This window comes from Chryseobacterium taeanense (genome assembly GCF_900099685.1).
Lineage (GTDB): Bacteria > Bacteroidota > Bacteroidia > Flavobacteriales > Weeksellaceae > Chryseobacterium > Chryseobacterium taeanense.
This window is the reverse complement of sequence record NZ_FNDW01000001.1, coordinates 1-57,671: the sequence shown is the minus strand read 5'-3', so window position 1 is coordinate 57,671 and position 57,671 is coordinate 1. Positions and strand designations below refer to the sequence as shown.

Annotated in this window: 48 protein-coding genes and 2 rRNA genes (1 of these 50 running past the window's edge); 33 read left to right on the top strand and 17 right to left on the bottom strand. The window is 36.0% G+C overall.

Translation table 11 applies throughout. The features are described 5' to 3' along the window. Window positions 1-901, top strand: the 3' portion of a protein-coding gene (locus BLR30_RS00250) for an acetyl-CoA carboxylase carboxyltransferase subunit alpha (protein WP_089853042.1). It extends 56 nt beyond the left edge of the window; 901 of the gene's 957 nt are visible here — the last part of the coding sequence; its start codon lies off the left edge, out of view; it ends in the stop codon at window positions 899-901. 54 nt (window positions 902-955) lie between these two features. Here BLR30_RS00250 and BLR30_RS00245 read toward each other — a convergent pair whose 3' ends face one another. Further along, a complete protein-coding gene (locus tag BLR30_RS00245) occupies window positions 956-1,660 on the bottom strand; it encodes a DUF6759 domain-containing protein (RefSeq protein ID WP_089853041.1) in 705 nt (234 codons plus the stop codon). A gap of 145 nt (window positions 1,661-1,805) precedes the next feature. On the opposite strand from BLR30_RS00245, the gene tsf reads away from it, so the two are divergent. The 8 genes from tsf to BLR30_RS00205 all read left to right on the top strand — a co-directional run bounded on the left by tsf (window position 1,806) and on the right by BLR30_RS00205 (window position 16,607). Then, a complete protein-coding gene (gene tsf / locus BLR30_RS00240) occupies window positions 1,806-2,630 on the top strand; it encodes a translation elongation factor Ts (RefSeq protein WP_089853039.1) in 825 nt (274 codons plus the stop codon). 195 nt (window positions 2,631-2,825) lie between these two features. After that, a complete protein-coding gene (locus tag BLR30_RS00235; protein WP_089853037.1) occupies window positions 2,826-6,191 on the top strand; it encodes a T9SS type B sorting domain-containing protein in 3,366 nt (1,121 codons plus the stop codon). Between the two features lie 76 nt (window positions 6,192-6,267). Next, the gene (locus tag BLR30_RS00230) at window positions 6,268-9,408 is read left to right on the top strand and encodes a T9SS type B sorting domain-containing protein (RefSeq protein ID WP_089853035.1); all 3,141 of its coding nucleotides are present in this window, start codon (window positions 6,268-6,270) and stop codon (window positions 9,406-9,408) included. Window positions 9,409-9,807: 399 nt separating this feature from the next. Further along, window positions 9,808-13,209 (top strand): T9SS type B sorting domain-containing protein, encoded by a 3,402-nt coding sequence (locus tag BLR30_RS00225; protein ID WP_089853034.1) that lies wholly within the window; start codon window positions 9,808-9,810, stop codon window positions 13,207-13,209. Window positions 13,210-13,345: 136 nt separating this feature from the next. Beyond that, the gene (locus tag BLR30_RS00220; protein ID WP_089853032.1) at window positions 13,346-14,134 is read left to right on the top strand and encodes a hypothetical protein; all 789 of its coding nucleotides are present in this window, start codon (window positions 13,346-13,348) and stop codon (window positions 14,132-14,134) included. A gap of 141 nt (window positions 14,135-14,275) precedes the next feature. Next, window positions 14,276-15,064 (top strand): DUF6759 domain-containing protein, encoded by a 789-nt coding sequence (locus BLR30_RS00215; RefSeq protein WP_089853031.1) that lies wholly within the window; start codon window positions 14,276-14,278, stop codon window positions 15,062-15,064. A gap of 75 nt (window positions 15,065-15,139) precedes the next feature. Next, a complete protein-coding gene (gene trmB / locus BLR30_RS00210) occupies window positions 15,140-15,817 on the top strand; it encodes a tRNA (guanosine(46)-N7)-methyltransferase TrmB (protein WP_089853029.1) in 678 nt (225 codons plus the stop codon). A gap of 148 nt (window positions 15,818-15,965) precedes the next feature. After that, window positions 15,966-16,607 (top strand): DUF6759 domain-containing protein, encoded by a 642-nt coding sequence (locus tag BLR30_RS00205; RefSeq protein WP_089853027.1) that lies wholly within the window; start codon window positions 15,966-15,968, stop codon window positions 16,605-16,607. A gap of 68 nt (window positions 16,608-16,675) precedes the next feature. Here the strand turns inward: BLR30_RS00205 and BLR30_RS00200 are convergent, their stop codons facing one another. Continuing rightward, window positions 16,676-17,386 (bottom strand): Dph6-related ATP pyrophosphatase, encoded by a 711-nt coding sequence (locus BLR30_RS00200; protein WP_089853026.1) that lies wholly within the window; start codon window positions 17,384-17,386, stop codon window positions 16,676-16,678. Between the two features lie 241 nt (window positions 17,387-17,627). Between BLR30_RS00200 and BLR30_RS00195 the strand changes: the two genes are divergently transcribed. Together BLR30_RS00195 and BLR30_RS00190 are read left to right on the top strand one after the other, a co-directional pair. After that, window positions 17,628-18,002 (top strand): hypothetical protein, encoded by a 375-nt coding sequence (locus tag BLR30_RS00195; protein WP_089853024.1) that lies wholly within the window; start codon window positions 17,628-17,630, stop codon window positions 18,000-18,002. A gap of 287 nt (window positions 18,003-18,289) precedes the next feature. Continuing rightward, a complete protein-coding gene (locus tag BLR30_RS00190) occupies window positions 18,290-19,216 on the top strand; it encodes a hypothetical protein (RefSeq protein WP_089853022.1) in 927 nt (308 codons plus the stop codon). A gap of 57 nt (window positions 19,217-19,273) precedes the next feature. On the opposite strand, the gene BLR30_RS00185 is transcribed toward BLR30_RS00190, so the two are convergent. Further along, a complete protein-coding gene (locus tag BLR30_RS00185) occupies window positions 19,274-22,621 on the bottom strand; it encodes a methylmalonyl-CoA mutase family protein (RefSeq protein ID WP_089854556.1) in 3,348 nt (1,115 codons plus the stop codon). A 227-nt stretch (window positions 22,622-22,848) separates the two neighbouring features. Between BLR30_RS00185 and BLR30_RS00180 the strand changes: the two genes are divergently transcribed. After that, on the top strand, window positions 22,849-23,181 hold the full coding sequence (locus BLR30_RS00180) for a hypothetical protein (RefSeq protein WP_089853019.1): 333 nt from the start codon (window positions 22,849-22,851) through the stop codon (window positions 23,179-23,181). On the opposite strand, the gene BLR30_RS00175 is transcribed toward BLR30_RS00180, so the two are convergent. After that, window positions 23,178-24,290 carry a DUF3667 domain-containing protein gene (locus tag BLR30_RS00175; protein WP_089853017.1) on the bottom strand — a complete coding sequence of 371 codons (1,113 nt, stop codon included), beginning with the start codon at window positions 24,288-24,290 and terminating at the stop codon, window positions 23,178-23,180. The genes BLR30_RS00180 and BLR30_RS00175 overlap by 4 nt on opposite strands. A gap of 359 nt (window positions 24,291-24,649) precedes the next feature. Between BLR30_RS00175 and rplM the strand changes: the two genes are divergently transcribed. The 3 genes from rplM (at window position 24,650) to rpsB (ending at window position 26,465) form a co-directional block, all read left to right on the top strand. After that, window positions 24,650-25,105 (top strand): 50S ribosomal protein L13, encoded by a 456-nt coding sequence (gene rplM, locus BLR30_RS00170; protein WP_042722889.1) that lies wholly within the window; start codon window positions 24,650-24,652, stop codon window positions 25,103-25,105. A 7-nt stretch (window positions 25,106-25,112) separates the two neighbouring features. Beyond that, on the top strand, window positions 25,113-25,499 hold the full coding sequence (gene rpsI / locus BLR30_RS00165; RefSeq protein WP_034678948.1) for a 30S ribosomal protein S9: 387 nt from the start codon (window positions 25,113-25,115) through the stop codon (window positions 25,497-25,499). A gap of 204 nt (window positions 25,500-25,703) precedes the next feature. Then, a complete protein-coding gene (gene rpsB, locus BLR30_RS00160; protein ID WP_089853015.1) occupies window positions 25,704-26,465 on the top strand; it encodes a 30S ribosomal protein S2 in 762 nt (253 codons plus the stop codon). Between the two features lie 424 nt (window positions 26,466-26,889). On the opposite strand, the gene BLR30_RS00155 is transcribed toward rpsB, so the two are convergent. The 3 genes from BLR30_RS00155 to BLR30_RS00145 are packed head-to-tail and all read right to left on the bottom strand — an operon-like array spanning window position 26,890 to window position 28,549. Then, window positions 26,890-27,507: a hypothetical protein gene (locus tag BLR30_RS00155; RefSeq protein ID WP_089853013.1), complete on the bottom strand. Its 618-nt coding sequence runs from the start codon at window positions 27,505-27,507 to the stop codon at window positions 26,890-26,892. Between the two features lie 8 nt (window positions 27,508-27,515). Beyond that, window positions 27,516-28,229 carry a hypothetical protein gene (locus BLR30_RS00150; protein WP_139164559.1) on the bottom strand — a complete coding sequence of 238 codons (714 nt, stop codon included), beginning with the start codon at window positions 28,227-28,229 and terminating at the stop codon, window positions 27,516-27,518. Then, a complete protein-coding gene (locus BLR30_RS00145; RefSeq protein ID WP_089853010.1) occupies window positions 28,226-28,549 on the bottom strand; it encodes a PadR family transcriptional regulator in 324 nt (107 codons plus the stop codon). The genes BLR30_RS00150 and BLR30_RS00145 overlap by 4 nt, the downstream gene beginning before the upstream one ends. 216 nt (window positions 28,550-28,765) lie before the next feature. On the opposite strand from BLR30_RS00145, the gene ruvC reads away from it, so the two are divergent. Further along, window positions 28,766-29,320: a crossover junction endodeoxyribonuclease RuvC gene (gene ruvC / locus BLR30_RS00140; protein ID WP_089853008.1), complete on the top strand. Its 555-nt coding sequence runs from the start codon at window positions 28,766-28,768 to the stop codon at window positions 29,318-29,320. A gap of 56 nt (window positions 29,321-29,376) precedes the next feature. Here ruvC and BLR30_RS00135 read toward each other — a convergent pair whose 3' ends face one another. Then, window positions 29,377-29,787, bottom strand: coding sequence for a hypothetical protein (locus BLR30_RS00135; RefSeq protein WP_089853006.1), 411 nt, complete (start codon window positions 29,785-29,787; stop codon window positions 29,377-29,379). Window positions 29,788-29,957: 170 nt separating this feature from the next. Between BLR30_RS00135 and BLR30_RS00130 the strand changes: the two genes are divergently transcribed. After that, window positions 29,958-31,028, top strand: coding sequence for a DUF4407 domain-containing protein (locus tag BLR30_RS00130; protein WP_089853004.1), 1,071 nt, complete (start codon window positions 29,958-29,960; stop codon window positions 31,026-31,028). A 100-nt stretch (window positions 31,029-31,128) separates the two neighbouring features. Beyond that, on the top strand, window positions 31,129-31,326 hold the full coding sequence (locus tag BLR30_RS00125; RefSeq protein ID WP_089853002.1) for a KTSC domain-containing protein: 198 nt from the start codon (window positions 31,129-31,131) through the stop codon (window positions 31,324-31,326). Between the two features lie 115 nt (window positions 31,327-31,441). On the opposite strand, the gene guaB is transcribed toward BLR30_RS00125, so the two are convergent. From guaB to BLR30_RS00090, 7 genes are all read right to left on the bottom strand, one after another. Beyond that, a complete protein-coding gene (gene guaB, locus BLR30_RS00120) occupies window positions 31,442-32,902 on the bottom strand; it encodes an IMP dehydrogenase (protein ID WP_089853000.1) in 1,461 nt (486 codons plus the stop codon). A 165-nt stretch (window positions 32,903-33,067) separates the two neighbouring features. Beyond that, window positions 33,068-33,568, bottom strand: coding sequence for a DUF4252 domain-containing protein (locus BLR30_RS00115; protein ID WP_089852998.1), 501 nt, complete (start codon window positions 33,566-33,568; stop codon window positions 33,068-33,070). Window positions 33,569-33,580: 12 nt separating this feature from the next. After that, window positions 33,581-34,849: a DUF4252 domain-containing protein gene (locus tag BLR30_RS00110; protein ID WP_089852996.1), complete on the bottom strand. Its 1,269-nt coding sequence runs from the start codon at window positions 34,847-34,849 to the stop codon at window positions 33,581-33,583. Window positions 34,850-34,913: 64 nt separating this feature from the next. Then, window positions 34,914-35,585: a hypothetical protein gene (locus tag BLR30_RS00105; protein WP_175443564.1), complete on the bottom strand. Its 672-nt coding sequence runs from the start codon at window positions 35,583-35,585 to the stop codon at window positions 34,914-34,916. Continuing rightward, window positions 35,560-36,069 (bottom strand): RNA polymerase sigma factor, encoded by a 510-nt coding sequence (locus tag BLR30_RS00100; RefSeq protein WP_089852994.1) that lies wholly within the window; start codon window positions 36,067-36,069, stop codon window positions 35,560-35,562. The genes BLR30_RS00105 and BLR30_RS00100 overlap by 26 nt, the downstream gene beginning before the upstream one ends. A 99-nt stretch (window positions 36,070-36,168) precedes the next feature. After that, complete coding sequence (locus BLR30_RS00095; protein ID WP_089852991.1) at window positions 36,169-37,329, bottom strand: GlmU family protein; 1,161 nt, start codon at window positions 37,327-37,329, stop codon at window positions 36,169-36,171. A gap of 105 nt (window positions 37,330-37,434) precedes the next feature. Beyond that, the gene (locus BLR30_RS00090; protein WP_002976190.1) at window positions 37,435-37,686 is read right to left on the bottom strand and encodes a type B 50S ribosomal protein L31; all 252 of its coding nucleotides are present in this window, start codon (window positions 37,684-37,686) and stop codon (window positions 37,435-37,437) included. A 228-nt stretch (window positions 37,687-37,914) separates the two neighbouring features. Between BLR30_RS00090 and BLR30_RS00085 the strand changes: the two genes are divergently transcribed. The 15 genes from BLR30_RS00085 to BLR30_RS00015 all read left to right on the top strand — a co-directional run bounded on the left by BLR30_RS00085 (window position 37,915) and on the right by BLR30_RS00015 (window position 57,180). Continuing rightward, window positions 37,915-39,324: a hypothetical protein gene (locus BLR30_RS00085; RefSeq protein WP_089852990.1), complete on the top strand. Its 1,410-nt coding sequence runs from the start codon at window positions 37,915-37,917 to the stop codon at window positions 39,322-39,324. A 12-nt stretch (window positions 39,325-39,336) separates the two neighbouring features. Further along, window positions 39,337-39,528: a hypothetical protein gene (locus tag BLR30_RS00080; RefSeq protein WP_089852988.1), complete on the top strand. Its 192-nt coding sequence runs from the start codon at window positions 39,337-39,339 to the stop codon at window positions 39,526-39,528. Beyond that, complete coding sequence (locus tag BLR30_RS00075; RefSeq protein ID WP_089852986.1) at window positions 39,528-39,854, top strand: nucleotide pyrophosphohydrolase; 327 nt, start codon at window positions 39,528-39,530, stop codon at window positions 39,852-39,854. The genes BLR30_RS00080 and BLR30_RS00075 overlap by 1 nt, the downstream gene beginning before the upstream one ends. A gap of 81 nt (window positions 39,855-39,935) precedes the next feature. Continuing rightward, on the top strand, window positions 39,936-41,159 hold the full coding sequence (locus BLR30_RS00070; RefSeq protein WP_089852983.1) for a 3-phosphoshikimate 1-carboxyvinyltransferase: 1,224 nt from the start codon (window positions 39,936-39,938) through the stop codon (window positions 41,157-41,159). Further along, on the top strand, window positions 41,156-41,953 hold the full coding sequence (locus tag BLR30_RS00065) for an SDR family oxidoreductase (RefSeq protein WP_089852981.1): 798 nt from the start codon (window positions 41,156-41,158) through the stop codon (window positions 41,951-41,953). The genes BLR30_RS00070 and BLR30_RS00065 overlap by 4 nt, the downstream gene beginning before the upstream one ends. Window positions 41,954-42,064: 111 nt before the next feature. Beyond that, complete coding sequence (locus BLR30_RS00060; RefSeq protein WP_089854553.1) at window positions 42,065-43,669, top strand: BamA/TamA family outer membrane protein; 1,605 nt, start codon at window positions 42,065-42,067, stop codon at window positions 43,667-43,669. Window positions 43,670-44,183: 514 nt separating this feature from the next. Then, entirely contained in the window at window positions 44,184-44,480 is a 297-nt protein-coding gene (locus BLR30_RS00055) for a hypothetical protein (RefSeq protein ID WP_089852979.1), read from the top strand. 158 nt (window positions 44,481-44,638) lie between these two features. Further along, a complete protein-coding gene (locus tag BLR30_RS00050; RefSeq protein ID WP_089852977.1) occupies window positions 44,639-47,779 on the top strand; it encodes a SusC/RagA family TonB-linked outer membrane protein in 3,141 nt (1,046 codons plus the stop codon). A 19-nt stretch (window positions 47,780-47,798) separates the two neighbouring features. Beyond that, window positions 47,799-49,274 carry a SusD/RagB family nutrient-binding outer membrane lipoprotein gene (locus BLR30_RS00045; protein WP_089852975.1) on the top strand — a complete coding sequence of 492 codons (1,476 nt, stop codon included), beginning with the start codon at window positions 47,799-47,801 and terminating at the stop codon, window positions 49,272-49,274. An 81-nt stretch (window positions 49,275-49,355) separates the two neighbouring features. Continuing rightward, a complete protein-coding gene (locus BLR30_RS00040; RefSeq protein ID WP_089852973.1) occupies window positions 49,356-51,698 on the top strand; it encodes a phosphocholine-specific phospholipase C in 2,343 nt (780 codons plus the stop codon). A gap of 232 nt (window positions 51,699-51,930) precedes the next feature. Next, window positions 51,931-52,506, top strand: a complete 576-nt coding sequence (locus tag BLR30_RS00035) for a hypothetical protein (RefSeq protein ID WP_089852971.1) — start codon at window positions 51,931-51,933, stop codon at window positions 52,504-52,506. Between the two features lie 92 nt (window positions 52,507-52,598). Then, window positions 52,599-53,402, top strand: coding sequence for a WxL protein host-binding domain-containing protein (locus BLR30_RS00030; protein ID WP_089852969.1), 804 nt, complete (start codon window positions 52,599-52,601; stop codon window positions 53,400-53,402). Then, window positions 53,395-56,139, top strand: a complete 2,745-nt coding sequence (locus BLR30_RS00025) for a hypothetical protein (protein ID WP_089852966.1) — start codon at window positions 53,395-53,397, stop codon at window positions 56,137-56,139. The genes BLR30_RS00030 and BLR30_RS00025 overlap by 8 nt, the downstream gene beginning before the upstream one ends. Beyond that, window positions 56,136-56,657 (top strand): hypothetical protein, encoded by a 522-nt coding sequence (locus tag BLR30_RS00020; RefSeq protein WP_089852964.1) that lies wholly within the window; start codon window positions 56,136-56,138, stop codon window positions 56,655-56,657. The genes BLR30_RS00025 and BLR30_RS00020 overlap by 4 nt, the downstream gene beginning before the upstream one ends. A 67-nt stretch (window positions 56,658-56,724) precedes the next feature. Beyond that, on the top strand, window positions 56,725-57,180 hold the full coding sequence (locus BLR30_RS00015) for a hypothetical protein (RefSeq protein WP_089852962.1): 456 nt from the start codon (window positions 56,725-56,727) through the stop codon (window positions 57,178-57,180). A 131-nt stretch (window positions 57,181-57,311) separates the two neighbouring features. On the opposite strand, the gene rrf is transcribed toward BLR30_RS00015, so the two are convergent. Next, window positions 57,312-57,419, bottom strand: a 5S ribosomal RNA gene (rrf, locus tag BLR30_RS00010). A 159-nt stretch (window positions 57,420-57,578) separates the two neighbouring features. Beyond that, window positions 57,579-57,671 (bottom strand): 23S ribosomal RNA (locus tag BLR30_RS00005); the annotation flags it as partial.

Genomic DNA, 57,671 nt, shown 5'->3' with positions numbered 1-57,671 from the left:
CTGTTCTTTAGTGGGAGAAGAAAGTGGTGTTGATGTAAAATTAGCATGTAGCCAGATAGAGGATAAGATTATAGATAAGAAAAAAGAAATCTATTCTAATCTTACTCCTTGGCAAAGAGTACAACTATCTCGTCATCCTGATCGTCCTTACACCATCGATTATATCAACGGAATGGTAGACAAAGGAAGTTTCCTTGAGCTTCACGGAGACAGAAATTTCGCAGACGATCCTGCTATGATTGGCGGTCTGGCGACATTAGACGGTCAGAAAGTAATGATTATAGGAACTCAGAAAGGACGTACCACCAAGGAAAGACAGCACAGAAGATTCGGAATGCCAAATCCGGAAGGATACAGAAAGGCATTACGATTAATGAAGCTTGCTGAAAAGTTTCAGATTCCTGTAGTAACGTTGGTAGATACACCGGGAGCTTATCCGGGTCTTGAAGCTGAAGAGAGAGGTCAGGGAGAGGCTATTGCAAGAAATATTTTTGAAATGGTACAACTTAAAACTCCAATTTTCACTTATATTATCGGTGAGGGTGCCAGTGGAGGTGCATTAGGTATCGGTGTAGGAAATAAAGTATATATGCTTGAAAATACATGGTACACTGTGATTGCTCCGGAAAGCTGCTCATCAATTCTTTGGAGAAACTGGGATCATAAAGAAGATGCAGCCAATGCATTAAATCTTACTCCAAAAGATGCATTAAGAGAAAAATTCATCGACGGTATTATAGAAGAACCTCTTGGCGGAGCACATTATGATCCGGCAGCAGCCTTTCACAATTTGAAGACTTCTATTTTACAGAATATTAAAGCCTTCTCAAAATTCACAGGGCAGGAACTTGAAACCCAAAGACAGGAAAAGTTTATTGCAATGGGGCAATTTAAAGGATAAAAAAATAAACGGCTGAGATTCTTCTTAGCCGTTTTTGTTTCATATAAAAAATTGCTAATCACGGAGATTTAGCTCGATCTCAATATCTTTGTTGATCTTCTTTAATGAAGAATATTTTGCATCACAAACCATTGTGGTAAGAATATATTCTCCTTTCTCTACCAGCAGAAAATTTTGCCCGTTGGCAGGAACGTCTAAGTTATAATATTTTTTACCGTTAATTTTCACGATCAGATTACATTTAGATCTGTTTTTGATATTAATGTAAGCCTCCTTATCCATAGGATCATCGTTAAAAAGATGCGTCAACATAGCTGCCGTCTTTTTATTCTTCTCGCTTGGCCCTGACGACTTTTTACCTGAACTGCCCACACTTGCGTAATTTACAGTTCTTTCAGCTTTTGAAGAGCCTGTGTTTGCGGCAATTGTTTTAGAATTATTTAAGCTGTTGCTTTCTAATACCATTTGCTTAATCTTTTCTTCACTCACGGATTTTATTGTAGGTTTGGCTTCAGGAGAATTGCTTGCCATAACGATCTGCATCAGTTTTCTTTTAAAATAATCTGTTTTGGCATGACCGGGATTTTGCTTCAGAAATCCCGCAACCACTCTGGCTTCAGCAGTTGCTTCCGCATCGCTTTCCGTATAGATAATCACGGTTTCCTTCTCTACAATAGCTTTTGTTTTAGCTTTTTTCTTTTTTTGCGAAAAACCAAGGGTAAATATGCATAAAAATATAAGGAGAAATATTTTCTTCATTAAGTAAACATTTAAAAATTTATTAAATATGTAAATAACGCAAAAAGTCATTTTTTAGTTTATCATTAAAATCATTATCTTTGCATCGCTTTAAAATTAAGCTAAAAATTAATACTAATCTTAAATAAAAAAAATAATAGATATTATGTCTTATACACCAGCTGCTGCAGACGTAGCAAAATTGAGAAACCAAACAGGTGCAGGTATGATGGACTGCAAAAAAGCTTTAGTAGAAGCTGAAGGAGATTTCGAAAAAGCGGTAGATATCCTTAGAAAAAAAGGACAGAAAGTTGCTGCTAACAGAGCTGACAGAGAGTCTACTGAAGGCGCAGTAATCGCTAGAGTAAACGAAGATAATACGTTAGGTGCTATTATCTCTTTAAACTGTGAGACTGACTTCGTGGGTAAAAACGAAGCTTTCATCGAGCTAGCTTATGAATTGGCTGAAATGGCGATTTTTGCAGCTACTAAAGAAGAATTATTAGCTACCGATTTCCACGGAATCACTGTTGCTGAAAAATTAATTGAGCAAACAGGTGTTATCGGTGAAAAAATCGAGATCGGAGCATTCGAAAGAATTGAAGGTCCTTTCTTGGGAGCTTACATCCACGCAGGAAACAAAATCGCTGCTATCACAGCACTTTCTGCTAATGTAGAAGGCGCTTCTGAAGCTGCTAAAGCCGTTTCTATGCAGGTTGCTGCCATGAACCCAATCGCTCTTGACGAAACTGCTGTTTCTCAGGCAACTATCGACAAAGAATTAGAGATCGAAAGAGAACTTCTTACTAAAGAAGGGAAACCTGAAAACATTATCGACAATATTCTTAAAGGAAAAATGCAGAGATTCTACAAAGACAACACTTTAGTACACCAGTCTTTCATTAAAGACGGAAGTATGTCAGTGGCTGATTATGTAAAATCTGTAAACGCTGATCTTAAAGTAACAGGATTTGTAAGAGTAAGCTTATAATCCTTTTCCTGATTTAAAATAAAAGATCCCGGTGGCTTCATCGGGATTTTTTATGCATTTCACAATCAGGAGATGTTATGATACATTAAAAATTTATTAAATATCAATTTATTAAACAAAATATACATCTCACACATGGATTTAGTATGAATAATTAATCTTTAATACTTACATTTGCATTCTTTATAGGGAAACATGAAAAAACTTCTACTAGCCATTTGTACTTTTCTTTGCTTATTAGCTAATGCTCAGCTTGATACAGACCACTGGTTTGCACCTATGGCATCTAAAGTCGGAGACAACGGACTGCAGGGATACCTGTATCTTTCGACAAATGAAACAACTCCTTTCAATGTTCAGATTTTCAACAACAACACTTTATATACTACAGTACAGGTAAGTAAAGGCAATCCTATCCAGGTCACCATTCCCAACTCTTTTCTGATTACTACAGATCAGCAGGATCTTTTCATCCCGAATACTATGGGAATGTATGTAAAAGGTTCCAAAAAATTCTTTGCCAATTATAGATTCTCCATGCTGAACCATGCAGAAATTATTACATCAAAAGGCCTTGCCGGCTTAGGCACTACCTTCTATGCAGCAATGGCACCCAATAACAGCAATTCACCATTTGTAAGTGTTCCTATAATAAATTCAACAATCGGAGTTACGGCCACTGAAGACAATACAACAGTCGTGGTTTCCGGATATAATCCAAATGTTGTTTTCTCTGATGGCTCATCTACTCCTACTAAAACTTTCACTTTAAATAAAGGACAGTCATATATAATGGATGCATTGGCTGTAGACAGCTCTTATAATCTGGATGGGTTACTCGGTGCTAAGATCACAGCCACAAAACCCATTTCTGTTACTAATGGTAATTTTAACGGAATGCATTATCCCGCAAATGGTCTTAGCAATAATGACATTCTTATGGATCAGGCAGTTCCTGTCGACAGGCTTGGGAAAGATTTTGTGGTCGTAAAAGGTAACGGATCCGTGGCATCTCAAATGGAATCAGCACTGGTCATAGCTACTGAAAACAACACGCAGCTTACCATTAATGGAGTAAACTCGGGAATCGTAATGAACGAAGGACAGTACTATATGATTCCAAGCGCCAATTATGTCAATCAGGGAAACGGTATTTACAATATGGGGATTTCCACCAATAAGAATGTGTATATATACCAGTTTCTGGCAGGAGTTTCAGGTGGAAATGAATATCCTACGGGAGGTATGAATTTTATCCCCCCACTAAGCTGTTTTCTCCCTAATAAAATTGATGAAATCGGGTTTATTAACAGAATAGGAAACCAGACCTACAGCACGAGACTCAACATCATTACTCAAACAGGTGCAACCGTTACATTAAATGGAAGTCCTATTGCTGCCAGCAACGGGCCCGTTCCTGTAAACGGAAATCCGAACTGGGTAACATACTCTATTCCGAGTATTTCGGGAACTCTCACAGTGAACTCAACAAAACCAGTCACAGCCGGAATTGCAGCTGGAAGTGGAGCCGTGGGATATGGAGGTTATTTCGCAGGATTTTCATCAGTGCCTGTAATTTCAAAAACAGGAGACTGCTATCTGGGAATTCTGCTGCAGGTAGACAATACTTACGACGGATATCAGTGGTTCCTGAATGGAAATATTATTCCCGGCGCAACTTCATATTCAATCAATCCTGAATTATACGGAGCCGGAACATACACTTGTCTCGTGACTAAAAACAACTGTGAATCTAAGCTCACCACTGGCTATGACTATACTTTGTGTCCGCCTATTACCACCACAACCTATAATATAGGCTCGTGTAATACGAAAGTAATTTCTCCAGTTTTCACCACCTCAACTCAGACAATTGTCCCTTCCCATACAAGTATTATTTCGCCTCCAACATCAGGAACAGCAAACGTAGATCCTGCGACAGGACAAATTACTTACACTCCTAACAGTGGCCTTACAGCAGATGCCACCGACACCTTTATCTACTATGCCGAAGGCAACGGTAGCCCATTTGATTTCGAATACTTTAAAGTGATTGTTAACATAGACGTTTTACAAACAGCAAACGGTTCTTTAACATCGTGTGCAGATGCAAACGGAAATGGAACCTTTGCTCTGACCTCAGTAAGTGTTACTCCAGATTCCGGAACTACAGTTCAGTATTTCACAAATGCTGCATTAACGGGAACTCCGATTGCTAATCCTGCAGCTTATAACGGGCCGGCAGGAACTATTTATGCTAATGTCACGTCTCAATATGGGTGTACAAAAACGGCTCAGATTACATTAACAACCACTCCGTCTCCGAGTGTCAATACCGGTAATTTTAATGCCACGCTCTGTGATGACAATTTCGACGGGATTATTAATGTTAATTTTTCCACCGTTACCTCAGCTATTGTAACAAACCCGGCTAATTTTAACGTAAGGTACTATCTGCTTCAGACAGATTCTAATGCAGGCAATGCCAATAACTTACCGGCCAGCTGGAGCTACACTGCCAATACAACAGTTTATGTGCGCGTAGATGCACTTACAGGAAGCTGTCCGCCGGCTTTTGGGCAGATCGATTTTAAAATCGGCAATAGAATTACGCTGCTTGCCACAGTAGCCAATACTGAAGTTTGTGACAGTGATATTAATGGTTCAGAAAGTGTAAATTTAAATTATTATAAAGACCTGTTTACAACAAATACAGGTGTTACCCTTACTTTCCACAACACCCTTGCGAATGCTCAGGCAGGTACTAATGCCATATCGCCTACACAAACCATCAACGCAGCAACTACTTTTTATATAAGATTCACCAGTGCGACGGAATGCCCTAGTACAGGATCTTTAACTATCAACATAAAAACTCCTAAAAAATCAGATGTATTAAAAGACCAGGTTGTTTGTACAGATCAGAAGGTTACTTTAGATGCCGGCCCAGGCTTCACATCATATAACTGGAGTACCGGAGCAACCTCTCAGGCGATAACAGTAGGCGCAGGTAATTACTATGTGGATCTTGAATTCAACGGTTGCATTTATCATCAATTAGTAAATGTGACAACGGAACAAGCTCCTGTGATTAATAAAATCGAAGTTTCAGGATACAATGCCACTGTTTTTGTTTCAGGAGGCACGCCTCCTTATCAATATTCTTTAAATGGAATAGATTATCAGACATCAAACGTATTTAGTGGATTATCAAGGGGGATGCATACTGTTTATGTTGTAGGTGCCGACCGTTGTATTCCGGTTATTAAAGAGTTTTTAGTATTAAACCTTATCAATGCGATTACCCCTAACGGAGACGGAATTAATGATGCACTGAACTATTCAGATCTCAGAATCAAACAAAATGTTTCTATAGAAGTGGTAGACCGCTACGGAGCGCCTGTCTATAAATCTACTGACAAAAATTACATCTGGGACGGAAAGCTGAATGGAAGACCTTTACCGACAGGAACGTACTGGTATTTATTAAAATGGACAGAGCCTGACACAAAATTACCAGTTTCATATTCGGGCTGGCTATTAATTAAAAATCGTGAATAAATTTAACTTTCTTTATGTTTTATTGATAAAGTATTGAATAAAAGTTTATTTTTGTAGAAATCATAATCCATTCCATATGAAAAGATTTCTATTATCTTTCGTATTAATGCTTTTGGCAGTTAATACTCTTTTTGCCCAGAGAGACACAGAACATTGGTTTGCGCCGATGAAGAATAATACCGGATTAACCGGGGGAACAAACAGTCAATCCATTTATTTTTCCACTGATTCCACAGTACCTTTTGATGTAGATATTTATAATAATAATACAGTAATCAATACTGTAACGATTGTAAAAGGAAACCCGGTAATCTATAATATTCCGATTACAAGTGGAAATTCTAACATCATTACTCCCTTGGTAACTGATCTTTTCAAACCCATTACAAAGGGTATTTATACAAAAGGTTCTAAACCTTACTATGCTAATTTAAGAATTTCTATTCCCAGTCACGGAGAGGTTATAACGTCTAAAGGAAAAGCAGGAATTGGTAAAAAGTTTTATGCCGCCGCAGCCCCTATTACAGATGTTAGCGGGGGAGGCATTTACAATTTTATGACAGGAATTCTTGCAACGGAAAACAATACCGTTGTTACGGTTTCAGGATATTCATCCAGTGTAATATTCTCTAACGGTGCTACCGGAGCCAATACTCCCTCTATGTCTTTTACTCTCAATAAAGGGCAATCCTATATTATTGAAGGTGTCGGAAACCAGTCTGGAAATGCAACAGGTTTCATAGGCGCTAAAATAGAATCTGACAAGCCAATTTCTGTAACCAATGGTAATTTTAATGGTCAGTTTTCCTGGGGAAGTGTAGGAGGAAGTTCTGATATTATCATGGATCAAGCTGTACCTGTAGACCGATTAGGAAATGAATTTGTTTTGGTAAAAGGAAATGGTAACGTATCTGCTCTGATGGAAGATGCTCTGATCATTGCTACCGAAAACAATACAGAAGTACGCATCAATGGCGGACCAGTTGTAGCAACCCTTAATGAGGGACAATTTTACAGAGTAAACGGGCCAAATGCCGGGACTCCTGCAAATAATGTCAATTATATAAATCAAGGTAACGAACATTATAATATGTACATTAAAACATCCAAAAATGTATATGTTTATCAGCTTCTTGCAGGTCTGGCAACAAGTATTGCTACATTAGGATACAATTACATTCCACCGTTAAACTGTTTTTTACCCAGGAAAATTGATGAAATTGCCTATATCAACGATCTGAATGGCGTTACAAATGATATTAAACTCAACATTCTGACGGAAGTTGGAGCTACCGTTACCTATACCATCGGCACAGGAACACCAATTACGCCTACTGCAACACAGGGGCCATACCCTGTTCAGGGAACTACGGATTGGGTATCCTACTCTATTCCGGGGCTATCAGGCAATATCACAGTAAATTCTACAAAAGCCGTAACAGCAGGTATTGCGGGAGGAAGTGGCGTTGTAGGATACGGAGGATATTTCGCAGGTTTCTCATCCGTTCCCGTAATTGCCAAGCAAACAGGGGAATGTGTTCCGGGAATCGTGCTTGAAGTAGACGACAGCTTCGAAACCTATCAATGGTATTTGAACGACGTTGCCATACCCGGAGCAACACAATACGTTTATACGCCTACACAGGCAGGAAATTATACCGTAAAAGTAACAATGGGAACATGCCCGCCGGTAACAACCCCTGTTTACAAAGTATTCTCGTGTATCCGAAACACGACAGCCAATCTGAATGCCTGTGCCACCAAAGTAATTGTGCCAGAATTTTCATTCAATACCACACAGACACCGGTAGCAAGTACCGTGACCATCCTCACGTATCCTACTCACGGAACAGCAACCTTAAACCCTGCTACGGGACAGATCACCTATATTCCGAACGCGGGATATATCGGAGCAGATACTATTGTATATCAATTTTGTGGAAATGCTACAGAGTTTATTGATTGCGAACACGTAACATTAAATCTGAATGTTGTTCCTTTTATCCTGACAGATGCAACGATTAAAGCATGCCAGTACAATGGCAAAGGTTACTTTGATCTTACAACGGCTAATGTTACGACATATAGCCAAGTGACAAAGAAGTTTTATCCTACTCTGGCAGATCTTAATGCAAATACGAACCAAATTAATAATCCTACGAATTATCTTTCCACAGAAGGTTATGTCTATGTAAAAGTTACCACCAACGAGGGCTGCGTCGGAAACGCCAAAATAACATTATCTTTCCTTCCTTCTCCTGTGGTAAATGAAGCTACCTTAAGCGAATGTTTCCTGGAAACTGATGAAGCAAAAGCTAAATTCGACCTTACCAGTGCCGTTGTAACAGCCGAAAGCCCGGTTACCAAAAAATATTATCCTACGTTTGTAGATGCCAGCAACGGAACCAACGAAATACTTGTCTCCGACATGTATATTTCGGGAGATGGCGCTGTCTTTGTGAGAGTTTATAACAGCAATCAGTGTTACACTATTGCAAAAATTAATTTAAAGGTAATTCCTCCTAACAGATCTGCAGTGCTGACAGATAAAATCATCTGTATCAATGGAAGAACAAACCTTGATGCAGGTCCGGGATATGAATCTTATGAATGGAATACCGGCGCAACAACACAGGTACTCGAAGGTGCAACCGTAGGAGAATATTGGGTAATTCTTGAAGATAACGGATGTTTCGTGAAACAGTTTGTATATGTGAAGAAAGCCGAAGCTCCAGTGATCACTGAAATCGAAATTTCAAACAATACAGTAACCGTTCATGTAACAGGTGGTAAAGGGCCTTACCAATATGCGGTAGATTCACCAGCCAACTGGCAGGATTCAAATGTATTTACGGGGCTTACAAGAGGACAGCATATTTTTTATGTAAAGGACACCTACAACTGTACACCGGTATTCGTTGAAGTAACGGTTCCGAATCTCATCAATGCCATTACTCCGAACGGTGACAACAAAAATGATTTCATTGATTACAGCGAACTTGCCTACAAAGAAAATCTTTCTTTTGTGATCTACGACAGATATGGAAACAAGATATTCACAGGAGATAAGTTCAATAATTATAAGTGGGACGGAAAACATTATGACAAAAAAATCGTTACCGGAACCTACTGGTATCACATCAACTGGAATGAACCTAATAAAGAGAAAACTCCGATAAAATATACCGGATGGATATTAGTAAAAAATATTGATTAAAAGCTATTACAAATAATATCGAGCTGCCTTCATGGCAGCTTTTTTTATGCCTGACAGTAATTATTTATTAATGTCATACATTTTAAATAACTTTCTCCTTAGAGAAACTCTTACCTCGTACCATGCAAGAGCATTACAACGTCCGATGCAATGGTCTTTTGACGCTCGATGTAAGCCGTATGCTACGCCCGAAGAAAGATGCTTACACCGCACGATGCATGATACCCAATACGGACGAGACTACATCTTTTTGGTGAATTTTCTTCGGATGGACTTTGGTAAAAATATCGATTAATATTTTATATATACAAAAACCACAACGTTCGGTTGTGGTTTTTTGTATATTTTCAGCAAGGTAATGCATTTTATTATTAAATTTGTGACAAAAGCAATATCTGAATGAGGAAAATTCTATCTTTTTTATTTATATTTTATTTTTTCACCTCTGCATTTGCACAATTAGACAGGGAACATTGGTTTGCCCCTATGATAGACCGAACGGGAAATTCAAATCCTTTTCAGAAATTATACCTTTCCACAAACCGCACGATCCCATTCCCGGTAAGTATTTACAATAATAATATTTTAATTGCTTCTGTGAATATAAGTAAAGGGAATCCTCAGAAAATTGACATTCCGAGAGAGTACATCATTACAACACAACAGACCGATTTATTTACCCCCACTACAAAAGGTCTTTATGTAAAGGCAGAATTTCCGTTTTATGCCAACTTAAGGTTTTCTGTGTTCAACCATGCGGAAATCATCACCTCAAAAGGGATTCCGTCCACAGGACAACTTTTTTATGCTGCCAATGCACCGATCACGGTAAGCAACACTATCCTGAACTTCATGACAAGTGTACTGGCAACGGAAGACAATACAACCATTACGATTTCAGGCTATAAACCTACGGTACAGTTTTCTAACGGGACGACAGGAACAACTAATCCCACAATGACTTTTACTTTAAACAAAGGTCAATCATATATTATTGACGGTATCGGAAATATTACAGGAAATGCTGATGGTTTCATCGGAGCTAAAATAGTTTCCAATAAACCGGTAAACGTTACCAATGGTAATTTCAATGGCCAGTATGCTGGTAATTTTCCTAACAGCTCAGATATTCTTATGGATCAGTCTGTACCCGTGGAAAGACTTGGTAACGAATTCGCCCTTGTAAAAGGTAACGGAAGTATCGGAGCCAATATGGAAGGGGCGCTTGTTATCGCCACTGAAAACAATACAGAAGTTCGGGTAAATAACGAAACACTACCTATTGCTACTCTAAACATCGGGCAATATTTTATGATTCCCGATTCAAAATATCAGCTTCAGGGAAATGGGCATTATAATTTATATATCAGAACTTCCAAAAATGCCTATATCTATCAGGTATTGGCAGGCGCAGGTACTGTAGGAAATGAAGTCGCAACCGGAGGTTTTAATTTTATTCCTGCAATCAACTGCTATCTTCCCAAACAGATTAATGAACTTGGTTTTATTGATGAAAATTTTGTGTATTCTAACGGAAACCCGACAGGAATCCTGAATATTCCCACCAAACTAAATCTTATTACGGAACGCAATGCCGTATTGACGGTAAACGGCGTTACTCCTCCCGCCACCACAGGCCCTTTCAATATGACGGGAACCAACAACTGGGTAACCTACGGTATTCCAAATACAACAGGAACAATCACGGTCGTATCTTCTAAAGCCATCATGGCAGGAATAAATGCAGGAAGTGACGCTGTGGGATACGGAGGTTTTTTTGCAGGTTTTCCTACACAGCCGGTGATTTTAAAATCTGGTGGAGACTGCGTACCCGGAATTGTTCTTACGGTAGACCCTATTATTTACGACACGTATCAATGGTACAATAATGGAAACATCATCCCGGGAGCTACAAATCCATCGATCACCCCTACCCAATCGGGATATTACACTTGTTCTGTAACCATGGGAAGCTGTGCGCCATTAGTGACCGAACAGTTTAAAGTACTTAACTGTACCAAACTTTCATCAATTGCTTATGATGTGTGTACCACAAAAACCATTACACCGGCATTTACAGGTTCTGCACAAACGCCTGCTCCTGCGACGGTTTCCATTCTTACGGCACCGACTCTGGGAACTGCAACCGTGAACGCTACTACCGGAGTGATTACTTATACTGTTACGAACCCAGGAACAGCGGGGACAGATACATTTACCTACACTTTCTGTGGAAACGACCCTAATCTCCCGGATTGTGAAACGGTAACTGTGACAATTAATATACAGACCATAACTGTAAACAATGCAAGCCTTACTGCCTGCGACAACGGATCCGGACAGGGAGTATTTGATTTAACATCTGCTGTCGTTACCAGTAATTCACCGGTAACTATAACCTATTACCCTTCTTTAACGGCTGCGCAGAATGAAACTCCCGGAACCAATATAGCAGCTCCGTCCACATATCCCGCTGCCAACGGTACCATTGTTTATGCGGTGGTAAAAAATAATCTGGGATGTAAAAATATCGCACAGATTACTCTTAATTTATATCCTTATGCTACTATCGTCAATAACTATACAGGATCATTTTGCGATGACAATCTGGATGGTATTGTCAATGTAATTTTATCGAACATTACTCCTATTGTACTCAGTAACCCCGGATATTTTCCCGGAGTGAGATATTATGGAAACCTTAATGATGCCAATGCAGGAAACAACAATACCCTTCCCAACAACTGGTCATATACAGCCATCACAACCATATACCTAAGAGTGGATTCTCCGGATGGATGTGCACCAGTAATCAAACCTCTCATTTTTACAATTGGAGCTAAAATTCCTCTCATTAAAACAACCCATTCTGTTACAGTATGCGATGACAATTTGGACGGTACAAAAACAATTGATCTGCTGACGTATATCAGTCAGTTTACTACAGATCCTCTGGTGACAGCAACATTTCATCTTACTTTAGCGGATGCGCAAAACAATACTTCAGCCACTTTAAACCCAATGGATATCACAGGAACCCAAACCATTTACATACGCTTTGAAAAACCCGGTTCTTGTCCGAATATCGCCTCCATTGTTATTAATATTAAAACACCGAAGCATTCTGATGTCCTGATGAGTAAAGTAATTTGTCCTAATACCCAAACGGTACTGAATGCAGGTCCCGGATTTGACAGCTATACATGGAATACCGGTGCTACAACACCTTCTATCAGCAATGTTGGCCCCGGAAACTATTGGGTAGATCTTACTTTTGAAGGCTGTACATACAGGCAGAATGTAACCGTTACAGAGTCTGTACTTCCGGTTATTTCAATGATTGAGATAAATGGGAGTAGCGTTACCATCTCGGTAAGTGGAGGAACACCTCCTTATGAATATTCTTTAGATGGATTCAACTGGCAGAATTCCAATGTTTTTGTGAATGTGCCTCGTGGAAACCACACAGTTCATGTACGCGACTCCAACCGTTGCGATGAAGTGACAATGAATTTTGTGATTATCAACCTCATCAACACCATTACACCTAATCAGGATGGGTATAACGATGCGATTGATTATTCGTCATTAATGAATAATGAGAATATCATATTCAGAATATTCGACCGATATGGCGCTGAAGTTTTCAGAGGAACTCCCACTAACAAATTTATCTGGGATGGAATGATTACCGGAAGACACGTAAATACTGCAACCTATTGGTATTTCATCAGCTGGACTGAATTCGGAGGAAAGACAACCGTAAAATATTCAAGCTGGCTGCTTGTGAAAAATTATTAAGTCAAAACCAAAATTGATATAAATTTTATAACATTCATTAACAATTATTAGGCAAAGTTTAATATAATTTTAACCTGTCTTCACTACTAAAATAGGTATAAATTGATACAATTCTGCGTAATTTTGCCCTAATTATATGAATAAGCTATTTACTCTATTGCTGTTGGTTTTTCTGACGAAAATTAACGCTCAGTCATATTCCGGTGAAGTCTTTTTAAGAGATAATTCCACTTTATATCTTAATCAGGTATATATCACCAATCTTACTACTCAGAAGACCGTTCTCAGTGATTTTAATGGTGATTTTAATATTACCGCCGATGCGGGCGATGTGATACGATTTACCTCTATTGTTACGGAAAGAAAAGACATAAAGCTTACCTCTCAAATGATCGGGCAAAGAAATTTAATAGAACTGAAGATAGCGTATCATGACATTCAGGAGGTTGTTATCAACAGATTTAAGCCTACCGGAAATCTTAGATATGATGTAAATGCCATCAAAAAGGATGATAAGGCGCTGGCTATAAAAAAAGTAATTGGACTGCCCGAGCCTAAAGGAGACGGCACGTCTCCGCAATTACCTGTTGCCGGATTGAGAGACGGAGGATTAACCTTCAGTCTGGAAAGCATTTATGATATTCTTTCCGGTGAACGAAAGAAAAAACAACGTTATCTGGCGTACGAAAAGATGAACAGTTCGGTAACGCAAATCAAAAACTATCTCGGAAAAGACTATTTTACCAAATTTAAAATCCCTGAAAATCTTATCGACAACTTCCTGCAGTTTGTCTATACATCAGAAAATATAGAACCTTATATTATAGTCGGTAACTTTGAAGCGGTCAAAATTCCGATAGAAAAGTATCTGCCTATTTATCAGCGGAGACTCAGAAATTCGCACCTTCAGGAAATTATAAAATAACACAATCCCATAAGCCTCCAAAATGTATATTGTATATTGTAAATTGCAGTATGCATTTTTTATGTTTTAAATTAAGTTCATTTCGCAGAAAACCGCTTAATTTCCGTTATATTTCAGGATCATCTTAATTTGATATAGTAAATGAAAAAGATACTTCTGATTTTCAGCGCAATTCTCTTTGTGAATATTTCAGCTCAAAAAAAAAGTAAGGACTACAGTGATATTTTAAAAAGTAAAAATATCTACGAGATCAATGCATTTCTGAGAGATGCCCATCCGGACGACCCCAGACGATCTGTACTGAAACCGCGCGTTATGGAGATGATGAAAGATTACATTAAAAATGCTAAGCCAGGTGATACAAGAGTAAAACAAATGCAGGACTGGCTTGCCATGCTCAGGAGACGACCTTCCACTAAAATATCTTTTGAGGAACTGAATGCCAATATCAGGAAGAAGCAGATTGCAAAATACCAGAAAGAATTACAGGCAGGTCAATCTGCGATTGTTTATACACCAAGCAATCCTCAAAATGTTTATATAGCGCCAACTGCCAGCGCACCATCCGTAAAAACAGCCGCAATTCCTGACACGGAAGCTTCGGAATTTAATATGCTCATGGCAGAAAATCCTGTTGAGCACAAAAATAAAACCGTTAAAATATTAAATTCACTTTTTGATAATGACCCCAATGCTAAGGAATGTATTGTGATGATTGAGAATAAATCTGACTGCAATATCATTGTAAGGATTGAAGGAATAGGCATCACAAAATACAGACTTCCTGTTCCGGCACACGGTGACAATTCTATTGTGGTGCAAAAGGGTGATTATCTTTTTACAAGTATTGTTTGCGGAGCTCAATACGCTTCTCAGAAGACCATCCAGAAGCCTTTAATGGTTGCTCTCGGCAGTTCATCGAAAAAATAAATCTTACTTTTAATTTTATCATTTAAACAAAGTTTTTATAAAATTTGCTATTTTTGCAGAATTTTAGAAGTGTTTATGGGTAAAAATAAATTAGCAAGATTCGCAGAAAACAAGACTTTACCAAATGTTATTCAGCCAACAAGAGAGGATGCCCTGAATGATTTTGACCTTAAAGGAAAATGGAGAACGGAATTCTTTAAGAATGATAATCCGATCGTTCTGGAATTGGGTTGTGGTAAAGGAGAATATTCTGTAGGACTCGCTAAAACATTTCCTGAGAAAAACTTTATCGGGATCGATATTAAAGGGGCCAGATTCTGGTTCGGAGCCAAGGAAGCCCATGAAAACAATATGCACAATGTGGGATTTCTTAGAACCCAGATCGAGCTGGTAGACTATTTCTTCGGTGAAAATGAAGTGGATGAAATATGGATCACGTTCCCCGATCCACAGATCAAATACAAACGTACGAAGCACAGGCTCACACATCCCGACTTTTTAAACAGATATAAAAAATTCCTGAAGCCCGGAGGTATCATTCATTTAAAAACAGATTCCGAATTTCTTCACGGCTATACTCTTGGTTTCTTACAGGGAGCCGGGTATGAGATCATCACTGCACACCATGATATTTACGGAGCTCCGGAATACGACCCGAATACACCTCATTTAAGAGATATCAAAACCTATTACGAAGAATTATTTTCTGCAAAAGGGAAAACAATTACATACATTAAATTCAGAATTAATTAAAAACAAAAAAAATGATGAAAAAAACACAACACACAGCACAGCAAATTTAGCTTACCGTATTTTAAGCAATTATTATTGCCTTACATAAAGGATGTAGCCGTACATCCTTATACTTCTATTTATATAAAACACAGTTAAAAAATCAGTTATGAAAAAAAGCATCTTTATTATCTTGTTATGCACGCTTTTCTCCTGCAAAAGCACAAGCGTTAAAAGTAGTTCCCAAAACATTTTAGAAAGTACAGACATCAAGGAAATCGAAAACTATCTGGCAACAACATATCCTGATGATCCGAAAAGAAGTGTCCTGAAACCAAAGCTTATCGCATTAAAAAATGCCGAATGGACCAAAGGAAAAAAGAACGCTAAACCTATGGAAACCAGACCTATTATTTCAGAAATCCCAAGTGATGCCATCAGAAAACCAAACTCTGAAGAGGCAGAGGAATTTAAACGTCTGATTGCTTCGACCTCCCAGGAACATAAGGACAAAACCGTAAAACTCCTTAATGCCATGTTTAATGAAGACATAAACAGCAAAGAAGTAATTCTCTTATTTAAAAATCAATCTGATTGTAATCTGGTTCTGAAGATTCAGGGAAAAGATTTTTACAATATGGCTGTCCCGGCAAAAGGTGAAAATTTCATCGTAATAAATAAAGGGACTTATACTTTGACCGGAAATGTATGCGATGTTGTTTACTCCTCTAAAAAGGAACTTAATAAAAGTCTTTTTCTGACCATAAATAATCCTAAACCAGCAACAGGAAAGTCAACAGAAAAAAAATAGACTTCATCACTCAGAACTGAATAATCCTAAAACAGAAAGTTCCCTTATTTCAGGAGGGCGCTTTCTGTTTATAACGATATCAAATCACAAAACCAGAAAACATAGTCCTCATCCTGACTTTCGTGGTCGGATTTTGGTTTAGGATAGGTCTTTTTAACAATTTCACCAATTTCAAAATTAATTGGATTTTTAAAAATCGGGCCATCAAAAGTGAATGTATGGAACTCGCCGTTTTCTCCGCACGGATCAACATTTCCAGGTAAATCTTTAATAAAATCTTTATCGATAATTCTTCCTGCAAAACTTTTATCGAGGTAAGTTTCGTTTACGCAGGTAACAATAGTCTTAAATCCTAAATCCAGAAATTCATGAATCAGATCTGTGGTATTGATTTTCCATAATGGAAAAATGCCTTTCATTCCTATTGACCCTAATTGTTCTTCACGGTATTTTCTCAAGTCTTCAAGAAAAATATCTCCAAAAATAGAATAAGTAACATCTTGGGATCTTATATCACTCATGGTTTTGTTCATGATTTCGCGATATTCTTCCATCGTGGGTTCTTTTGGAAGTTCCATTTTAATTAACGGAAAACCTAAACTTTCAGCCTGTTTTTCCAACAACGAGACATGAACGCCATGCATTGATATTCTTTGAAATTCTTTATTAATACTTGTCAGTAAAGAGGTGATTTCAAATTGGTTTCCTTTTAAAATTTTATACAAAGCAAATGCAGAATCTTTTCCGCTGCTCCAGTTGAAGATGGCTTTGGGTTTCATTCTATTAATTGTTTTGCGAAAATAATAAATCTAAATTACCTAGTTACTTTTGTAAGTATTTAAATAATAATCAGACCATAATTTACATTAAGGACACAAGCGATATTGTAAGTAAGCATACAAATAGTTTGATTTCAAATTATGGGAATCCGTAAAATAAAAAATGTGTATCTAATAAATAATTTTATGTATTTTGATATTTAACACTTTTTATCTATATTTGTAACAAAATAAATACAATATGAGTATTCTAGATTTTATTTCATTCGAAGATCCAAATAAAGTCGGAGGTTCTATAAAAGCTACGATTCATAAAACTGGAAAGCTGGGCTTCTCTTCTGGTGCTGAAGACTTCATGGGGATTAATGAAGAATCGTATTTTAAAATAGGATTCAATAATAATAATGAAAATGATGATAGTATTTATATGGTTGCATCTCAAACTGAAGATGGAGCTTTTAAAATTTCAAAAGCAGGGATGTATTATTATATAAATTTAAAAAATGTTTTTGATAAAAGAGGATTGGATTATAAGAATAAGAGTTATATCTACGATATAAGAAAAGAAAAAAATGAAGATATTGAATATTTTATTTTAACCAAAAGAAAAAAATAGTACAGAGGGAAAGAAAATATAAAAAAAGGCTGAATAAACAGCCGAGGAAAATTTATCAAATTTTGTTTTTAATTTGGATTGCGACCCCTAATTTTTTTAACAAAATTATCTAAGAAGAAGTGAGATTACCTCATCTACTTTTGTTGTGCAAAGATACTTCAAATGTTTCTTTTTTCCAAAAATAAAATTCGTTTTAACACTCACGCACGTTAGAGTAATTATAATATTAAAAAAAATGAAAATAATATTATTTAATACAAATTTTAAATTTAAAAGAAACAAAAATTATGAATTATAAAGTATCTACTTTTAAATTCTTCGTTTCAAATAGAAACGGAGAAAAACACTTTTTGGCAAACTTGCCTGGGAATCTTGATTTTCAAGATCTGTTTGAAGAATTTTGTAAGGATCTTTTTTCAAATACTAAAAGGTTTAATGAAAATGGAAAAGACAAAAGTTTCACCTTGAGAAATCCTCATAAAATTAACAAGGAAAAAAGATGTGTTTTTGGAAGATTTGGTGCAGGAACAACGGGAGATCCTGTTGATATTAACGATCCTGAAACAAATCAAACTAATTATTCTGTTAATTCATTAGAGCTTCAAGATAGAGTATTGAATTTTTATGCTCTAATCCCTAAAAATAAGCAGGAAGGTTATATTGTATTGCAAAGAAAATCAACCCATAGTATTCAAAAAAGTCTTGAAGACTGTTTTAATAGTTTTTTGTTGAAAAAAGGTTTTGAAGGAGAAAATAAGATTAGATTTAAGCTTGCTTCAGCACCAAACTTTAAATTAATGGAAAAAATGATGAATAATGGAGATTTAAAAGAAGTAAATCTTCATAGAAATCTTATTCCAACTAGTTTTTCAGAATTATTTGAAGATTCAAGTAACTCAAGTCTAGGGACAACAATTACTCAGTTAAAATTCAATAAAGGAGCTGTAAAGGCAAATATAAAGAAAGTTTTATCTGATATTTATAGAAAGAATTACACAGGTGATGAGCAAATAGAAATTGATGGGAATTTTTATGATGAAGTTACATTTACTTTTTATCTTGATAAAGTTACCAAAACATTTTATGTAAATGATAAATCAAAAATAAGATCAGAAATTGATATAACTTCAATGGTTGATGATATTGATGAAGGTGAAATTCCTTTGGACGATTTTGTTAAAATTTCGGAAAAATTAATTTCAGAAATTTCATAATAGAAAAGCCGTAGAAATCTACGGCTTTTTATTTAAATTGCCAGTCCTGCTACCAACTTACATATTTCTCCTATACTTTCCGCCCACTTCAAATAAGGCGTTGGTAATCTGCCCGAGCGAACAGTATTTCACGGCATCCATCATCACTTCAAATAAGTTTTGCTGGTTGATCGCGGCGTGCTGCAAAGTTTTCAAGGCTTCTGCAGATTTATCTTCATTTGACTTTTGGAAATTATGAAGCATTTCGATCTGGAACTGCTTTTCCTCTTCAGTCGAACGGATCACTTCTCCCGGACGAACCGTTGGCGAACCATCTTTTCCTAAGAACGTATTTACTCCAATGATCGGATATTCCCCGGTGTGCTTCAGCCATTCGTAATGCATCGATTCTTCCTGAATTTTCGAACGCTGGTACATCGTTTCCATTGCACCCAAAACGCCACCTCTTTCAGTGATTCTGTCGAATTCTGCATAAACTGCTTCTTCCACCAAATCTGTTAATTCTTCAATAATAAATGAGCCTTGAAGCGGATTTTCATTTTTCGCTAAACCTAATTCTTTATTGATAATCAACTGAATAGCCATGGCTCTTCTTACCGATTGCTCAGTCGGGGTTGTAATCGCTTCATCGTAAGCATTGGTGTGCAATGAATTACAGTTATCATAGATCGCATACAATGCTTGAAGCGTTGTTCTGATGTCATTGAAATCAATTTCCTGAGCGTGAAGCGAACGTCCTGAAGTCTGAATATGATATTTCAGCATCTGGCTTCTTTCGTCGGCTCCGTATTTCAGTTTCATAGCTTTCGCCCAGATTCTTCTTGCTACACGTCCGATTACTGAATATTCAGGGTCGATACCGTTGGAGAAAAAGAAGGATAGGTTTGGAGCGAAATCGTTGATATCCATTCCTCTTGACAGATAATATTCAACATACGTGAAACCATTTGCCAACGTAAATGCCAACTGAGAAACCGGATTTGCGCCTGCTTCTGCAATGTGATATCCTGAAATAGAAACCGAGTAGAAGTTTCTTACCTTTTCTTTAATAAAATATTCCTGAACGTCGCCCATCAATCTCAAAGCAAATTCCGTAGAGAAAATACACGTATTCTGAGCCTGATCTTCTTTTAAAATGTCTGCCTGTACGGTTCCACGAACTGTGGCGATGGTTTTAGCTTTAATTTCAGCGTAAACATCGGCTGGAATAACTTCATCTCCAGTAATTCCTAATAATTTTAAACCTAAACCATTATTAGAAGGAGGCAATTCTCCATTGTATTTTGGTCTTTCTAAACCTTTGTCATCAAACTTTTCTTTAAGCTTAGCCTCAACCTTAGCTTCAAGATTATTTTCTGCAATATATTTTTCAACATTCTGATCGATAGCGGCATTCATAAAGAAAGCCAATAACATCGGAGCCGGCCCGTTAATCGTCATTGAAACAGAAGTCAAAGCATTCACGAGATCAAATCCTGAATAGAGTTTTTTAGCATCATCCAGAGTGGCAATTGAAACTCCCGCATTTCCAATTTTACCATAAATATCTGGTGGTAAAGCAGGATCCTGCCCGTACAATGTTACCGAGTCGAAAGCAGTAGACAAACGTTTTGCAGGCATTTCCGCAGAAACGTAGTGAAATCTTCTGTTGGTTCTTTCAGGTCCGCCTTCTCCGGCGAACATTCTTGTAGGATCTTCTCCAGTTCTTTTGAATGGATAAATCCCTGCCGTGTAAGGGAAGCTTCCCGGAAGATTTTCCTGGCCTTTCCATTTAATTAAATCACCCCAGTCGTTGTATTTTGGTAATGCAATTTTTGGAATTCTAAGGTGAGATAAAGATTCTGTTGAAGTCTCCACTTTAATTTCTTTTCCTCTTACAAAGTATGAATAAAACTCTTCGTGGAAAGCTTTTTTTGTATCATCCCATGTTTTAAGGAAGTCGATATTTTCCTGTTGAAGTTCCTTTTCAGCCTTCTGATATTCAGCATCTAAAGTTTCATTGGAAATAAGTTTTTTCACGCCTTCAATATGATACATTGTTCTTGCAAGCTCAGCTTGTTTTTCAACATTGGCATCGTACTGTCTGTTATTTTCAACAATTTCAGAAAGGTAACGAACTCTTTTGGGCGGAATGATGGTTACCTCATCTGTAATTTCCTGTTCAACAAAAGATTGAAGTTTTAGATTTTCAAATTTATCGTTTACTTTAGAAATTAATCTATTGTATAATTCTGTTGTTCCGTGGTCATTGAACTGAGAAGCTTTTGTAGCGTAAACCGGCATTTCATCTAAAGGCTGCTCCCACAACAAATGGTTTCTCTGGAACTGTTTTCTAACCGCCTGAAGCGCATCAAGAGCACCTCTTTTATCCGATTTATTTAATGCCACTAAATCTGCATAATCCAACATATCGATTTTTTCCAACTGTGTGGAAGCTCCGTATTCAGGAGTCATTACGTACATAGAAACATCCGCAAAATCTGAAACTTCCGAACCTGATTGTCCGATACCTGAAGTTTCCAGAATGATTACATCAGGATGAGCTAATTTTAACACATTTAAAGCGGAATGAATGAACGGAGAAACAGAAACATTGTTTTCTCTGGTTGCCATCGAACGCATATAAACTCTTGGATCATTGATGGCATTCATACGAATTCTGTCGCCTAAAAGCGCGCCTCCGGTTTTCTTTTTGGAAGGGTCAATTGAGATAATTGCAATTTTTTTATCGGTATTAGAACGTAGAAAACGCCTTACCAATTCATCTGTCAAAGAAGATTTTCCGGCTCCACCAGTTCCTGTGATCCCAATAATCGGAATGTTTAAATCTTTTGATTTCTCGTCGATTGCCTTTACCAGTTCAGGTTTTTCTTCCGAGAAATTTTCAACAGCAGAAATTATTTTAGCAATGCTTGTAGAATTTTCAAAACTGATTGAATCTAAATCACTAACTCCTACCTCTTTTCCGGTTGCAAAGTCAGATTTTTGAACCAAATCGTCGATCATCCCCTGTAAGCCGAGTTCGCGGCCGTCATCCGGAGAATAGATTCTGTCGATGCCGTAAGACATAATGTCTTCGATCTCTTCTGGCAGAATTACACCGCCACCACCACCAAAAATTTTGATTTGTGGTGAGTTTTTTTCTCTTAAAAGATCATAGATATATTTAAAATATTCGTTGTGTCCACCCTGATAAGAGGTTAACGCAATCGCATTAGCATCTTCCTGAATGGCCGTATTTACTACTTCTTCCGCAGACTTGTCGTGTCCAAGATGGATGACTTCGCATCCTGTACCTTGAATTACACGTCGCATAATATTGATCGCCGCATCATGGCCGTCGAATAAAGAGGCCGCCGTAACAATTCTTACTTTGTTTTTAGGAGTATATTTTTGGGTTTCCATAAAAAATCTAGAAAATTTCTGAATTTTCAAATATAACAATAAAATAACAACCTTTAATTCAAGTTTAAAGATTTGATTTTTAATCATTTACACAAAATTCGTCTTTTAAGTATTTTCCAATAGAACAAACATTCGTTTAGGACAAGCTTAAGGTCGAGACTGAGATTACGCGTAAAACTTAAATTCCCAAATTAATTTCTCTACTTTTGTATTTTATTTTAAAGAATATGAAAAAGGCATTGCTCTATTTTTTATTAGGAACAGTTTTAAGTTTTTTGATTAATTATTTTTTTTACAGTTCCGAAAATATCGGACTTGACCTCTACTATGCAATCGCTTTTGGTTTTGCGTGGGGAATTGCCTATTTTCTGGATACCCCAAATTTTTCACTACCCAAAAAGTTAGGATTATCTTTTTTGGCAATGGCAGTTTTGGTAGCGGTTGGGACTTTATTATTCAATCTTGAATTGGCCATTCCTTCCATCCTGAAATTTTCCACGGTTTTTGTAGCCTATTATCTCATTGCAAGTTTCAGAGCCAGTAAGACACTTCGGGATTAATGCATCATAATAAAACTTATATACATTAGTAATAAGAGCATACACAGGATTCCGAAAAAATTAACAATAAAAATTAAAATACCTTTTATAATACTGCTGCTTCTTGAGCTTTCATAAACCCTGTGGTGAGCAATGAAAAAATAAACAAATATATAAATGAAGGCTGCCACATAACATAGTAGCTGCAAAAGATTCATAATACCGCCATACGGAATAAGATCTATAATTCTGCCGAAGAATATAAGGATAAGAATGCCGAGTAGCAGAAAAGAAAAATAATGAAGTGTAAAGATTCCGTGGTCAAAATACCACCATTTCTTTTTATTGTGGAAAATCCATAGAAAAAATGCGAAAATGGGAAGATATACAAACAATGCTTTCGGAAGCGTATGAACAAAAGTTTCTGTGAATTTTCTGATAATTTCTTCCTTTCCCAAGCCCTGTTCCTGCAGATGGAATAATTTTCGTGCAAAAGGCTTCATAAAATCAAAAACGGCCTTATCATTTTTATTTTTAGCATAAAGTGAATCGAACTGCTTCATGTTTTTGGCACCAAGCACCGTCATTTTTCCATCTTTGTTTTCAGCTAAGGCATCGGTTTCTATATCATTACCATTGATTTCTGTAATTTTGGCATCCTTATAAGTTTCCTTTTTTTCATCTTTAATATTATTTTTATTTTTAATCTGCTGAGCAAGGCTATCTGTAAATTTTGCAATTTTCTGCTCCTGTTGCTTCGCTCTAAGGATTTCCTGAGAAGTATTCTCTTTTGGGTTATGATTTACTTCTTCAGAGGTTGAGAACAATGAAGGGAGAAAAAAAGTAATAAAACTTATGAATATATAAAGCTTTACAGGAGCTACATATAGCTGTCTTTTTCCTGCGAGATATTCTTTAGTAAGCCTTCCGGGATTGCACAGCAAAAACCTTATCGTTTTCCAGAACTGCCCGTCGTAATGGGTAAAGTCTTCAATGAAATGAGTAAAGAGATAATGAAACGGCTGTTTGGTCTCCGTATTTTCCTGTCCGCAGTGCGGGCAGAATCTTTCCTCGACAGTATGGCTGCAATTAAGACAGGTTTTATCTGTTCTGATTTTTCCGTGACTCATGGTTTTATAAGATTTACCACAAATATAAAAATTTAGCCAACATTACAACATATCCGTGCTATTACAATCTGGTTTCTGAATAAAATTTAATAAAAAAGAAAATTAAATGTAATTATTTTGATTTGGCTGAATAATTCAGTCTTTCATTTTATTAACTTAAAATATTCTGATGAGAATAATTTAGTAAATGAAACATCTACAATATGATGTCTTTATCTTTTAATGATAATATGCTAAATATCTTAATCTTACATTTACATACATAATAATTACAACATATGTTTTTGGGTTATCAAAATAATTTGTACCTTTGCACACCCTTTTAGGGGAAAATTATGTTTAATCTTTAACTAAAACGTGTGAATACATTAAGTTACAAAACTGTTTCAGCGAACAAAGCTACTGCTAATAAAGAATGGGTTGTGGTAGACGCTGAAGGACAACCGTTGGGAAGACTAGCTTCTACGGTTGCAAAGATTTTGAGAGGTAAGCACAAAACAAACTTTACACCTCACGTAGATTGTGGTGATAACGTTATCGTTTTGAACGCTGGGAAAGTTACACTTTCCGGAAACAAGTGGAACGACAAGACTTATATCTGGCATACAGGATATCCTGGAGGACAGAAGTCTATGACTGCGGCTGAACTTCAGAAAAAAGATTCTTTAAAAGTATTGGAAAAATCGGTAAAAGGTATGTTGCCTAAAAACAGATTGGGAGCAGCTTTATTGAAGAACCTTTATTTATATGAAGGAACTGAGCACAAACATGAAGCTCAACAGCCTAAAACAATTAATGTTAACGAATTTAAATAATTAATTTATGTCTATAGTTCACAAAATCGGAAGAAGAAAAACTTCTGTAGCTAGAGTTTACGTAAAGCCAGGAACTGGTAACATTACAGTAAACGGTAAAGATGCTGCAACTTATTTCTCTACAGACGTGATGGTTTACAAACTAAACCAACCGTTCATCCTTTCTGAAACTGTTGGTCAGTACGATGTTACCGTAAACGTATTCGGTGGCGGAAATACAGGTCAGGCAGAAGCTATCAGATTAGGTATTTCAAGAGCTTTATGCGAGATCAACGCTGAGTTCAGATTAGCATTGAAGCCTGCTGGTTTACTTACAAGAGACGCAAGAATGGTGGAAAGAAAGAAGCCAGGTCAGAAAAAAGCAAGAAAGAGATTCCAATTCTCAAAACGTTAAGAATTGCGATAGGCTTAAAGCAATATGCAATAAGCTTTTTGAAAAACTTATTAAAATTTTTAATCCGCTTCAAAGCTTACCGCTTAATGCCTAAAGCTTAAAGCAAAAAATTGCCCGTTACGTTTAGCATCCAAACACTTCTCCCATCTAAAGAAGTTGTTGATTGTTTAAAAAACGGAAAGTAAACTAACAAAAACAGAAAACATGGCAAAAGCAAATGTAAAAGACCTTCTAGAGGCTGGCGTACACTTCGGTCACATGACCAGAAAGTGGAACCCAAATATGGCTCCATACATTTTTATGGAGAAAAACGGTATTCACATTGTAGACTTACATAAAACAGCAGTTAAATTGGATGAAGCGTGCAGCGCCTTAGAAAAATTAACTTCTGCAGGTAAAAAAGTTCTTTTCGTAGCAACTAAAAAGCAGGCGAAAGAAGTAGTAGCTAAACACGCTGCTGAACTTAATATGCCTTATATCACAGAAAGATGGCCAGGAGGTATGTTAACGAATTTCGTTACAATCAGAAAGGCTGTTAAAAAAATGAACTCCATCGACAAAATGAAAAAAGATGGTACGTTCGAAACTTTATCTAAAAAAGAAAGATTACAGGTAGACAGACAGAGAGCTAACCTTGAGAAGAACTTAGGTTCTATCGCTGACATGGTGAGACTTCCTTCTGCTATATTTGTAGTTGACATCATGAGAGAACACATCGCTGTAACTGAAGCTAAAAAACTAGGTATTCCTGTTTTTGGTATCGTTGATACCAACTCTGATCCTAGAAAAGTAGACTTCGTAATCCCAGGAAACGATGATGCTTCTAAATCTATTGACATGATCCTTAGCGTAGTTTCTGAAGCTATCAAAGATGGTCAGTCTCAGAGAAAAGCTGATAAAGAAAAATCTAAAGAAGAAGGAGAAGTAGTATCTGCTGATAAAGATGCTGACTTTGATGGAGAATAATTAAGATTTTCTCTTACCATATAAAACCGCCGAATCTTACTATTCGGCGGTTTTTATTTACCCTCTATATATTTGTTAATACCGCTCATTTCGCAGAAAGATTTAGAAAATCCTTCATCTTGCTTAAGCTTTTCCTGTGCTCAAAAAAGTTGAACATGACGAAAATTATGATGACATACAATAGATAAGGAATAATAATTATTACAATCAATGGCAAAATATGAATGGCTTCATTTGTTCTGAAAAATTTAAAAACATACTTATCGTCACTCAAAATTAGCTGAAATATAACAACATTAATGTTTAATAAAATCTCTCAATTCTATAAATATCCAGCACCAGTCCTTGGAAAACAAGATAATCAGTTAACATCAACTCTTGTTCATTTAAAATTATCTTATCTTAAAATTTTGAGCAACATTAATCAAATCAAGACATTCACTTTCTTCAAATTCAAATACAAAAGCTGAAACTGAAGGGCTAATGAATATACAGAAAAGAATTTTGTAATCTGAAAATATATTATTTCCCAATTGCCTGTTGTAAAGAAATTCCCTAAAATGAACAACGTCATTACGATAAACATATTTCTGAGCAATAATGGATGAAAGCTCATAGAAACATAATTAAAAAATTTCATTTTCTTTTTTACAAAATTATAAACAAGCAGCATAAGCCAACCTCCCAGCAAGCATATTTGTAACATGGTGAAAAGATCATAATTTATAAGTATTAACAGTAAGGCCGTTCCGGAAAATAGCGAAGAGATAACCGTCATTTTCTGAAATCTCTGATGCAGGATAACTTTTTCAATTCTTGCGACTTTCTTGAATGAAAAAAAATCTGCTTTCACCATTTCAAGCTCATCTTTCCAGCTTATTTTGACGGCTAGAAAGGCTTCCTGAAAATTAAAATTTTCAGATTCCATTAAAGAAGAGATTTGCAGAATAAAATGATCTTTAACTTCAGAAAGTATTTGCGGAGATAATTTCTTTGATATAAGATAAGCTGTAATTTGTTTTTCCTGTTCTTTCGAAATCATTTTTTTAACTATAATATTTTTTTAATTTGACTAAGCTTTTTGATATTTCCCTTTAATGAAAAATAAGAGAATAAGTAAAGTGTTAAAAATACAAACCCAGCAAAAATACTTTTAAAGAATATAAAAATTGAAATTTCTGTCTGGGAAATGGAATTAATATAATCATATATCAATGCAAATGAGTTTTTCGGAATTTCAATAAGATTGTCTGCAATTAATGTAATAAAAAATACAAAAAGTGGATGAACAAAATTGTTTATAACTATATTACCCGTGTTATTCTTATTTTCCATGTTTTTCTGACGGATAAACATCACGATTATTTCAAGGAGTAAACAGAAAACTATAATTTTAATGAATTTATTAATATTTAAATACCATTGCTCATTCAAAGCAAAGGCTAAAATGATTTCTACGCAAATAAATAAAAATGCGATTAAAATTGATTTTAGTAATGTACTTTTATTATTAATCTTATCAATTTCATAAGCTATGCTTGTAATTTTTTGTCTTGAAAAAGGATTTTTCTTAACCATATTAAGATCTGCACTCCAATATATTTTTACTTCTTCAAAAGCATTTTCAAAATTCAAATTTTCATTTTTTTGGATTTCTGAAATCTGAGAAATCATGTGATCTTGTATCTCGGTTAAAAGTTTTCCTGAGATTTTTTTGGACAGTAAATACTTTTCAATTTCCCGTTCCTGAAAAAAAGTCATCATATATTAAAAATCGTATTTAGGTTAAACAAATAGTTTTTCATTTCCGCTTCCTGTTCTGCCTGCTGTTTTTTCCCTTTTTCTGTCAAGAGATAATATTTACGATCCCGGCCATTTATTTTCTGAATCTCAGAATTAATCATTCCTTCCGCCTCCAGCTTGTGCAGAAGAGGGTAAAGCGCTCCTTCTGTCATCTCAAGCTCACCTTGTGTAAGTTCTTTTGCGCGTTGCGTAATTTGATACCCATACATTTTGATCTCTTTTGCAAGCAACTTAAGAATTATGTTTTGAAGTGTTCCTTTATAAAGACTGTTCTTTTTCAATATCTCATCTTTTATACCTAGCAAATCTATACATAATTTTCTTATGCATAAAATTTATTTTTGATTTTTTTATTTCGAAAGAGATTAAAGAACAAAAAAATTTAATTCAGAAAGCAGATTCTTCTTACAACTTATTGAAAATATTTTCAATTAATCTGTTTTAAAAATATTTAATTTCATTATATAACATTTTTAGAAAGTCATATCTTTGAGCCAATGATTGCAGAGAAGATTATTTTAGGAATCGACCCCGGAACAACGATAATGGGTTTTGGAATTATTTCCATAAAAAAAGGTAAAATGGAAATGATTTCTATTCATGAATTATTGCTGAAAAAGTACCCAAACCACGAAACAAAGCTTAAATATATTTTTGATAAAACCCTGGCTCTTATAGACGAATTTCATCCCGACGAAGTTGCCCTAGAAGCTCCTTTTTATGGAAAAAATGTGCAAAGTATGCTGAAATTGGGACGCGCACAGGGAGTTGCCATGGCCGCAAGTCTTTACCGAAACATTCCTATTACAGAATATTCCCCAAAGAAAATAAAAATGGCCATTACCGGAAATGGTAACGCCAGCAAAGAGCAGGTTGCCGGTATGTTGCAAAATCTTCTGAATCTAAAAGAATTCCCTACAAAATATCTTGATGCGTCCGATGGACTTGCAGTAGCAGTATGCCATCATTTTAATATGGGAACAATTGCAGATACCAAATCTTATACAGGCTGGGAAAGCTTTTTAAAGCAAAATCCCGGACGGTTAAAATAAATATTCCACAGATATTTATTGAAGATATATAAAAACTGCGGAATATTTAGTTTAAATTATTTGCCTTTATATTCTTCAGGGGTAATCTTAAAATCTGTTGTCGGCTTACCGTTTTTATCATAATACGTATAGACCATCGTAACGTCATTATCGCGGAATTCTTTGATATCAGGAGAAGTTTTTACAACGCGCAAAGCCCCTTCTTTAGCACTGGCTTTGAACGCTTCTATTTGCTCCGGAGTTACACTTTCCTTTACATCGTCCGTTAAAGTATAATTATATTTGAAAATTTTACCGGGCTGGGCCGAAACACTGTCAAGACGAACACCGTCTGCCAGATTCTGTGGCGTTGTTTTATTGATATTGGCGGCAACCTCTTTAAGATCATCATCAATTGTTTTCTCTTTGCTACAAGAAGATAAAGCCAGTGTAACACATAGCACTGAAAGGCAGATTACATTTTTCATATTTTAAAATTTTAATGATTGTCATTTAAAGATAAGAATATTTTCTTTAATAAATTTAAAACACTGATTAACAATCAAATAAATCAATATTTAATTATACTTGGTAAAACATAATACTATCTTTAACCTCGGTATGATTTTTAATAGTACATTTGTATAAATTTTCTGTCATGAAAAACAACCAACAAACTATAAATCAGGTGAATCAAAACATAAATTGGTTCCAGAAATTTCTGATGGTCTGTTCCGGAGGAAATATTCATATTTTAAGAAAAACCCCCAGTGAATGGAACAAATTTGCCGGAATTGGCGGAATTGTTCTTTTTACGGCTATTTTTGCCACACTCTCCGCAGGATATGCGATGTACACTGTTTTTGATAATATATGGTCTGCCATAGGCTTCGGTATTCTGTGGGGATTGATGATTTTCAATCTAGACCGCTACATCGTTTCATCGATCAAAAAAACCGGCACATGGTGGAATCAGGTTTTAATGGCTATCCCAAGATTGATTCTGGCTACTTTTTTAGGAATTATTATTTCTAAACCATTAGAGCTTAAAATCTTTGAGAAGGAAGTCAATAAACAGCTGAATACCATTATTCAGAGGAATAAAAAACAGCTTCAGGGTGAAATGAGCGGAAGAATACTCCAGCAAAGCGGCCCTTTTGAAACGGAAAAGAAACAGATTTCCGAAAAAATTGCCAATTACCAAAAATCTTACGATTCCGCCTCGGTAGAACTTGAAAAAGAAATTCTGGGAAAAAAATCCGGATTAACCAGCGGGAAGGAAGGTTTTGGACCCAATGCAAAACGTAAACAGGAGCTTAAAGAACAAAGGCGACAGGATCTGGAAAATTATCAGAAGCAGGTAGCTCCCCGATTGGAATATTTAGACAAAGAAATCTCAAAAGTCTACACCAATCTGGAAACAGAGAGAAAATCTACAGAAACCTTTGAGGATAAATTCAACGGTTTTGCAGCAAGACTTCAGGCATTGGACGAACTGGGGAAAAATTCAGCAATTATTGGTCTGGCAGCTGCATTTATCATGGGACTTTTTATTTGTCTAGAGATTTCTCCGGTTTTAGTAAAATTAATTTCTCATATCGGACCTTACGATTATCTTTTAGAAAAAACAGAAAATGATTTCCGGCTTTATTCTAAGGAAAAAGTAGAAAAAGGAAACGCATTAACAGATTTCAGAATCGATGACTTTAAAGACAAGCTGGACAAATAATTCATTTCAAATATTTCATCATTAGCCTTTCGGAACTTTTCGGAAGGTTTTTTATTATGTCAACACTATTTAAAGGAATATTTTTTGTTTAAACCTAAGTATGCCGTCATCAGTAGTCAATAAATATCTGTATTTTCCTGAGACTGAAATTTTAAGAATTATATATCAGTCGGGTGCGGTATATGATTATTTAAAAGTTCCTTCAGAAATCTTTGAAAGATTCAAAACCGTGCAATCTAAAGGAAGGTATTTGAATTATGTTATAAAGTCAAAATTCAAATATAAAAAGATTGAATAACGATAGCTTTCGGATTATTTTTTTCTTTAGTTTCGGGGCGCGGGCTTCGCCCGCGCCCCGAAACTAAAGAATGCTGTCGATCGACAGCATTCTTTTATCTATAATTTAAAAATTCTTACAAAGAATAGTTCGGAGCTTCCTGAGTAATAATAACATCATGAGGGTGAGATTCTTTCAATCCGCTTCCGGTAATCATTACCATTTTAGTGTCTATTTGTAAGGCTTCAATATCTTTAGCCCCACAATATCCCATTCCGGCTCTCAAACCACCTGTTAACTGGAAAATAACGTCTTCCAATTTACCTTTGCTCGGAACTCTTCCTTCGATTCCTTCCGGAACAAATTTTTTAGCTTCACTCTGGAAATATCTTTCTTTTCCACCTCTCTTCATGGCAGATAAGCTTCCCATTCCCTGATATGTTTTGAATTTTCTACCCTGGAAGATAATTTCTTCACCCGGAGCTTCATCAGTTCCGGCAAGAAGTGAGCCCAACATTACAGCTCCTGCTCCACTGGCGATTGCTTTCACGATATCTCCTGAAAGTTTAATTCCTCCGTCAGCAATTACGGCAACATTTTTAGTTTTTGCATATTCGTAAACGTTGTAAATAGCAGATAGCTGCGGAACTCCAACCCCTGCAACCACTCTCGTAGTACAGATTGAACCCGGGCCAACTCCGACTTTAAGTACATTTGCTCCCGCTTCAATTAAATCTTTAGCAGCTTCAGCCGTTACAATATTTCCTCCAACAATGTCAAGATCCGGATATGCTTTTCTGATTTCTGATATTTTATCTAAAACCCCTTTAGAATGTCCATGCGCAGAATCGATACCAATGATATCAACACCAGCTTTTACCAATGCTTCAATTCTTTCCAGCGTATCTTCTCCTACTCCAACGCCTGCTCCAACGATTAACCTTCCGTTCTGATCTTTGTTGGCATTTGGGTATTCCAACTGATTGTCGATATCTTTAATCGTAATAAGGCCAACCAATTTATTTTCTTCATCAACAATAGGAAGCTTTTCTACTCTGTTTTTCAAAAGGATTTCCTTTGCTTTCTCAAGATTTGTATTTTTATCGGAAGTGATTAGCTTATCTTTTGTCATAATCTCTTCCACCTTCATATCAAGGTTTTCCTGATATTTTACATCTCTGTTGGTAATGATTCCTATTAAAGTATTTTCGGCATCAACAACAGGAAGTCCTGAAATTTTATATTTGGCCATTGTTTCCTTAGCCTGAGCCAGCGTATGATCTTTTGAAAGCGTTACAGGGTCGGAGATCATTCCGTTTTCAGAACGTTTTACTCTGTTTACCTGAGCAGCCTGTTCTGCAATGGTCATATTTTTATGAATGAAACCTAAACCACCTACTCTTGCCAATGCAATTGCAAGCTCAGCTTCAGTCACTGTATCCATCGCAGCGGAAACTATCGGAACATTAAGCGTAATTTTGTCGGTAAGTCTTGATTTTAATGAAACCTGATTAGGTAAAACTTCAGAATAAGAAGGGACTAGAAGCACGTCATCGAAAGTGATGGCTGTCTCTACAATTTTGTTATGAATAGACATCTTTACTTTCTTGCAAAATTAAGGTATTTTGATGGAATATGAAAATAGATTTTAATAGTTTGAATAAAACTTAATAATCAATACATTAAATTAAAAAACCACTCCGTATTTACGAAATGGTTTTCTACAAAATAAAATTTAGATATGATTGAAATATGAAAATGACTATTTATCTTTTGCAGAAGCAATCATTCTTGAGATATCATCTGCCGTAAAACTTCCTTTAATATCTACAAAAACAAGCTCTTTATCTGAGTTTACGGTAATCAGCATATTTTTGATAGCATCACCTTTTTGTTTTACACGAATATTGACATTATCTCCATCATGTTTTATAGTGGCCCATTCCTCATAATTATTGTTATTGAGGTAGTTTGCAAAATCCTTCAGCATATCTCGGTCTCCATTTTCAACAGTCAGCACTTTTATCTTGGAAACTTTTTTCACCAATCTGATAAGTTCTTCATCTCCTCCATCTTCCCGCAAAGCTTTTTTGATGTAAGGCTTAGCTAAAAATAAAGGAACATTAATGCTTACAAATTTCGCTCCTTTGAAGTCACGTCCCGACTCTGAAAAGTATGCGATATTCGGTCTTTCAGAAACAATGCAGGACTGCATAACAAACATTACAGAGAGGATGAGAAAAAGATTTTTTATTATTTTCATGGCTATTATTTTTTAGTTAATTTGTTTCAAGCTTCCGCCAGATGTTTTACTGATATTTGAATCGACCTTAGGCTCGCCCTTGTATTTAATTGTTCCTCCTGAAGAAGCTGTTGCTTTTAGACGATTTACTACATGGCTCGTAACAGCAGCTCCCGATGTTGCTTCGGCTTCAAGGTCATTAAACTGAAATTTCCCTGCATTACAAACGGCTCCACTGCTTACATCAATTGATCCTGTATTAACATTTCCATTAAGATTTGCCACTGCGCCACTGGATGCTTTAATACTGACCTGTTTGGAATTAATGGTAGAATTGATGACAGCTCCCGAGCTCACTTCCACTTTTGCATTGTCTGAAATATTGAAGTTACCATTAACCACTGATCCTGATGAAAGATCAACCGAAACCTTATTTTCATTTATATTATTAATAATATTGAAAACAGCACCCGAAGAAGTTTTAATGTTATCAAGCCTAGGTGAAGATACATTTACACTGATATTTTTGAACTTTAAATTCCGTTGTCCTTTATTATCAATATACACTTTCAGTAACCCATTATCAACTTTTGTTACGATATACTGAAGCTTGTCTGCGTCTGCAATTACTTTTACCGATGAAGGGTTTTCCTGTTTGAAGTTAACAATTACGCCGGTACTCACCTGTACTCCGGAGAATTCGCCCACACTTCTGGATTCACCACTAAGATAGGAAGATGTACTCTGAATAGCAAAACTCGTTTTTGTATTGGTCGCAGAATTTGTTTTGGTTTCTGTAGAATTAATGAGTTTATTGATATCATCCATAGAAAGTCTGCCATCAAGCTTTATCAGAATACTTTCTTCACCGCCACTGTCAATACTCAACAGTAGATCGTCAAGAATTCCGTCTTTTTCTTCCGCCGACAAAAATTTTATTTTGGCACCGTCGCTATTCATGGTCATGATCTCGTTGTAGTTCAGGGTGCTTAAATAATTTTTAATATCCCTGTTGATCTGTGACAGTTTTTGTCCGTTTGCAGAAGTTTCGTCTTTAGGTCTTTCAGCAATAAAAATTTTTAATCCTTTTATTTTTGCCAAAAGAGGTTTGATCTGATCCAATTCGGCATCTCCTAAATCAAGATTACTGAGCATTCCGAACATCGGTTTTGCAATCTTGATAGTAGTCACCCCCTCCACTTCCTGATATTTATCAAAAAGTTGTTCTACTTTATCCTTTTGTCCGTACACATTGAAGAAATATGAAAAGACAACTGCTAATATTATGAATATTTTTTTCATGAGTCAATTTTTATTTTTTGATTATTAGTGCCTGATCAGGTGCATAATCTTTTTTTAAGGTTAATTAATAATCGTCGTCAACGACTTTTGGTTGTACTAATTTCTCATTGACGTTATTTGCAAATATTTGGAATGAATACTTAGTCACATTTATGGCTTCTTCCACGTTATCAATTCTTTTTCCGTTCACAATAACGTAAGAATCTTTGTATCCGGTGGAATCTTTCAGAGCTTTACGATAAGAAGAATTGTACACATATCGTGGCTTTCTTTCTTTCTTAAGCCTGCCCCTTTTTGGTAAAATTTCATCTAAATAATCCTTTTCAGCTACTGTATTTTCCTGAAACAGAGAATCTTTCTTCGCTCCTGAAACAGAATCCGATACATGATTTACAGCAACCTGAACCTGATGCTCACTGTTTTCCTCGATGAAATTATTTTTCTGTAATTTGATCTGATTTTCCACCAGCTGAGCCTGGTTTTCAATGTTTTTATTATTATAATTAAATATGAATCCAATGCTTAACAGCACAACTACACTCGCTGCCATCCAGAACCATTTCGGAATCGAAGGTTTATTTTTGGTGCCAATCGGAATAATCGGAGTTTCATTGTCTTTTACTTCATCTTTACCTTCCGCTTTTTTCAGAAAATCCTCGAAATCCCATTCCATTTTTTCTTCCTTTAAATTTTGGAAGATCTCGTTGTATTTATCTTGAAATTTGTCTTTGCTCATAGCTCATCAATTGTGAGATTTGTTCTTTTACTTTTTGTCTTGCCCGCATCAGATTTACTCGTACTGCGTTTTCTTCCATTTCCAACATTTCTGCTATTTCCGAGACTTCATATTCTTCTACATCTTTCAAATGGATAACCATCTTTTGTTTTTCAGGAAGCTGATTAATAAAACCAATGATATGCTCCTTTAAATTATTCACGTCCATACTGTAAAGTTCCGAACGGTGAAGCTGCATATCTGCAAAACCCGTTTTTACGTCATGATGCTTCAGTCTGTTCAGACATTCGTTCCGGACTGCTTTCAAAGCATAGGATTTTAAGTTCCCAAACTTTTCCAGCTCATCTTTTTTCTGCCAGAATTTTATCATCAGATCCTGCACTACATCTTCTGCTTCATCGCTACTCATGACAAACCTTTTCGCAAAGCGATACATCTCATTTTTGAGAATGAATACCGTACTTTTAAAGGTTTCTTGAGTCATAAGTTTTGTTTCTATAAGTAAGACAACCAGATTTTACATAATATTACATTAAAAATAAAAAAACTTCAAAAAAATTTGAAGTTTCCTTTATTAACGGGTTTAATACGTATCAAAAATATGTTTTAAAATAGCCTTATCTTCGTCTTTTAAATCAACTTTTCTTCTCGCCATCACTCTTTCAGCAACTTCGTAAGCTTTATCCAGTTTAAATTTTTCATCATCTTTAAATCCGCCCCAGGAAAAATTTTCAATCAAATTTGGAGGAAAACCTTCTTTAAAAATATTGGAAGCTACGCCTATGACAGTTCCGGTATTCAACTGTGTATTGATCGCTGTTTTAGAATGATCTCCCATAATGAGTCCTGCAAACTGAAGCCCTGTATCCTGAAAAGCTTTTGTTCTGTAATTCCACAATTTCACGTTTCCGTAATTATTTTTTAGATTAGAAGAATTAGTATCTGCTCCGAGATTACACCATTCCCCAATTACAGAGTTTCCTACAAAACCATCATGTCCTTTATTTGAATATCCGAAAATAATGATATTACTTACTTCTCCTCCAACTTTTGAATATGGTCCAACCGTTGTTGCGCCGTAAATTTTTGCGCCCAGATTAAATTTAGATTCTTCACAAAGTGCAATTGGCCCGCGAAGATTACATCCTTCCATGACCTCAGCATTTTTACCTATATAAATTTTTCCTGTTTTCGTATTGAGAGTTGAAAACTCGATCTGCGCACCTTCTTCAATAAAAAGGTCTTTTTTATCGCCCAGAAATCCGTTAGTAGAAGAAAGTTCCTTGGAAGTTCTGCCTTTTGTTAGCATATCAAAATCAAAATCAATGGCTTTCTGATTGTATGTAAAAAGATCTGTTGGTTTTTTAAAGAAGACAAGCTCTTCCTTAATATCAGTCATCTTTTCGATCTGATGAAGAGAAAAACCGTCCATATTGATTTTTGCAGCAATTAATTCATCTTCATAGACCAATGCTTCACCATGTTTCAGGTCTTTGATTTGTTGGATAACATTTTCCGTCGGTAAAAAATTCGTTACCAGAAAAAGACTTTCTTTTTTTTCAGGCTCCGGGAATTTTTTCTGTAAATAGGCTTCGGTGAAAAAAGAGATTTCGGTGTTTTCTAAAATTTTCTGCCATCTTTCGGAGAATGTCAGGATTCCGCATCGCATTTCTGCTACCGGACGGGTAAAAGTAAGCGGAAGAAAATCTTCCCAATATTGTGCATCTGAAAATACCAATTGCATCGTTCAGTTTTTTAAGTTTAATGTTAAAATTCAAAGTCTAACAAAATTACAATAAAAAAAGTCTTCCGAAACCGAAAGACTTTTAAATATTTTAATGTCAAAAAATTACTTAGCGAATTTTTTGTATTTGTTCATGAACTTATCAACTCTACCTGCCGTGTCAACCAATTTCACTTTACCAGTGTAGAAAGGGTGAGAAGTTGAAGAGATTTCCATTTTAATTAAAGGATACTCTTGTCCTTCATACTCGATAGTGTCTTTTGTTTCTGCTGTAGACTTGCAAAGAAATACTTCGTCGTTACTCATATCTTTGAAAACAACAAGTCTATAATTTTCTGGGTGGATTCCGTTTTTCATGTGTAAATTTCTTTTTTTGTTAATGTCACATGTAACCTTGCGGTTTCATAATACAATGTTAAAAATTAAAGTTTGCTTTCGAAATAGTAATGGATATTTCTCTGCTAATTTTAGGTTGCAAAAGTACAATATTTTTTTGAATTTGCAAATATGCTGTCAATATTTTTTTCTTCATAAGAAATTCAAAGTATTTTCGTTACATTTGAAATTTATTAAACTTTAATTTCGATGAAATTCAAATTATTACTAGCCTTTTCTTTCTGGATGCTTGTTATGGCTGTTTCTTGTAATAAAGACGACATCAGTTTTGATGCGCCTTCACAAAAATTAAGTTTTTCAAAAGACACGGTTTTCTGCGATACCGTTTATCATCAGGTTCGTTCCGAAACCTATGCAGTGAAAGTTTACAACAACGAAGATAAAGATATTCTGATTCCGAGAATTCATCTGGAAAAAGGTGCTACTTCTTTATATAAGATCAATGTGGACGGAAAACCGGGATACGATTTTAAAGATGTTCCTTTGAGAAAGAAAGACAGTCTCTATGTTTTCGTGGAAATTGCTCCGGAAGCTACCGGCCCTGAAGCTATTGCAGAGGACAAAATTTTATTTGACAGCCCTGCCGGACAGCAAGATGTAGTTTTGTTTTCTGTTGTGCAGGATGCGGAATTTTTTATTAAAAGCTCTTCCAATCCAAACATCATTACTTCTGATGCCACATGGAACAACAATAAGGCTAAAATCATTTACGGGGATTTAACGATCGATGAAAATGTAATCCTGAATATTCAGCCAGGAACCAAAGTTTATTTCCACAAAAATAGCGGGATGAAAGTACTGTCGGGGGCAACATTAAATATTAACGGAACTCTGACTAATAACGTCACACTGCGTGGCGACAGAAATGATCCTGCCTATGATACGATCCCTAAAAACTGGAATTCTGTCAGAATGGAAGCAGGTTCTACTCTTAATATGAATTATGCAAGGCTTTTCGGTGGAACAAGAGGTCTCGAAATGAAACAGGCCAACGCAACAATCAATAATTCTTTCATTCATACTTTCCAGGAATACGGAATTTATTCCATAGGATCAACAATTACAGCCAAAAACCTTGTGATGAATAACTGCGGAGAATCTGCTATAGGTATTTTCAGAGGCGGAACTTATAATTTTACCCATTGTACCATTGCCAATTATTCCGATCTTCTTCAGAATTTGAACAGAAACGGAATTTTTGCAACTAATGAATGGAAAAACGAATCAGACCAGACCGAACAGGGTGCACTAATTCTGAATGTAAGAAACAGCATTATTTACTCCGATCGTGATAATTCGGTATCTTTTGAACAGACTCCCGGACAATTATTTAATTTTGTTTTTGAAAACTGCCTGTTAAAATATTCCAGCCAATCAGAAGCAGGTTTTCTGGATACGGCTCCGAGTGTGATTCAACTGGTTAAAAATCAGGATCCGCTGTTCGTAAACTACTTTGCGGCGCAAATGAATTTAAGAGTAAAACAAAACTCTCCGGCTATCGGAAAAGGAAGTACAACCGTTGCAGCAACTGTTCCTACGGATATCGCAGGTGTCTCAAGAACTTCAAATCCTACTTTGGGTGCTTATCAATATCAATAATCTAATTAAAATATGGATTTCAACATTGTAAAAATAGAAGGATTTATTGTACTGATCTTATTATATATGATGATAAGAAAACTCTTCAGTAAGTTTGCAGACTTTACAGAGAAAATAGGACAATCAAACCATCAGGAAGAAGAAATCAAACAACTGAATAGCAAGATCATCAGTCTTGAAAAACAGATAAATAATAAAGAGTAATGGAAATCACGAATCTGCAGCAGCAAGTTGATGAATGGATCAAAACCATCGGGGTTCGCTATTTCAATGAACTTACCAATATGGCTATGCTGACAGAGGAAGTCGGCGAAGTTGCCCGGATCATAGCAAGAAGATACGGCGAACAAAGTGAAAAAGAAAGCGATAAAAGCAAAGATCTCGGCGAAGAGCTTGCGGATGTATTGTTTGTAACACTATGTTTAGCCAATCAAACCGGAGTTAATCTGCAGGAAGCTTTTGATAAAAAAATGAAAATAAAGACTGATCGCGATAAAGAACGCCATCAGAACAATGAGAAATTAAAATAATGCAGGAAGATGGATGATGGAAGTTTTAATACAGCCAGTGAACTTCCCGCTTCCAGCGTGCAACTTCCCTACTGAAAAATAATGAAGTTAGAAAAATCAAAACTATTAGAGAATAAAACCATACAGATCAGCGGTTCGAAAAGTATTTCGAATCGTTTGTTGATTTTAGAAAATCTGTTCAATAATATAAAGATTGGGAATCTTTCAAATTCTCAGGACACACAATTACTGAAAAAAGCACTGGAAGAAAATACCGAAGTTGTCGACATTCACCATGCAGGAACTGCGATGCGTTTCCTTACCTCTTATTATTCTATTCAGGAAGGAAAAACAACTATTCTTACCGGTTCCAAAAGAATGAAAGAAAGACCGATTAAAAATCTGGTCACCGCTTTACAGAATCTTGGTGTAGAAATAGAATATCTTGAAAATGAAGGATTTCCACCATTGAAAATTGAAGGAAGAAAAATTACTGAAACCAAAGTTGATGTTCCAGCCAATATTTCAAGTCAGTTTATTACTTCTCTCCTCTTAATTGCAGGAAAACTGCAAAACGGCTTGGAAATAAATTTGGTTGGCGAAATCACTTCAAGATCTTATATCGAAATGACGCTCAATATTTTAACCAAATTTGGAATAAAAAATAGTTTCATTGGAAATACGATCAAAGTAGAAGCTACCAACCATCAACTATCAACCATTAACTACGAAGTCGAAAGTGACTGGAGTTCAGCCTCCTATTTCTACTCTTTTGCTGCTTTGGGAAGAGAAACCATTCATCTGAAAAGTTTTTATAAAAAATCTACTCAGGGAGATTCGGCGATTGCAGAAATTTATGAGAAGTTTTTCGGAATTAAAACAACGTTCACGGAAGATGAGCATAAATTAACGCTTCAACCCATTGAAAATTTTCAGTTTCCAGAAAAGATTATGTTGGATATGAATAATTGCCCTGATATCGCTCAAACCCTTTGTGTAACAGCCGCTGCCTTGAAAATTCCATTTGAAATTTCAGGATTGGGAACTTTGAGAGTGAAAGAAACCGATCGATTGCTGGCTTTACATAATGAACTGAAAAAGCTGGGCACGGAAACAGAGTTTACGGATCTTACCATTACATCAATCAGCTTTAATGAGCCTGACGATAATATTTCCATTAAGACTTATCAGGATCACCGAATGGCAATGGCTTTTGCACCGTTTTGTTTAATTAAGGAATTGAATATTGAAGAAGAAGATGTAGTTGAAAAATCTTATCCGATGTTTTGGGAAGATTTAAAATTGATTTTAACTGAAAACTCATGAATACAAAAACGATCATCATCACCGGAACTTCATCAGGAATAGGTTTCGTGCTAGCAGAATATTTCGGAAAAAAAGGTCATAAAGTGTATGGCTTAAGTCGAAAACATACGGAAAGTCAGTATTTTAAATCGATTCCGACTGATGTTACGGATAATGAAGCAGTACAAAATGCCATCGCAGAAGTTCTGAAAACAGAAACAAGAATCGATGTTCTCATCAACAATGCAGGAATGGGAATGGTTGGTGCTGTGGAAGATTCTTCAAAAGAAGATATTTTAAAATTATTCAACCTGAATCTGGTAGGTGCCGTACAGATGATGAGCGCTGTACTACCGAAAATGCGTGAAAATAAATTCGGACAGATCATCAATGTTTCCAGTATCGGAAGTGAAATGGGACTGCCTTTCCGCGGATTTTATTCGGCTTCTAAATCTGCTTTAGATAAAGTAACAGAAGCAATGCGATATGAAGTTTACCCTTGGAATATTCATGTTTGCTCACTTCATTTGGGAGATATTAAAACCAATATTGCGGAAAACCGCGTCCGCACAAAAGTTTCGGAATCGTATAAAAATGTTTTCGATAAAGTGTATTCTCTGATGAATTCTCACGTCGGTGATGGAACCGAACCTCTGGAAGTTGCAGAATATGTAGATCAGCTTTTGCTTAAAAATAAATGGAAAGCGCATTATTATTTCGGCAAATTCGGGCAGAAGATAGGAGTTCCTTTGAAATGGATTCTTCCGCAGGGAACCTATGAAAATCTGATGAAGAAATACAATAAACTGGATTAAATTAAGTTGAATGATTGGACGCATTATCATTCTAAACGGAATGAAGTGCAGTGAAGAATCTTTTTGTATTTTTATCGGGATTCTCCGTTCCGCTACATTCAGAATGACAAATTGAAATTAATTCTAAAAATATTTTTTATCTTTTGTTGCGTCTATATTCAGGCGCAGAAAAAACCGTATTTCCTGATCGACTCGGAGACAAAGGTGAAGAAAAAAGTGAAAGATTCTGCTTCAGCGGTACAATTTCTCGATTCATTGGCTCAGAACAATTATTTTTTCACCCGCTTGAAAGAGGTGAGAAAAAAAGGCGACAGTACAGAAATTATTTTTGATAAAGGAAAAAATTTCAATGAAACCTATGTCAGACTTTCAGATTCTATTTCCGGTAAAATAAAAGTTCAGAAAGAATTTTTCACTAAAAATTTAGATTCAACAAAGAAAAGTATCAATAAAATTTATATCGATGACGGCTTTGCATTCAGCAGGATAAAATCTAAATATAAAGGGCAAAAGAAAGGATATCCTATTGTAGAACTTGACATTAACAAAAATGATAAAAGAACCATCGACGGTTTTGTGGTAAAAGGTTATACCAGCGTTCCCAAAAGATTTATTAAAAATCTTGAAAAAGAATTCAAGGGTAAAACCTATGATGACAAAAACCTTCTCGCCATCAACAAGTCTTTTCAGGGTCACCAGTTTATAAGCCTGGAGCGCCCTCCGCAAACGATGTTTACCAAAGACTCCACAAGTATTTATCTTTTCATGGAAAAGAAAAAAACCAACAGCTTCGACGGGGTGATCGGATTTGGGAATGACAAAACAGATAAATTTACCCTCAACGGGACGTTAAATGTGAATTTCAGAAATATATTCAACAGCTTTGAAACCATCAATCTGTACTGGCAGCGAAATCCGGATAAAGGTCAGACTTTCGATCTTCAGACCGATGTTCCTTATCTTTTTAAATCTAATGTCGGATTGAATATGAAAGTGAACATTTTCCGCCAGGATTCTACTTTTGCCAACGTAAAAGCGCTTCCTGCGTTTTATTATCATCTCAATTCAAGAAATAAAATCGGTTTGAGGGGAACTTTTGAAAGCTCAAGCATTATTGATACTTTATATGTTCAGGGGAAAGATTACAACAAAAAAGGAATCGGGGTTTGGTTTGAAATGGTAGAGCCTACGGATATTGATCTTTTCCTTTACAAAACGAGAATCAATGCCGGATACGATTATCTTTCCACAACTTATACAAAAGATAATATTACGTCTCCGCAAAATCAGTTCTACTTTTTCGGGGAACATAATTACCACATCAACGGAAACCATTTCCTCAACATCAAAGGAGAAGGCGCGATGATGGATTCAAAAATTGATTTTTCTGCCAACGAATTGTACCGATTCGGGGGCTGGAATTCCATGCGGGGATTCAATGAAAACTCGCTCGCCGCTGATTTTTACTATTATGGAAGTTTAGAATACCGCTATCTCATCGGAAGCCAGGCCTTCTTTGATGTTTTCGGTCAGTACGGTCAGCTCAACAATAAATCCCTTAATGTAAAGCCCAAACTCTACAGTGTCGGACTTGGCTTTAATTTCTTTATTCCGATCGGACTCATGAGCTTTCAACTTTCCAACGGTAATGAGTTCGGAAATCCATTTAAATTTAATGATATTAAAATCCATTGGGGGATTCTGAGTAGATTTTAACCCGTTTTTATATACTCCCGCAGATTGAACAAATGGAGCAGATTTTTTATTTGTATTAAGATCTGCATAATCTCCATGATCTGTGGGTGACTTGCTTTCAATCAATTCATATTTACAACCAACTAGTTTTCTGACAGATTTAATCCGATTTTTTTTGAATCCTCCTGCGGATTGAGCAAATTGAGCAGATTTTCTATTTGAATTAAGATCTGCATAATCTCCATGATCTGCGGGAGACTTTATTTCAATTAATTCATATTTACAACCAACTAGCTTTCTGACAGATTTAATCCGATTTTTTTGAATCCTCCCGCGGATTGAGCAGATCGAGCAAATTTTTTATTTGTATTAAGATCTGCGTAATCTCCATGATCTGCGGGAGACTTTATTTCAATTAATTCATATTTACAACCAACTAGCTTTCTGACAGATTTAATCCGATTTTTTTGAATCCTCCCGCGGATTGAGCAGATCGAGCAGATTTTTTATTTGTATTAAGATCCGCGTAATCTCCATGATCTGCGGGAGACTTGTTCCAGTCAAATTTAAAAGCAGACGCAAATTTTACTTAACCGGGCGTTTGATCTTCTTCATTAAAACTTTGGCACCTCTCCTCAAAGCTTTAGGTGATTTTACATTCCTTTTAGGTCTCCTTGCTAAAATTTTAGAACTCCTTCTCAAAACTTTAGGTCAATTTGCTAAAACTTTAGGTGTATTTGTCAAAACTTTCGATCCGGTTCACCGCAAAAGGGCTTTCTTCACCGAAAGCATAAAAATTCGCCTTTCAAAACTTAAAACGGATACTTTATAATAATTTAAAAAAAACAAAAATGTCAGGAATAATGCAAGTTCCAGGACTTTACTTTTATATTAAATTTTATTGTTGTTCCACATTAAAATTATATTTTTTTCTTAATATCAGCGTAAAACTGTGGTAACAAAGCCTGTCTAAATTTGCTATCAAAAAAAATGAAGAAAACTTTAGCAACTTTTGCTGTTTTTTTACTCCCCCTTTATCTTACGGCTCAGGAAATTAATATCTCCGGAAATGTAAAATCTGAAAACGGCACCAGTGTCTCCGGTGTGAATATTACAGATAAAAATACAGGAAAGACTGCGACCACTGATGAGAATGGTAATTTTACCATCTCTGCTAATCCGAAAGACGTTCTTGAATTTTATTCCCCGGAATTTTCTGCCTACACGATTGAAGTTTCAAACAGAAGAAATTATTCAGTTGTTCTGAAAAAAGTAAACGAAAAGCAGATCGAAGGCGTTGTAATCACTGCGCTAGGGATTGCCAAAAAGAAAGAAAAGATCGGGTATGCTACACAGGAAGTCGGGACCAAACAATTTGAAACCATCACCACTCCAAGCATTGGGAATTTATTTTCCGGACAGGTTGCCGGATTGAATGTTTCAAACCCTACAGGAATGCAGCAGGCTCCGCAGTTTACGTTAAGAGGAAACAGCAATCTTGTTTTTGTAATCGACGGTGTGATTGTTGAAAAAGAAGTATTCCAGAATCTCGATCCGAATAATATTGACAATATCAACGTTCTGAAAGGAGCAACTGCTTCAGCGCTTTATGGTTCAAGAGGAAGATTCGGAGCGGTTCTCATCACTACGAAAAGTGCGAAAAAGAAAGGCTTCACCGTAGAGTTTTCTCAAAATACAATGGTTACAGCAGGATTCACTAACCTTCCAAAAACGCAGACTGAATATGGAAATGGTTCTCATGGCAAATATGAATTCTGGGACGGAGCCGATGGCGGGGTAAATGACGGCGATATGATCTGGGGTCCGAAATTCGTCCCGGGACTTAAAATTGCACAGTGGAACAGCCCCATCCGAGATAAACAAACCGGGCAGATAGTGCCTTGGTATGGAGCCGTAACAGGAACTCAATATGATAATAAATCGAGATATGAAAGAGTACCCATCGACTGGCAATATCATGACAATCTTGATATTTTCCTGAAGCCTGCCGTTATCAACAATAACAACTTTGCGATCAGCTATAAAAATAATAAAGACGTTTACAGATTTTCAGGAAACTTCATGAATTATGACGACCGCGTTCCTGAGTCTTATCTTCAGCGTTATGGGGTGAATTTTTCATCCGAAAATCATTTGGGAGAGAAGCTGATTTTTGATACAAAGTTTAATTTTAACCAAACTTTTACCCCAAATATTCCGAACTACGATTATAATCCGAGTGGACATATGTACACCATCCTGATCTGGATGGGAGGCGATGTAGATGGAAGAGATCTTAAAAACCATATGTGGATTCCCGGAAAACAAGGCACTGCGCAGGCTAACTGGAATTATGCGTGGTATAATAACCCATGGTTCGGCGCAGAATATTATAAAAATAAAAACAGGACCAATATTATCAATGCGCAAACCGGCCTGGAATATAAAGCTACCCAAGATTTCTCAGTAAAAGGTAAAATCTCCATCGTTGAAAACCATAACAAACAGGAAATTTTAAGTCCGTATTCTTATTTTAATTACAGTGCTCCGAGAAGTGGCGGTTACATTCTGAATGATACCAAAACATGGAATCTTAACTACGATGTTTTAGCTACGTATAAAAAGAAAATCTCAGAGAACTTTGATTTTACAATCAATGCCGGAGGTTCTGCTTTTTATTATAAAAATGATGTTGATAATGCTTCCACAGACGGTCTGAAAATTCCTGAATTATATACATTAGATAATTCTATCGGTGCTGTAAAATATTATGATTATTTAAAAGAAAAGCTTATTTACAGTGCTTACACAACGATTGACGTTGGCTTGTATAACGCATTTTTCTTAAACCTTTCAGGACGTAATGACTGGTCATCAACATTACCAAAAGCCAACAGATCGTATTTCTATCCTTCGGCTTCATTAAGCGCTGTGATTTCAAATCTGGTGAAAATGCCGGAATCGATCAGCTTATTGAAATTATCTGCTTCATGGGCGAAAGTAGCCTATGATTTCCAGCCTTATTCGATCAGAAATTACTATGTCAACAACAGCGGAATCACCTTCAACGGAAACCCGACTTATTATTATCCAACAACTTTAAATGTTGAAAATACATTGAAGCCGGAGCAGACGAAATCTTATGAATTGGGATTAAGCGCAGGACTATTCAACAACAGAATAACGTTGGATGCCACTTATTTCCATACACTGGATTACAACAATATTCTTCAGTTCCCTAGTGCACAAGCTTCAGGATTTACTTCACAATATGTTAACGGAAACGAGTACACAACCAAAGGACTTGAAATATCCTTAGGGCTTACTCCTGTTAAAACCGATAATTTCATCTGGAAATCTCTGATTAACTGGAGTACTTATGAACAAAAACTGACTTCCATCTATGATAATATGTCTGTTTATAACAATATCAAATTGGGAGAAAGGATGGACAGTTATTACGACTACACCTGGCAGAAATCTCCGGACGGAAAAGTTATTTTGAATGCCAATACAGGAATGCCGACAAAAGCGACTACTCCTACAAACCTTGGTCATTTCAATCCCGACTGGACTTTTGGTTTCAATAATACATTTAAATACAAAAAATTCACCCTGAATATTGGTATTGACGGAAGTGTCGGCGGTGTCATGAGATCTCAGGTCGTAGAAAAAATGTGGTGGGGCGGAAAACATCCGAACTCTACAGCATACAGAGATCTTGAATATGCTAATCCGGGAACTTATTATTTCGTGCCGGACGGTGTAAATTACAATGCAGCAACAGGAACCTACACGCCACATACCAAGGCGATCAGCTTCCAGGACTGGGCTCAGAATTATCCTTACAGAGCAAGAGTGACAGAAGATGAAAGTGAATTGTTTGCCAATGTTTTCGACAGGACTTTTATAAAACTGAGATCTGTAACGCTTGAATACGACTTCTCTTACTTACTGAATCCAAAGGGAATGGTAAAAAGTTTTACCGCCAATATCTCAGGATATAACCTGGCAATATGGAAAAAATCTAAAAACCTGTATTCGGATCCGGATTATAAAATTGGAACAGGAAATGATATTCAGGATCCTTCAAGCAGATGGATCGGAGTTGGATTTAATCTTAAATTTTAATTAAAACGTAAAATAAAAAATGAAAAATATTATAAAATCAGTTTTTGTTGTTGGAATCTTGTCATTAACCGCTTGTGAATCTAATCTTGATACCATCAACGAAAATCCTAACGATAAAGCAAGTGTAGATCCTAAATTCTTACTGACCTATGTTTCTTCAAATGCTTTTCAGGTAAACGGCGACAATATGTATGCTTCCCGAATGATGATCGGAACCGACGGTGAAAATGTTTATCAATATCTGAAATGGAGTGACGCTTCTTTCGACACTTATACAAAAGGTCTTCTGAACACCGTAAAAATGATGGAAGAGGCAGAAAAGATCAATAATAAAAATTATCAGGCCATTGGTAAATTTTACAGAGCTTATTATTTCTTTAATTTGAGCTTAAAGTTTGGAAGCATTCCTTATACAGAAGGCGTAAATGGTGAATCCGGAATTACACAGCCAAAATATGATTCTCAGGAAACCGTAATGGCAGGAATTTTATCGGAATTAAAAGATGCCAACGATTTAATTAATTCCAACGACAAAATTGAAGGCGATATCATTTACAGCGGCGATGCGACAAAATGGAAAAAACTCATCAATTCTTTCCGTCTGAAAATTTTAATAACAATGTCTAAAAAAACGACAGTAGGCAATTATAATGTTGCTACAGAATTTGCATCCATCGCCGGAAGCCAGCCGTTGATGACTTCAATTGCAGACAACGGAGAGCTGAAATTTGCAGATGTTGCAGACAGCAGATACTCAATGTTCAACAACAGTGGCTATGGTTCAAGTTTATACATGGCAGATTATTTTATCAACTTATTTAAAGACAGACAGGATCCTAGATTATTTACTTTTGCAGCGCAGACAACGGGTGCTAAAGAATTAGGAAAACCAATCACCGATTTTTCAGGATATAACGGAGGAAATCCTGTTTCTCCTTATTCTGACAATGCAGCATTGATTACGGCAAAAAACATTTCTAAGGTAAATGACCGTTTTTATAAGGATCCTACCAATGAGCCTTCTTCAGTTTTAAGTTATTCCGAACTGGAATTTATTTTAGCAGAAGCTACAGCCAGAGGATGGATTTCGGGATCTGCCAAAACACATTACGACAACGCCATTAAAGCAAGCTTTACATTTTACCAGACGTATGTTAAAAATCCAGGACAGTACTTTACAGGATTTAATGTAAACAATTATCTTGCAACTCCTTTGGTTGTTTATGACAATTCGGCGACTTTATCTGCACAGCTAGAAAAGATCATGACTCAGAAATATATGACGATGTTTCATCAGTCACAATGGACCTCTTATTATGATTATCTGAGGACAGGATATCCTAATTTCCCATTGCAGTCGGGAGTTTCAGCACCTTTCAGATTCAGATATCCCCAATCAGAATACAATTACAATAATACCAATCTTAAAGCAGCACTGGCTTCGCAATACGGAGGAAATGATAACATCAATTCCAAGCCTTGGTGGTTACAATAAAATCTGACTATTTTTAATCTTAAATAAAAGAAATCGCAGGAAAAGAAATTAACTTGCGGTTTCTTTCTATTACAATTCAACATGAACAGAAGAGAATTTTTAGAAAAATCAAGTTTGCTTTTAGCCGGTTTAGGCACTTCAGGAATTTTACACCCTGCTATTTTAAAAGCATTAACAATAGATCCTGCTGCCGATTCTACATTTTATGACGCAGAACATATCGTGATTCTCATGCAGGAAAACCGTTCTTTTGATCACGCTTTCGGAACTTTGAAAGGAGTGAGAGGATTCTTAGATCAGAGAGCTTTCAGAAAACAGGATGGCCATTCCGTATTTTTTCAGAAAAACAATGATGGAAAATATGCTGCTCCTGCACGTTTAGATTTAAGAAATACAAAATCTACATGGATGAGTTCTCTTCCCCACTCCTGGGACAATCAGCAAAAAGCACTGAATAAAGGAAAATATGACCAGTGGCTTCAGGCAAAACATTCCGGAAATAAAGATTATAAAGATATCCCTTTGACTTTGGGATATTACAACCGTGAAGATCTTCCGTTTTATTATCAACTGGCAGATGCTTTTACAATTTTCGATCAGTATTTCTGTTCTTCTTTAACGGGAACTACACCGAACCGCCTTTTTCATTGGTCCGGAACTTTACGCGAGCAGAAAAATGGAAAAGTAAAGGCAAATGTTTATAATGAAAATATCGATTACGATAAAAATCATCAGGCAAAATGGAAAAGTTTCCCGGAAATTTTAGAAGAACAAAATGTTTCATGGAAAATTTATCAGAATGAGATCAGTCTGCCTAAAGGAATGTCTGGCGAGCAGGAGGCCTGGCTAAGTAATTTTACCGATAACCCAATTGAATGGTTTTCTAAATTTAATGTAAAGTTTTCTAAAGGCTATCATCAAAATATCCCGAACATTATCGCTTATCTGCAGAACGAAATCGAAAAACATCCGGAAAGGAAAGAAAAATTTGAAATAATGATTGCGGAACTGGAGGAAGATAAAATGAAGTATCAACCTGATAATTATGCAAAACTTTCTCAGACAGAAAAAAATCTTCATGAAAAAGCATTCACGATCAATTCAGACGATCCGGATTACTGGAACCTCGAAATCGGGCAGGACGAAAACGGTGAAAGGCTTGTTGTTCCGAAAGGAGATGTTCTGTACCAGTTCAGAAAAGATGTAGACGAAAAAAAACTACCGCTGGTTTCCTGGCTGATCGCTCCTGAGCATTTCTCCGATCATCCCGGTTCACCATGGTACGGAGCATGGTATATTTCTGAAGTATTGAATATTTTAACAAAAGACCCGGAAACCTGGAAGAAAACAATTTTCATTATCAACTACGATGAAAATGACGGTTATTTTGATCATGTTGTGCCATTTTCTCCACCATTAAACCCAAGCCAGCAAGTTGATATGAACGGAAAAGACGGCGTTGAATATGTAAGTAAAAAGCAGGAGTATATGTCGTCTCAAACACTGAAAGATCATGAAAGAATCGAAGGAACCGTTGGCTTAGGGTACAGAGTTCCTATGATTATTGCATCACCATGGACTAAAGGAGGATTTGTGAATTCTGAAGTTTCCGATCATACTTCCGTATTGAAATTCCTGGAAAATTTTATTCAGAAAAAATTTAATAAAGACGTTACAGTTGAAAACATCAGCGATTGGAGAAGGGCGATTTGCGGAGATCTTACTTCAGCCTTTAATTCTTCGAGTGTGAAAGTTCCTCATATAGATTATCTAAATCAAAAAGATTACGCAAAGACGATCAATTCGGCCAAAAATAAACCGGTTCCCGATCTGAAATGGTATCAGGAAAATGAACTGAACGATAACCTGCTTACAATTCAAGAAAGAGGAATAAAACCATCCAATGCGCTTCCGTACAATTATCTGGTAAATTTTGAAAATGGAAAAATAAAGATGACCAATCTAAAACTGAGAGCGGTTCCCTTAACGATTTATGACAGGACAAAGTTTGAGACGGATGATTTTTACTATTCTTATGCTTTATATTCAAAACAGGAATTATCACATCCTATAAATGCTGAAATTTATGACTGCGAAGTTTTTGGTCCTAATGGTTTTTACAGACATTTTAAAGGAGATAACATTCCTGAACTAGAAGTTTCGTTAATCGATCAATCTTCTAAAAATGAAATAGAAATATTCATTCAAAAGACTATTGAAAGTGATATTCCGTTGATCGTAGAAGATTTATATGAAAAGAATCAAAAGAAAATTTCTTTACATCAAAACGAAAAATTTAAATTCAATGTTAATAAAACGAAAGGCTGGTATGATTTAAAGATTAAATCAGGAAATAATACCTGGCATTTTGCCGGTCGTTTGGAGACCGGTAAGCCTTCTATTTCTGATCCCCATTGGAGCTGAAATTAACAATAACACTACATCATTCTAAGGCCTTATACTTTACGCATAGGGCTTTTTTGATACATTGATTATAATCATAAATTCTAATTATATTTTTTCATAAATATGTGAAAAATAACACTCATCAAACACAAAACATTGATAATGAATTAATAATATTTAAAATTTATGTTAAAAATATTTCATATTATGTTGAATTTTATTAATTTCATGTTTACTAAAATATACCACCATGAAAGGAATTAAATTTACACTAGCCTTTTCAGCTATTCTTTTCGCTTCCATAGAAATGAAAGCACAAGACTCTAACACAGACAGCCACACTATTTCCATTACGGTTCCGGAAGTAGCATTGGCAGACATTGAACCAGCGGCCAATAAAAATATTACGCTTGGTTTTACAGCTCCAACAGAGGCAGGCTTACCTATTGTTGCAGACGGAACAGATAATACGCTCTGGCTCAATTATTCTTCCATTAAATCAGCTTCAGATGCTACCCGAAATGTTTCAGTTAAACTGGATGCACTTATCCCGGGAATTGATATTAATCTTACGGCAGCTGCAGCCTCAGGTTCAGGAGAAGGCGATTTAGGTACCCCATCTGCACAATTGACATTGAGTGCTGCAGATCAAACGCTTATCTCAGGAATAGGAAGTGCTTATACCGGCGATGGAGCCAATAACGGACATAATCTCACGTATGCCCTAGCTCCCGGAAGCGGATCCGGAACCATTGCAACATATGCTGATCTTGAGGCAACTTCTACTGCCGTCGCAACAGTGACCTACACGATTTCGGACAATTAACACTTAAACAGTTCAGCGTTTACTTTCAGGAGAAATTATATGCAAATTTCTCCCTGTAAAATATTGCCTTTTTTTAAAATTCAATTTTACAAATGATAAAGAATATTTTGCTTCTGATAATTTTATTAGCGATGCCGTTTCAATTAATTAAGGCTAATATAATTATACTGAATGGCCTTACTCATAATTACAATATAGAAGCGGGGAAAGTTTATAAAGGAAAAATATCAATAGAGAATACAGGTAAGCAGACACAGGATGTAAAATTATTTTTACAGGATTTTATGTATAATGCAGACGGATCAATCATATATTCTGCTCCAAATACAAATGTAAAAACCAATAGCGGATGGATAAAAATCAATACTAATCTAATCCGGTTAGGAGCAAAAGAAAAGGCTGAGGTATTTTATGAAATAACCGTTCCTAAAAATGCTCCGGATGACGGAAGTTACTGGAGCGTGATTATTGTAGAACCTGTGGAAGACATTAAGCCTACCCACGACAAGCCGGGGGTGAGTATTACCTCCGTTGTACGATATGCAATACAAGTAATTACAGATTTACACTCTGAAAACGCAAAACCGGATCTTAAATTTGAAGGGATAAAAATCGAAAAAGACGAGCATAAAAAAATCCTGAAAGTGGCGATTGCCAATAAAGGTAATCTTTACTGTAAAGCCGTCACAAGTATCGATATTTATAATAAAAAGGACGGGGAGAAAATTGCAACACTTTTCAGCCACGCAATGGGATTATTACCACAAACTTCAAAATCATTTCAGATTGATCTCAGCACAATATCATCCGGGAAATATAATGCAGTTCTTATTGCTACGGATGAAAATGAAAATGCGTTTGCTCTTAACATAGAATTAGAAATAAAGGATGATTAAAAGTAGTATCTCATATATTATTATGTTTCTGCCGATGCTGCTCTTTCCTCAAAAAAAAGATATTGCAGCCAGTAAAGACAGCCTACAACCCGGAACGACAACTTCCGTTTCTTTTGTTCTGGAAAACAGATCTTCTGAAGATCAGGTTTATGATATCAGTGTGGAAACATCTCACTCTTTTATCGTCCCCATTCTAAAAAAGGGAGAATTAAAAATGTCACCCAATGAAAAAAGTGTATATATCGTACCTCTTAAAATAGCTTCCGAAACTCCAAAAGGAAAATATTTCATTACATTAAACGGAACAGAGAGAAATACTCAGGAAAAACTGACTGAAAATCTTCATTTTTTTATATTTCCTAACAGAAAATTAGAATTATCTACGCTAAATTGCCCTGAATTTGTAAAAGCCGGAGAAAAAATTGAAGTAAATTTTCTTTTAAAGAATAACGGAAACAGTACGGAAAATTTAATTTTAGAAAGTAAAAGTACAATTGCAAACAGAAACTCATTGTTAAGTTTATCCCCGGGTGAGAGCAAAATAATAACAATTACTAAAACTACTGATCCTCAATTAGCTGAAAATGAATATCAGAATTTAAGCCTTTCGGTACATTTTGCTAATCATCCAAAAGAAAAGCAAACCGCTTACGCAGCTGTAAAAATCATTTCATCAAAACCTTCGGAAGGTAACAGGTTTCATAGATTTCCTGTCACAACTTCTGTAGCATGGATCGGGATGAGAAATCGTGGTGAGTATAATAGTGGATTTCAAGGTGAGATATACGGAAAAGGAAGCCTGGATAAAGACAATAAAAATCTTGTAGAATTTAGAGCTTTGACTAAAAATCCTGTAGAATTTAATTCGTTTACACAATATGAAGAGTATTTCTTTAATTATAAACGCGACAACATATTGGTTCACATCGGAGATAAAAGCTATTCATCTTCTTTTCTTACAGAATTTGCGCGATACGGTCGCGGTGCAGAAATCAAGATTGATTTTAAAAATATAAGCATCGGAAGTTTTTATAATCATCCACGTTTTTTTCGGGAAATTAAAGATGAGTATAATATATATTCAAAATTTAAGATTTCTAAGGAATCAGAAATAAATGTTGGCTATTTATATAAAATTCCGAGGAAAGAAAATATAAGTTTAAAATTCTCCAGTTATACATTAACTGCTAACGCTCATTTACCGTACCTTACAGGGAAATTCAGACTAAACAAAAACCTAGAAATCTTGGGAGAAGTTTCTTACAGTAAAGAAGGTAAAAACGAAGATGCAGGTTTTATGATGCAAACGGTTGCCAGTTTCAGAAAATTTAGCGGCAATGTAATGTACACGAAAGCAGGGCCAAAATATGCCGGTTATTTCAATAACACAAGCACATTCAACGGAAATATTCAGTATAAAATTCTCAAAAATATTAATTTAACCGCCAGTTTTATTCAGGATGCCAAAAATTTCCGGCGCGATACACTTTTTCTGGCTTCTCCTTATCGTAAATTTTTACAATACGGAATTCAATATAAATATTTGAAGAATGGTTGGTTAATGCTTTCTAATGGATTTCAACGTTATCAGGACAGGCTTATGCCAAAAGAATTCGATTATAAGGAAAGATTCTTAAGAATTAGCCTGGATCAGCAGATTGGCATTTTTCAGTTTAATATAGAAGGACAATTTGGGAAAACGAACAATTATCTAACAGGCTATTCCGGAAGTTCAAGGTTTTATACAGCCAATATCGGCTTTGAAAAATATAAAACTTCGTTTAATATATACGGAAGCTATGCAGAAACTGCACGATACCAGCTTCAGAATCAGAAACAATTTTATTATGGTGCAAGAATTTTAAGCAGAGTTTCGGAACGTACAAGTTTAAGTATTTTTTATCAGAATAATTATTTGCCGGAAGATTATTATAAAGACCGGAATCTATTTGAAATTATGTTTCATCAGCGAATATTTCCCGGCCATGATATTGATATTTCCGGAAGATACACATTACAACGTGGGGAATTGGGAAAAAAAGATTTTGTTTTTTCGCTCCGTTATACGCTCCATATGAATATACCTACACAGAAAACAGCAGAATATGTAAGCCTCTCGGGAACTATTGATAATCTTGGAGTGGAAAAGGTAGAAGGTATTAAATTGATGCTCGGAAATCATCTTTCTGTTACAGATCAACATGGAAATTTTTTATTCAAAAATATTATTCCAGGAAATTATATGTTGGAAATAGATCGTTCTACAACCGGGATCGATGATATTTCGACTACAAATATTCCGATATCACTAAATCTTATCAATAAAGAAAATATTTTCAATTTTGCGCTTACCAGTGCTTCCCGCATAGAAGGAAATATTCACCTAATACATTCCGAAGAACAGAAAAACTTTGCCCGTCTTTCTTTCAAAAATGAAAAAAAGCAAAAAGAAAATATTATTATTGAAATATCAAATGGCGATCAGACATTTCGGAAAATGGCTTTCCTTGAAGAAAATTTTGACTTTACTTATCTACGTCCGGGAGAATGGCAGTTGAAGATCTTCCGAAACGGACTAAACAAAAAGTACAAGATACCTATAAATCAATATAAATTTTTATTGCATCCTTCTGAAACAAAAATCATAGACATCAAAGTTATCAGACAAAATACAGAAGTAAAATATCAACAAGAAGCCATCAAGGTTAGTTATAATGAAATACAAAAAAGAAAATGAATTATTTAATTCCTATTTTACTAATGATATCCTGTAAAATCTTATCGCAGACTACAGGAAGTAAAACTGTTAATTTCACACTACCAGTAGTAACCTTAATGGACGTAGAACCCACCGGCAACATTACATTAAACTATGCTGCACCTGGTGAGGCTGGAAGACCTGTTTCCGCCCCTTCAGTAGATACATCAAAATGGATCAACTATACTTCTGCTATTCCTTCAGGAGGAATAACAAGGAGAATAACAGCTTCCATAAACCAATTATTGCCGGGTATTGATATAAAAGTTCAGGCAGGAACTTCCGGAACAGGTGCTGGTACTTTAGGTACACCTTCCGGACAAATCACATTATCGACCACTGCACAAACATTAATCACTGGCATTGGAGGAGCTTTTACTGGAAGCGGTACATATAACGGACATAGATTAAGCATTATTATTTCAACGAATACATATGCTGATTTGCTTGCAGGGTCAAATACACCTATTGTCATTACATACACCATCACAGAATAAATGAATAATGAGATATTATAAAACATCAAACATATTTATAAAAAGTAATTTCTTATTTCTTCTATTTTTGAGCTTTCATCTGAAGTCTCAGAGAACACTTACAGTAGATGGAACAAATTGGTCTCCAGCAATACCTTCGATTACTGAAGCTGGAAATGATTATTCCGGTGTATATGAAAGTTTATCTAATCAGATTTATTTGAATGCAAGTATTCCACTTTTATTGGCAAGCGGAAAGATTTCTGTGCATTATGAAGCCATTTCAACTTGGAATAGCAGTTTTATTCTTCAGGCAAGACGTACCGGAAATGGCACCACAACTTGTTTATTATGCTCAATATCGGGTGGCACATCATATACTACAATACCATCTACTGATGTTGAATTATTTCAAATTCAGGCAGTAGCATCTCTCGCATCCTACTCAAATATTCCTGTACAATTAAAGCTGAGTGGGATTTCGGTAACAATTCCAGCAACAAGCTATAGTAGCAGAATTGTTTTTACCATAAGTGCATTATAATAATAGATATTCTTTTAATTATCTCATTTCTATCCATTAATCCTCGTGCTTAGCTTAAGTTTACCAGTTTCCGGGGTTTCAGGTATGTCTATAAAAAAAACCTCACACAAATTGTATGAGGTTTTTAAAAAAACTGGCGGCGACCTACTCTCCCGCGTTAGCAGTACCATCGGCGCTGGTGGGCTTAACTTCTGTGTTCGGAATGGGAACAGGTGAGCCCCACCGCTAAAACCACCCTAAAGGCTGTATATAGCTGTAGGCAGTAGGCTATAAGCTTAAGGCTTACAGCGTAAAGCTTACTGCTTTTTATCGGTAAATTTCATCACAAAGGCAAAACCAGTGTCGCACTTATAAGGCTTGGCTTAGAGCTTATCGCTTTAAGCTTACTGCAACCTTATAGGCTATAAATCTACGGGTAATTAGTACTACTCGGCTATGACATTACTGCCTTTACACCTGTAGCCTATCAACGTGGTCATCTCCCACGACCC

Coding starts and splice junctions, on each gene's coding strand:
- BLR30_RS00245 (WP_089853041.1), bottom strand. CDS start 1,660: ATGAAGAAAATATTTCTCCTTATATTTTTATGCATATTTACCCTTGGT.
- tsf (WP_089853039.1), top strand. CDS start 1,806: ATGTCTTATACACCAGCTGCTGCAGACGTAGCAAAATTGAGAAACCAA.
- BLR30_RS00235 (WP_089853037.1), top strand. CDS start 2,826: ATGAAAAAACTTCTACTAGCCATTTGTACTTTTCTTTGCTTATTAGCT.
- BLR30_RS00230 (WP_089853035.1), top strand. CDS start 6,268: ATGAAAAGATTTCTATTATCTTTCGTATTAATGCTTTTGGCAGTTAAT.
- BLR30_RS00225 (WP_089853034.1), top strand. CDS start 9,808: ATGAGGAAAATTCTATCTTTTTTATTTATATTTTATTTTTTCACCTCT.
- BLR30_RS00220 (WP_089853032.1), top strand. CDS start 13,346: ATGAATAAGCTATTTACTCTATTGCTGTTGGTTTTTCTGACGAAAATT.
- BLR30_RS00215 (WP_089853031.1), top strand. CDS start 14,276: ATGAAAAAGATACTTCTGATTTTCAGCGCAATTCTCTTTGTGAATATT.
- trmB (WP_089853029.1), top strand. CDS start 15,140: ATGGGTAAAAATAAATTAGCAAGATTCGCAGAAAACAAGACTTTACCA.
- BLR30_RS00205 (WP_089853027.1), top strand. CDS start 15,966: ATGAAAAAAAGCATCTTTATTATCTTGTTATGCACGCTTTTCTCCTGC.
- BLR30_RS00200 (WP_089853026.1), bottom strand. CDS start 17,386: ATGAAACCCAAAGCCATCTTCAACTGGAGCAGCGGAAAAGATTCTGCA.
- BLR30_RS00195 (WP_089853024.1), top strand. CDS start 17,628: ATGAGTATTCTAGATTTTATTTCATTCGAAGATCCAAATAAAGTCGGA.
- BLR30_RS00190 (WP_089853022.1), top strand. CDS start 18,290: ATGAATTATAAAGTATCTACTTTTAAATTCTTCGTTTCAAATAGAAAC.
- BLR30_RS00185 (WP_089854556.1), bottom strand. CDS start 22,621: ATGGAAACCCAAAAATATACTCCTAAAAACAAAGTAAGAATTGTTACG.
- BLR30_RS00180 (WP_089853019.1), top strand. CDS start 22,849: ATGAAAAAGGCATTGCTCTATTTTTTATTAGGAACAGTTTTAAGTTTT.
- BLR30_RS00175 (WP_089853017.1), bottom strand. CDS start 24,290: ATGAGTCACGGAAAAATCAGAACAGATAAAACCTGTCTTAATTGCAGC.
- rpsI (WP_034678948.1), top strand. CDS start 25,113: ATGTCTATAGTTCACAAAATCGGAAGAAGAAAAACTTCTGTAGCTAGA.
- rpsB (WP_089853015.1), top strand. CDS start 25,704: ATGGCAAAAGCAAATGTAAAAGACCTTCTAGAGGCTGGCGTACACTTC.
- BLR30_RS00155 (WP_089853013.1), bottom strand. CDS start 27,507: ATGATTTCGAAAGAACAGGAAAAACAAATTACAGCTTATCTTATATCA.
- BLR30_RS00150 (WP_139164559.1), bottom strand. CDS start 28,229: ATGATGACTTTTTTTCAGGAACGGGAAATTGAAAAGTATTTACTGTCC.
- ruvC (WP_089853008.1), top strand. CDS start 28,766: ATGATTGCAGAGAAGATTATTTTAGGAATCGACCCCGGAACAACGATA.
- BLR30_RS00135 (WP_089853006.1), bottom strand. CDS start 29,787: ATGAAAAATGTAATCTGCCTTTCAGTGCTATGTGTTACACTGGCTTTA.
- BLR30_RS00130 (WP_089853004.1), top strand. CDS start 29,958: ATGAAAAACAACCAACAAACTATAAATCAGGTGAATCAAAACATAAAT.
- BLR30_RS00125 (WP_089853002.1), top strand. CDS start 31,129: ATGCCGTCATCAGTAGTCAATAAATATCTGTATTTTCCTGAGACTGAA.
- guaB (WP_089853000.1), bottom strand. CDS start 32,902: ATGTCTATTCATAACAAAATTGTAGAGACAGCCATCACTTTCGATGAC.
- BLR30_RS00115 (WP_089852998.1), bottom strand. CDS start 33,568: ATGAAAATAATAAAAAATCTTTTTCTCATCCTCTCTGTAATGTTTGTT.
- BLR30_RS00110 (WP_089852996.1), bottom strand. CDS start 34,849: ATGAAAAAAATATTCATAATATTAGCAGTTGTCTTTTCATATTTCTTC.
- BLR30_RS00105 (WP_175443564.1), bottom strand. CDS start 35,585: ATGAGCAAAGACAAATTTCAAGATAAATACAACGAGATCTTCCAAAAT.
- BLR30_RS00100 (WP_089852994.1), bottom strand. CDS start 36,069: ATGACTCAAGAAACCTTTAAAAGTACGGTATTCATTCTCAAAAATGAG.
- BLR30_RS00095 (WP_089852991.1), bottom strand. CDS start 37,329: ATGCAATTGGTATTTTCAGATGCACAATATTGGGAAGATTTTCTTCCG.
- BLR30_RS00090 (WP_002976190.1), bottom strand. CDS start 37,686: ATGAAAAACGGAATCCACCCAGAAAATTATAGACTTGTTGTTTTCAAA.
- BLR30_RS00085 (WP_089852990.1), top strand. CDS start 37,915: ATGAAATTCAAATTATTACTAGCCTTTTCTTTCTGGATGCTTGTTATG.
- BLR30_RS00080 (WP_089852988.1), top strand. CDS start 39,337: ATGGATTTCAACATTGTAAAAATAGAAGGATTTATTGTACTGATCTTA.
- BLR30_RS00075 (WP_089852986.1), top strand. CDS start 39,528: ATGGAAATCACGAATCTGCAGCAGCAAGTTGATGAATGGATCAAAACC.
- BLR30_RS00070 (WP_089852983.1), top strand. CDS start 39,936: ATGAAGTTAGAAAAATCAAAACTATTAGAGAATAAAACCATACAGATC.
- BLR30_RS00065 (WP_089852981.1), top strand. CDS start 41,156: ATGAATACAAAAACGATCATCATCACCGGAACTTCATCAGGAATAGGT.
- BLR30_RS00055 (WP_089852979.1), top strand. CDS start 44,184: ATGATCTGCGGGAGACTTGTTCCAGTCAAATTTAAAAGCAGACGCAAA.
- BLR30_RS00050 (WP_089852977.1), top strand. CDS start 44,639: ATGAAGAAAACTTTAGCAACTTTTGCTGTTTTTTTACTCCCCCTTTAT.
- BLR30_RS00045 (WP_089852975.1), top strand. CDS start 47,799: ATGAAAAATATTATAAAATCAGTTTTTGTTGTTGGAATCTTGTCATTA.
- BLR30_RS00040 (WP_089852973.1), top strand. CDS start 49,356: ATGAACAGAAGAGAATTTTTAGAAAAATCAAGTTTGCTTTTAGCCGGT.
- BLR30_RS00035 (WP_089852971.1), top strand. CDS start 51,931: ATGAAAGGAATTAAATTTACACTAGCCTTTTCAGCTATTCTTTTCGCT.
- BLR30_RS00030 (WP_089852969.1), top strand. CDS start 52,599: ATGATAAAGAATATTTTGCTTCTGATAATTTTATTAGCGATGCCGTTT.
- BLR30_RS00025 (WP_089852966.1), top strand. CDS start 53,395: ATGATTAAAAGTAGTATCTCATATATTATTATGTTTCTGCCGATGCTG.
- BLR30_RS00020 (WP_089852964.1), top strand. CDS start 56,136: ATGAATTATTTAATTCCTATTTTACTAATGATATCCTGTAAAATCTTA.